Source organism: Cyanobacteriota bacterium, from assembly GCA_027618255.1.
Lineage (GTDB): Bacteria > Cyanobacteriota > Vampirovibrionia > LMEP-6097 > LMEP-6097 > JABHOV01.
In genome coordinates this window covers 1-57671 of sequence record JAQCFG010000001.1, presented here as the reverse complement: position 1 = coordinate 57671, position 57671 = coordinate 1, and the positions used below count along the sequence as shown (strand labels likewise).

General features: G+C 38.4%; 52 protein-coding genes, 3 tRNA genes and 1 pseudogene (1 of these 56 running past the window's edge). 21 read left to right on the top strand and 35 right to left on the bottom strand.

The window, feature by feature from the left end:
* Positions 1 to 1347, bottom strand: the 5' portion of a protein-coding gene (locus tag O3C63_00280) for a nitrite/sulfite reductase (protein ID MDA0771359.1). It extends 282 nt beyond the left edge of the window; the window shows 1347 of its 1629 coding nt (coding positions 1–1347); the start codon lies at positions 1345 to 1347; its stop codon lies off the left edge, out of view.
* A gap of 23 nt (positions 1348 to 1370) precedes the next feature.
* On the opposite strand from O3C63_00280, the gene O3C63_00275 reads away from it, so the two are divergent.
* On the top strand, positions 1371 to 2615 hold the full coding sequence (locus tag O3C63_00275; protein MDA0771358.1) for a hypothetical protein: 1245 nt from the start codon (positions 1371 to 1373) through the stop codon (positions 2613 to 2615).
* Here the strand turns inward: O3C63_00275 and O3C63_00270 are convergent.
* Both O3C63_00270 and O3C63_00265 read right to left on the bottom strand, forming a co-directional pair.
* On the bottom strand, positions 2608 to 3324 hold the full coding sequence (locus O3C63_00270; protein MDA0771357.1) for a hypothetical protein: 717 nt from the start codon (positions 3322 to 3324) through the stop codon (positions 2608 to 2610). The genes O3C63_00275 and O3C63_00270 overlap by 8 nt on opposite strands.
* 134 nt (positions 3325 to 3458) lie before the next feature.
* Positions 3459 to 4103 (bottom strand): sigma-70 family RNA polymerase sigma factor, encoded by a 645-nt coding sequence (locus tag O3C63_00265; GenBank protein ID MDA0771356.1) that lies wholly within the window; start codon positions 4101 to 4103, stop codon positions 3459 to 3461.
* Between the two features lie 251 nt (positions 4104 to 4354).
* Here O3C63_00265 and tpiA point away from each other — a divergent pair, with 251 nt between their 5' ends.
* Together tpiA and O3C63_00255 are read left to right on the top strand one after the other, a co-directional pair.
* Positions 4355 to 5149 carry a triose-phosphate isomerase gene (gene tpiA / locus O3C63_00260; GenBank protein ID MDA0771355.1) on the top strand — a complete coding sequence of 265 codons (795 nt, stop codon included), beginning with the start codon at positions 4355 to 4357 and terminating at the stop codon, positions 5147 to 5149.
* A 54-nt stretch (positions 5150 to 5203) separates the two neighbouring features.
* Entirely contained in the window at positions 5204 to 5587 is a 384-nt protein-coding gene (locus O3C63_00255; GenBank protein MDA0771354.1) for a DUF760 domain-containing protein, read from the top strand.
* Here the strand turns inward: O3C63_00255 and O3C63_00250 are convergent.
* The 6 genes from O3C63_00250 to O3C63_00225 all read right to left on the bottom strand — a co-directional run bounded on the left by O3C63_00250 (position 5580) and on the right by O3C63_00225 (position 8275).
* Positions 5580 to 5879 (bottom strand): sulfurtransferase TusA family protein, encoded by a 300-nt coding sequence (locus tag O3C63_00250; protein ID MDA0771353.1) that lies wholly within the window; start codon positions 5877 to 5879, stop codon positions 5580 to 5582. The two genes, O3C63_00255 and O3C63_00250, sit on opposite strands and share 8 nt — an antisense overlap.
* On the bottom strand, positions 5818 to 6057 hold the full coding sequence (locus O3C63_00245) for a GIY-YIG nuclease family protein (protein ID MDA0771352.1): 240 nt from the start codon (positions 6055 to 6057) through the stop codon (positions 5818 to 5820). Before O3C63_00245 ends, O3C63_00250 begins: the two co-directional genes overlap by 62 nt.
* Positions 6058 to 6217: 160 nt before the next feature.
* Positions 6218 to 6294: transfer RNA gene (locus O3C63_00240), tRNA-Met, on the bottom strand.
* 130 nt (positions 6295 to 6424) lie between these two features.
* Positions 6425 to 7075, bottom strand: coding sequence for a 16S rRNA (guanine(527)-N(7))-methyltransferase RsmG (gene rsmG, locus O3C63_00235; GenBank protein MDA0771351.1), 651 nt, complete (start codon positions 7073 to 7075; stop codon positions 6425 to 6427).
* A 91-nt stretch (positions 7076 to 7166) separates the two neighbouring features.
* A complete protein-coding gene (locus O3C63_00230; GenBank protein ID MDA0771350.1) occupies positions 7167 to 7940 on the bottom strand; it encodes an ABC transporter permease in 774 nt (257 codons plus the stop codon).
* A 137-nt stretch (positions 7941 to 8077) separates the two neighbouring features.
* Complete coding sequence (locus O3C63_00225; GenBank protein MDA0771349.1) at positions 8078 to 8275, bottom strand: DUF378 domain-containing protein; 198 nt, start codon at positions 8273 to 8275, stop codon at positions 8078 to 8080.
* A 210-nt stretch (positions 8276 to 8485) separates the two neighbouring features.
* Here O3C63_00225 and O3C63_00220 point away from each other — a divergent pair, with 210 nt between their 5' ends.
* The 7 genes and pseudogenes from O3C63_00220 (at position 8486) to O3C63_00190 (ending at position 15739) form a co-directional block, all read left to right on the top strand.
* On the top strand, positions 8486 to 9754 hold the full coding sequence (locus O3C63_00220) for a homoserine dehydrogenase (protein MDA0771348.1): 1269 nt from the start codon (positions 8486 to 8488) through the stop codon (positions 9752 to 9754).
* A gap of 177 nt (positions 9755 to 9931) precedes the next feature.
* Positions 9932 to 11740 carry an aspartate--tRNA ligase gene (gene aspS / locus O3C63_00215; protein MDA0771347.1) on the top strand — a complete coding sequence of 603 codons (1809 nt, stop codon included), beginning with the start codon at positions 9932 to 9934 and terminating at the stop codon, positions 11738 to 11740.
* Between the two features lie 56 nt (positions 11741 to 11796).
* The gene (locus O3C63_00210) at positions 11797 to 12897 is read left to right on the top strand and encodes a hypothetical protein (GenBank protein MDA0771346.1); all 1101 of its coding nucleotides are present in this window, start codon (positions 11797 to 11799) and stop codon (positions 12895 to 12897) included.
* A 21-nt stretch (positions 12898 to 12918) separates the two neighbouring features.
* Entirely contained in the window at positions 12919 to 13902 is a 984-nt protein-coding gene (locus O3C63_00205) for a pyridoxal-phosphate dependent enzyme (protein MDA0771345.1), read from the top strand.
* Positions 13903 to 14022: 120 nt separating this feature from the next.
* A pseudogene (gene rplS, locus O3C63_00200) lies at positions 14023 to 14364 on the top strand (50S ribosomal protein L19).
* Positions 14365 to 14490: 126 nt separating this feature from the next.
* Positions 14491 to 15141: a peptidylprolyl isomerase gene (locus tag O3C63_00195; GenBank protein ID MDA0771344.1), complete on the top strand. Its 651-nt coding sequence runs from the start codon at positions 14491 to 14493 to the stop codon at positions 15139 to 15141.
* A 1-nt stretch (position 15142) separates the two neighbouring features.
* Positions 15143 to 15739 (top strand): riboflavin synthase, encoded by a 597-nt coding sequence (locus tag O3C63_00190; GenBank protein MDA0771343.1) that lies wholly within the window; start codon positions 15143 to 15145, stop codon positions 15737 to 15739.
* On the opposite strand, the gene O3C63_00185 is transcribed toward O3C63_00190, so the two are convergent.
* Positions 15675 to 16649 (bottom strand): LysR family transcriptional regulator, encoded by a 975-nt coding sequence (locus O3C63_00185; protein ID MDA0771342.1) that lies wholly within the window; start codon positions 16647 to 16649, stop codon positions 15675 to 15677. The genes O3C63_00190 and O3C63_00185 overlap by 65 nt on opposite strands.
* A gap of 206 nt (positions 16650 to 16855) precedes the next feature.
* Here O3C63_00185 and O3C63_00180 point away from each other — a divergent pair, with 206 nt between their 5' ends.
* Entirely contained in the window at positions 16856 to 17539 is a 684-nt protein-coding gene (locus O3C63_00180; protein MDA0771341.1) for a peroxiredoxin-like family protein, read from the top strand.
* Positions 17540 to 17541: 2 nt separating this feature from the next.
* On the opposite strand, the gene ndhC is transcribed toward O3C63_00180, so the two are convergent.
* On the bottom strand, positions 17542 to 17928 hold the full coding sequence (gene ndhC / locus O3C63_00175) for an NADH-quinone oxidoreductase subunit A (GenBank protein MDA0771340.1): 387 nt from the start codon (positions 17926 to 17928) through the stop codon (positions 17542 to 17544).
* Positions 17929 to 18011: 83 nt separating this feature from the next.
* Positions 18012 to 18896 carry a bifunctional methylenetetrahydrofolate dehydrogenase/methenyltetrahydrofolate cyclohydrolase FolD gene (folD, locus tag O3C63_00170; protein ID MDA0771339.1) on the bottom strand — a complete coding sequence of 295 codons (885 nt, stop codon included), beginning with the start codon at positions 18894 to 18896 and terminating at the stop codon, positions 18012 to 18014.
* A 136-nt stretch (positions 18897 to 19032) separates the two neighbouring features.
* Between folD and uvrB the strand changes: the two genes are divergently transcribed.
* Positions 19033 to 21126 carry an excinuclease ABC subunit UvrB gene (gene uvrB, locus O3C63_00165; protein ID MDA0771338.1) on the top strand — a complete coding sequence of 698 codons (2094 nt, stop codon included), beginning with the start codon at positions 19033 to 19035 and terminating at the stop codon, positions 21124 to 21126.
* Here the strand turns inward: uvrB and O3C63_00160 are convergent, their stop codons facing one another.
* The 8 genes from O3C63_00160 to O3C63_00125 form a co-directional block, all read right to left on the bottom strand.
* A complete protein-coding gene (locus O3C63_00160) occupies positions 21127 to 22104 on the bottom strand; it encodes a hypothetical protein (protein MDA0771337.1) in 978 nt (325 codons plus the stop codon). It lies immediately after the preceding gene.
* Between the two features lie 18 nt (positions 22105 to 22122).
* Entirely contained in the window at positions 22123 to 23646 is a 1524-nt protein-coding gene (locus O3C63_00155) for a hypothetical protein (GenBank protein ID MDA0771336.1), read from the bottom strand.
* A gap of 17 nt (positions 23647 to 23663) precedes the next feature.
* Complete coding sequence (locus O3C63_00150) at positions 23664 to 24338, bottom strand: hypothetical protein (protein ID MDA0771335.1); 675 nt, start codon at positions 24336 to 24338, stop codon at positions 23664 to 23666.
* A 14-nt stretch (positions 24339 to 24352) separates the two neighbouring features.
* Positions 24353 to 25822: a hypothetical protein gene (locus tag O3C63_00145; GenBank protein ID MDA0771334.1), complete on the bottom strand. Its 1470-nt coding sequence runs from the start codon at positions 25820 to 25822 to the stop codon at positions 24353 to 24355.
* Between the two features lie 198 nt (positions 25823 to 26020).
* Positions 26021 to 27412 carry an AAA family ATPase gene (locus O3C63_00140; GenBank protein ID MDA0771333.1) on the bottom strand — a complete coding sequence of 464 codons (1392 nt, stop codon included), beginning with the start codon at positions 27410 to 27412 and terminating at the stop codon, positions 26021 to 26023.
* A 244-nt stretch (positions 27413 to 27656) separates the two neighbouring features.
* Entirely contained in the window at positions 27657 to 28631 is a 975-nt protein-coding gene (locus O3C63_00135) for a 4Fe-4S binding protein (GenBank protein ID MDA0771332.1), read from the bottom strand.
* A 21-nt stretch (positions 28632 to 28652) separates the two neighbouring features.
* Positions 28653 to 30218: a peptidoglycan DD-metalloendopeptidase family protein gene (locus O3C63_00130; protein ID MDA0771331.1), complete on the bottom strand. Its 1566-nt coding sequence runs from the start codon at positions 30216 to 30218 to the stop codon at positions 28653 to 28655.
* Positions 30219 to 30257: 39 nt separating this feature from the next.
* The gene (locus O3C63_00125; GenBank protein MDA0771330.1) at positions 30258 to 31427 is read right to left on the bottom strand and encodes a hypothetical protein; all 1170 of its coding nucleotides are present in this window, start codon (positions 31425 to 31427) and stop codon (positions 30258 to 30260) included.
* Between the two features lie 229 nt (positions 31428 to 31656).
* Here O3C63_00125 and clpP point away from each other — a divergent pair, with 229 nt between their 5' ends.
* Positions 31657 to 32259 carry an ATP-dependent Clp endopeptidase proteolytic subunit ClpP gene (gene clpP, locus O3C63_00120; GenBank protein ID MDA0771329.1) on the top strand — a complete coding sequence of 201 codons (603 nt, stop codon included), beginning with the start codon at positions 31657 to 31659 and terminating at the stop codon, positions 32257 to 32259.
* 25 nt (positions 32260 to 32284) lie between these two features.
* Positions 32285 to 33625 carry an ATP-dependent Clp protease ATP-binding subunit ClpX gene (clpX, locus tag O3C63_00115; protein MDA0771328.1) on the top strand — a complete coding sequence of 447 codons (1341 nt, stop codon included), beginning with the start codon at positions 32285 to 32287 and terminating at the stop codon, positions 33623 to 33625.
* Positions 33626 to 33633: 8 nt separating this feature from the next.
* Here clpX and O3C63_00110 read toward each other — a convergent pair whose 3' ends face one another.
* Both O3C63_00110 and O3C63_00105 read right to left on the bottom strand, forming a co-directional pair.
* Complete coding sequence (locus O3C63_00110) at positions 33634 to 34686, bottom strand: hypothetical protein (GenBank protein MDA0771327.1); 1053 nt, start codon at positions 34684 to 34686, stop codon at positions 33634 to 33636.
* A gap of 12 nt (positions 34687 to 34698) precedes the next feature.
* The gene (locus O3C63_00105; GenBank protein ID MDA0771326.1) at positions 34699 to 36378 is read right to left on the bottom strand and encodes a hypothetical protein; all 1680 of its coding nucleotides are present in this window, start codon (positions 36376 to 36378) and stop codon (positions 34699 to 34701) included.
* A gap of 22 nt (positions 36379 to 36400) precedes the next feature.
* Between O3C63_00105 and O3C63_00100 the strand changes: the two genes are divergently transcribed.
* The 4 genes from O3C63_00100 to O3C63_00085 all read left to right on the top strand — a co-directional run bounded on the left by O3C63_00100 (position 36401) and on the right by O3C63_00085 (position 39043).
* Positions 36401 to 36475, top strand: a tRNA-Gln gene (locus O3C63_00100).
* A gap of 723 nt (positions 36476 to 37198) precedes the next feature.
* Positions 37199 to 37528 carry a hypothetical protein gene (locus O3C63_00095; protein ID MDA0771325.1) on the top strand — a complete coding sequence of 110 codons (330 nt, stop codon included), beginning with the start codon at positions 37199 to 37201 and terminating at the stop codon, positions 37526 to 37528.
* Positions 37525 to 38847 (top strand): Y-family DNA polymerase, encoded by a 1323-nt coding sequence (locus O3C63_00090; protein ID MDA0771324.1) that lies wholly within the window; start codon positions 37525 to 37527, stop codon positions 38845 to 38847. Before O3C63_00095 ends, O3C63_00090 begins: the two co-directional genes overlap by 4 nt.
* A 119-nt stretch (positions 38848 to 38966) precedes the next feature.
* A tRNA-Lys gene (locus O3C63_00085) sits at positions 38967 to 39043 on the top strand.
* A gap of 233 nt (positions 39044 to 39276) precedes the next feature.
* Here O3C63_00085 and O3C63_00080 read toward each other — a convergent pair.
* Both O3C63_00080 and O3C63_00075 read right to left on the bottom strand, forming a co-directional pair.
* Positions 39277 to 40908, bottom strand: a complete 1632-nt coding sequence (locus tag O3C63_00080) for a recombinase family protein (protein MDA0771323.1) — start codon at positions 40906 to 40908, stop codon at positions 39277 to 39279.
* A 54-nt stretch (positions 40909 to 40962) separates the two neighbouring features.
* Positions 40963 to 41379, bottom strand: coding sequence for a hypothetical protein (locus tag O3C63_00075; protein ID MDA0771322.1), 417 nt, complete (start codon positions 41377 to 41379; stop codon positions 40963 to 40965).
* 139 nt (positions 41380 to 41518) lie between these two features.
* Here O3C63_00075 and O3C63_00070 point away from each other — a divergent pair, with 139 nt between their 5' ends.
* The 3 genes from O3C63_00070 (at position 41519) to O3C63_00060 (ending at position 46335) form a co-directional block, all read left to right on the top strand.
* Positions 41519 to 43855, top strand: coding sequence for an AAA family ATPase (locus tag O3C63_00070; protein ID MDA0771321.1), 2337 nt, complete (start codon positions 41519 to 41521; stop codon positions 43853 to 43855).
* Positions 43856 to 45039: 1184 nt separating this feature from the next.
* Positions 45040 to 46140, top strand: a complete 1101-nt coding sequence (locus O3C63_00065) for a hypothetical protein (protein MDA0771320.1) — start codon at positions 45040 to 45042, stop codon at positions 46138 to 46140.
* Between the two features lie 36 nt (positions 46141 to 46176).
* Positions 46177 to 46335, top strand: coding sequence for a hypothetical protein (locus tag O3C63_00060; protein ID MDA0771319.1), 159 nt, complete (start codon positions 46177 to 46179; stop codon positions 46333 to 46335).
* Here the strand turns inward: O3C63_00060 and O3C63_00055 are convergent.
* The 11 genes from O3C63_00055 to O3C63_00005 form a co-directional block, all read right to left on the bottom strand.
* Positions 46304 to 46639: a recombinase family protein gene (locus O3C63_00055; GenBank protein ID MDA0771318.1), complete on the bottom strand. Its 336-nt coding sequence runs from the start codon at positions 46637 to 46639 to the stop codon at positions 46304 to 46306. The genes O3C63_00060 and O3C63_00055 overlap by 32 nt on opposite strands.
* 55 nt (positions 46640 to 46694) lie before the next feature.
* Positions 46695 to 47996 (bottom strand): hypothetical protein, encoded by a 1302-nt coding sequence (locus O3C63_00050; GenBank protein MDA0771317.1) that lies wholly within the window; start codon positions 47994 to 47996, stop codon positions 46695 to 46697.
* A 142-nt stretch (positions 47997 to 48138) separates the two neighbouring features.
* On the bottom strand, positions 48139 to 49281 hold the full coding sequence (locus O3C63_00045; protein ID MDA0771316.1) for a hypothetical protein: 1143 nt from the start codon (positions 49279 to 49281) through the stop codon (positions 48139 to 48141).
* 117 nt (positions 49282 to 49398) lie between these two features.
* Positions 49399 to 50445 (bottom strand): N-acetylmuramoyl-L-alanine amidase, encoded by a 1047-nt coding sequence (locus tag O3C63_00040; GenBank protein MDA0771315.1) that lies wholly within the window; start codon positions 50443 to 50445, stop codon positions 49399 to 49401.
* Positions 50446 to 50494: 49 nt separating this feature from the next.
* Positions 50495 to 51787, bottom strand: a complete 1293-nt coding sequence (locus O3C63_00035) for a PIF1 family ATP-dependent DNA helicase (protein ID MDA0771314.1) — start codon at positions 51785 to 51787, stop codon at positions 50495 to 50497.
* 80 nt (positions 51788 to 51867) lie between these two features.
* A complete protein-coding gene (locus tag O3C63_00030; protein ID MDA0771313.1) occupies positions 51868 to 52575 on the bottom strand; it encodes a hypothetical protein in 708 nt (235 codons plus the stop codon).
* Between the two features lie 88 nt (positions 52576 to 52663).
* Positions 52664 to 53569, bottom strand: a complete 906-nt coding sequence (locus O3C63_00025; protein ID MDA0771312.1) for a Gfo/Idh/MocA family oxidoreductase — start codon at positions 53567 to 53569, stop codon at positions 52664 to 52666.
* On the bottom strand, positions 53566 to 54480 hold the full coding sequence (locus O3C63_00020) for a hypothetical protein (protein MDA0771311.1): 915 nt from the start codon (positions 54478 to 54480) through the stop codon (positions 53566 to 53568). The genes O3C63_00025 and O3C63_00020 overlap by 4 nt, the downstream gene beginning before the upstream one ends.
* Before the next feature lie 16 nt (positions 54481 to 54496).
* The gene (locus tag O3C63_00015; protein MDA0771310.1) at positions 54497 to 55621 is read right to left on the bottom strand and encodes an MraY family glycosyltransferase; all 1125 of its coding nucleotides are present in this window, start codon (positions 55619 to 55621) and stop codon (positions 54497 to 54499) included.
* A gap of 43 nt (positions 55622 to 55664) precedes the next feature.
* On the bottom strand, positions 55665 to 57077 hold the full coding sequence (gene bioA / locus O3C63_00010) for an adenosylmethionine--8-amino-7-oxononanoate transaminase (protein ID MDA0771309.1): 1413 nt from the start codon (positions 57075 to 57077) through the stop codon (positions 55665 to 55667).
* A 105-nt stretch (positions 57078 to 57182) separates the two neighbouring features.
* Complete coding sequence (locus O3C63_00005; protein MDA0771308.1) at positions 57183 to 57608, bottom strand: hypothetical protein; 426 nt, start codon at positions 57606 to 57608, stop codon at positions 57183 to 57185.
* Positions 57609 to 57671: the final 63 nt, after the last annotated feature.

The following is a 57671-nucleotide window of genomic DNA, read 5'->3' as shown; positions in this document are numbered from 1 at the left end:
GCAGTTGTTTGGGCAGCCAGTTACCGAAATCATGAGCTCTTGAGACTTATCCTCAGCTTTGCCATTTATCGCGAAGCCGGGAAATTCTTTATCTAAATAATCAAAAAGTTTTTTGGCCTTGGTCTTGGTTTCAACTATCGCCAGGTTGCAAAATTCAGTGCCGGTACAAGCTACACCCAATTGCGTAAAGGCAGAGTGTTCGGTTTTTAGTCCTAGTTCTTGCGCTTCTTTAATTAAGTCATTGAGTTTGGATTCAAGTACATTAACAATGATTAGGTTTTGTTTATTGGTTGTTCTAGCTTCACCATCTTTGCAATATTTTTCAATCAAGCTGGCGATATTTGCAAAGTCAGGAGAGTAAGATCTGCCACTAACAAAAGCTAAGCCCACAGCATAGTGGCCATTCTTGAGTTTGTTGATGCCAAGATGATCTTGGTGAGAGACTTTGGGGCTAGGGAAGTATTCAGGTGCGCCCGTTTCCATTGTTCTAATTAGTTCAACTCTTTCAAGAGAGTAACCAAGCTCTGCTTCTATTGCTTCAAGAAATTTATCAACTCCCCAGTCTTCGATAAGAAATTTAATTCTGGCTTTGTGGCGTTTGTCTCTAAAGCCATTGTCTCTATAAACCTTGGTTGCAGCGATTGTGACTTCTTTGGCTTTGTCACGTGGTACAAAAACTGGAAAATTGCGTGAGATCATCGGTTTAGTACTGAGTCCACCACCCATTTTGAGTCCGTAGCCAAGTTCGCCTGTCTTTGGATGTTTGACTCCAACGAGGGCAATACAGTTGATATCTGGTTGCGAGCACCAAGAAGTGCAGCCAGTTACTGTCATTTTGTACTTGCGTGGTAGGTTGGCAAAGTCTTTGTTGCGAGTGAAGTATGAATCTATTGCAACAAGATCATTACTAGCGTCAAAAATTTCATCTTCAATAAGTCCAGCAAGCGGGCAACCTGTTACATTGCGCAAAATGTCACCGCAGCCACCAGCAGTATCCATACCGACTGCTTTGAGCTCTTGAAGAATAGTTGGCATGTCTTCAATTCTGAGCCAATGAAGTTGTACGGCTTGTCTTGTTGTAATATCAGCAACTCCTCTAGCGTATCTTTCGGTTAGATCGTTTATTGTGCGAAGTTGATTTGCCGTAAGCTTGCCGCCCGGTACTTTGATACGCATCATAAAGTAACCCTCTGCATTTGGTTTTTGTGCGTAAATTCCATACCACTTAAAAAGTGGAACTAAGTCAGGATTGACTGCCTGGTATCCAATCTTGGACGCTTCTTCGATATGTGACCAAACCTCTAATCCGCCGACCTCTGTTTTTAACTCTTCAATTGACTTAGACATAGCACTATTATAGTATAAAGAGCATGCGCAATGTTTTGATATGGGCAGAATCCCAAGCCCTGAGGCTCAAGCAATCTAGTGCTCTTGTTTTAATAAGTTCAGCTTTGGTTTTAAGCGTGATGATGCCAGTTCAAGCAGCAACTGCTTTTAAAGCTCAACCAGTTGATGAGTCTTTCTTTAAAACACCACATGCTAATAATCCCAAGCTAACAATGTCGGTCAACTTCTCTTTCTTTGAAACTGAGCTTTCTAAGATACTTTTGGTTTTGGCAAGGCAGGCTGATTTCAATGTGGTTTTGCCAGAGAAGTATGATCGTAAACTAACAATTACCATTCATGAACAGCGAGTGATTGATGCAATCGAAGATGTTATTGAGCTTGCCGGACTAAGTTATCAATTCAAGGCTAATAGTTTAATCGTCTCATCTAAGCAAGGTCTAGGACAGTTTTTTGAATCAGTTCCCGTTACTTATTATTCAGCTGGAAAAATCGTCCAAGCATTGAATGAGATTCTTTTTGAGCATTTACTGATTACTCAGGATCCTAGTCGTAATAAACCGAATGCCGTTCTTGATCCCAGCAAAAATTCGATTATTCTTTTTGGTGATCAAGACCAGGTAGACGCTGCCAAGTTGTTTATTAAGCAGTTTGATCGCCCGCCAACAGTAAAGATCTACCAACCGGTATTTGTAAATGAGTTTGATATCAATCATTTGATCCATGCTTATTTTAGTGCCAACAAAGCTATTGAGATCAGTGACTATGAAGGCAAGGGTTTTGTACTTAAGGGGCAGGCAGGAGAAATTAAATCACTAGAGGACTTGTTAGCGCAGTTTGATAAGCCATTAGAGCCGGTCAATTTTATTATGGAGATTTTTGTTGTCAAGAAAGCTCTTTTGGATTTCTTTAAAGCCAAGAACCAACAGTTCTTAACTACTCAAGCCTATGTCTTAAACAAAGAAAAACAAGTCTCGGAAGAATATACCTCCTTGTTTAATTACATGGAAAGAATTCATCAAGTTGAGTTTGCACTTAATAGAAACGAGTCGCAGAACATTTTGGGGATTAAATTAAGCGGAGAGCGTAATTTGATTGACCCTAAGAATTATTCACTTGAGTTTTTTAATGAAGAATTGGCTTTGCTTTCTGAGAATGACCATGTGATTAGATTATTCGGCGCGCAAACGCTGAGAGCCTATCCTGAGATCAAGGCTTTGTTGAAGGAAGATCAGTCTGATATGATTTTTGTTGCTTTGAAGGCTATTTAGCTTGCTTACCAATCTCTCTAATTAATTGAAGACTCTGTTCTTCATTAAGAATAAAACGTTTTTCAAGAAAAGTGTTTAGTTTTTGACGCTTGAGCATAACCTCGTGGTCAAGTATCTCTCTTTGGTATTTATCTATTTGCAAGAAGTCAGGAGAACTTGCGTTCATCTCAGTAACTAGTTTTGTTCTTCTGCTTTCAATGAGAGTCTCTTCACTGCTTTTAAACGCTAACCATTCGTTATCGATTGCTTCAAGTTGAGTTTTTTGAGTCTCGTTTAGATTGAGACTTTGCCAATCAAGATTCTCGCCTTCAAGGCTAATGTAATTATAGTTTTGAGTATTGTTGATTCTTGCAATACTTGCTAAGGTAATGAGCAGTAAAATCACCACGATTGCGATAATAGGTTTCAATTTCAACTTCTTAGATTTTTTCACTTGACTGGTATTTTTCTTTTGATCGAGTCTTCTAAGTAGTTGGGCTAATTTTTGTTCGCGAAGATTAATATTGGTTTCAATTTGATCACTAATCTTGGAAATTCTGTTTACTGGATTTTGATCTTCTAGTTTTTGTTCAATGGAGTCAAAGAATAAATCAAACTCTTCTATTTCTAAATCCTCAGGTTCATAAAAATTAGTTAATAATTCAATGATCTCATCGGGCTTTCTGTCCTTGGAGTCTTTGTTTTTGGTTTTATCTTCTTTGTCAATCATGTAAAAACAATAGCCAGGTATCAATACCTGGCTTAATTATACTCTATTAGCTGGTCCTAGTGGCTTTAGCTACCTGGTTACAAGCTCTTTGGTAGAGTTCTGTTGAATCCATAAATGGCTTAGAAAGAACTCTGTTAGAACGCGTTTGACTGAAATCCGCCGTCTGCATGAAAATAGCCAGCCTCTTGTAAAAATGGTTCAAGTAATACCTGTAATCTTTCTCTTGCACGCCAAATCCTCGATTTTACAGTGCCTAGAGCGCATCCGAGTAATTCGGCGATCTCCTCGTATTGCAGACCCTGTAGTTCTCTCAAGACGATTGCCGTTCTGAACTGTTCCGGTAATTGAGCCATTGCTTTTTTGATAGCGTTCTTAGTTTCGTTGCTACTGATGATTTCATCAGGTTTTTGCTTGAGATCTCTAACTTCTCTAATGAATTCGTTCTCACCACTATCATCTTCATAAGTTTGATCCATGCTTACCGTTTTGACGCGACGTGGTCTTTTGCGAAGCTCATCGTAAAATAAATTCAATACAATTTGGTTTAGCCATGATTTGAAGATCTTAGGGTTGCGAAGATTGTGTACTCCTCTATAAACTCTAATGAAAACCTCTTGGGATAAGTCATTGAGGTCTCTCCACTCTGGCGCCAGTTGATATAAAAGAGCAAAAACATTTTTTTGGTATCTCTTGACGAGTTCCTTAAAAGCTTCTTTCTTTCCTATCTGACAAAGTTCTACTATCTCTAAATCTGTGCTTTCTGAAAAATCTAATCTCATATTTTTGTTCCTGATATTAAAAATCTTAATACCATAGGCCCGGGCCGTCAATAGATTCTCGGAACATTTTTAAATCTTTTGAAGTTATCTGTATATACTTTGGAATTTATTTCAATTGAAAATTTCTTATAAGAAATAAATATGTTTTTGTCAATTCTTTTGTAAGCAATACTTTAGACATGTTTCGAAACGAAGTTTCGATGTACAGGTCGATCAGATCTAGTTAGTTTGTTGCTAATATTGTCTGCACTATGAGAAAAAAAATAATCGCAGGTAATTGGAAACTAAACATGACTCAAGACCAGACCAAGTCTTTTTTGAGTGAAGTGAGTAGCAAATTAAATCAAAATGATTTGACGCAAGTACAAGCATTAGTTTGTCCGCCCTTTACGAGTTTGGCTGCAGCTGCAAACGCGATTAAAGAATCAGGTTTGACGATTGCACTTGGTGCACAAAATTGTAGTCAGCACAAGTCTGGCGCTTATACTGGTGAGATCAACACTGAGATGCTAAAAGAAATTGGAGTCACTCATGTATTAGTTGGTCACTCTGAACGTAGAGAACATTTCTCAGAAGATAACGCAACTATCAACGCCAAAGTTAAAACTGGAATCGAAGCTGGTCTTCAAGTAATTCTTTGTTGCGGTGAGTCTGAAGCAACAAGAGAGTCTGGTGAAACAGATGCTTGGGTTGCTGGTCAAATTGAAGCTGGCATCAAGGGTCTTGAGCTAAATGATTTTGCATCAAGAATTACAATTGCTTATGAACCGATTTGGGCAATTGGTACTGGCAAGGTTTGCGATTCTGCTGAAGCCAATCGTGTCATCAAGGTTATTCGCGGCAAGCTTGCTCAACTACTTAATCAAACAACAGCAGATGCTACTAGCATCCTTTATGGTGGTTCAGTTAAGTCTAGTAATATTGATGAGATTATGGGACAGTCTGATATTGACGGTGCTCTAGTTGGCGGCGCTTCTATTCAAGTTGCAGAGTTTCCTGCGCTTGTTGCATCCGCTGCCAAAGAAGCAAATAAGACGGTGGCTTAGGCTTTAACAGATCAGAGCATTCTTTGGTAATGCCGTGCTATCATATAACAAACTATGGATTTTGGCGACAGAAGAATAAATAAACAAAAATTTGAAGTGGAAATGGGTCCTATACTTAAATTTTTTCTTGAAAGAGACACAGAGGAGCTTACCAAGCTTGCTGATGATTTAAGTGAAGAAGCTGGAGAATTTTTTGGTGGAAGCCTAGCTGCTTTACTTGGTACTATGCCTGAAGAGCTTGGTGAAACAATGATTACCACGCACAAATCGGCTCTTCGACAAATACTCTATAGCGCTATGGTCACAGGTTATATCACTAAGACAGTTGAAGACAAAGTCAAACTAGAAAGACTTTGGAATGATCAAGAGCCAAAGAAAGAAGAGCCTAAATCGAATGTGCTTTTTGACAGTATTGTTGCTAGACCTGAGTTTAACTAGCTGTTTTAATAATTTCAAGCAACCAAGAACCATCTTCTTGTTGAGTCTTGGATTTAATGATATGACCTTCTTCTTGAATGCTGGTCGTTACACTCGTGATTGCTTCGCCATCATCAAGCGAGACGCTTAATTGATTACCAGCTTGCATTTCATCGAGTTTGAGCTTTGTCCTAACGAAATTGATTGGGCAAGGGGTATTTTTTAAATTTAGAGTTTCTTTAGGCATGATATTAAAAATGTTTCTTTGAAAAACTTCTTCCTGAGCTTGATTTGAGATATGTTTCAAAGTCATTCGCTTTTTCTGGTGATGAGAATGCAAAATAGTTTTTTAGTTGCCACGGTGTATATTTTTGTGTATAGCCAGAATTCTTTGAATTATGGTCAAGTAATCTCTTTTTCAGGTCGTAAGTTGACCCTACATAAAATTTACCATTAAAGTCTCTACTTTCTAAAATATATACATATTTCATTGATATTTTGAATATATATGTAACGGCTTTGCCCGTTTTCACTTCATCGCTACGCGATTTTGCTTCAACGTGGCATTCGTCTCGCTAACGCTACGACTATTTATAACATTTATATCTAGAGTTTTGAGCCAGATTGCGTCGTAGCGCAAGCGAAGACGAATGGTTGCGGAGGCAAGATTTGAACTTACGACCTTTGGGTTATGAGCCCAACGAGCTACCAGACTGCTCCACTCCGCAGGATGATTATAGCAAAGTTGGCTATTTAGAGTGCTGCATTTATATTTTGTTCATAATGGTGAAGCTTTTATCGAGAATCTCAACGTTATCTGTGGAATTTTGTCCCAGCTCCCTTTGATAGATGATTGAGCTAAAGAGTTTTGTTTTTAATTTCTTTATTGCTCCGAGGATAAAGTGCTGTCGTCTTGGCAGTTTTTTTGAAAACCAATAATTGTTTATCACCTTGATCAATTTGTTGAATCAATTTGAGACTAAGTTCGTGCATTGCAGCTTGTGCCATGGCAATCTCTTCTTCGATACCTTGTTTTTTGAAGGCAATAATAAATCCATTGGGTTTAACAAAGGCGCAAGTATATTCAAGCAGTATTCTGAGTTCTGCTACCGCTCTTGATATTGCCATATCATATTGTTCGCGATGATTTTGGTCGTGTGCCAGTTCTTCTGCTCTTGCTGTAATTGCAGTGAGATTTGTAAGTTCTAGTTCTTCTTTTGCAAGCTCCACAAATCTAATCTTTTTGCCAGTGCCATCAATTGCTGTGATAGTTATTTGCGGGAGCACAATTGCAAGCGGCAAAGCTGGGAAGCCACCACCAGTACCAACGTCTATGACATTAGCTTCGGTGTTTTCAAGAAATGGCACAATGCTCAAAGAATCTTCAAAATGTTTTTGATAGACTTCGGCTTTGTCTTTAATTGCAGAAATATTGGTGTGTGAGTTGTAGTCAGTATAAAGCTCGTAGAGCTTGGTGAATTGGTCTGAGTGTTGAGGGTAGTTTTGCATCGTAAGTACCTATGATTCTAACATCTTCCACTTGAAGAGGCAGCGAAGCGCAAACAGAGAGCTTGCTCTCGGAGGATTGACCGGCAAAACTTTACAAATACACAGATGTAATCAAAAAATCAACAGCCACAATAGCAACAAAACTCAGAATCACAGTCAATGTAGTTGCCTTACCAACTTCTTTGGCACCACCTTTGACATTGAGCCCGAGCGTGGTTGCAATTATGATTATCAGTGCAGCAAAGACAGCTGATTTGATCAGGCAAAGTGTGACGTCGGAGATTTTGATATAGGACCAGATGCTGCCCATAAAACCTTTGAAGCTGAGGTCTTCTGTCAGCCAGACTGTTATGTATGAACTTGCTACTGCAACGATACTTGCAAGCCAAATAATTATTGGTGAAAAAATTACCGCAGCCAAGAATTTAGGCACTATTAAATACTCGAGGTGATTGACTTTGAATACTTTGAGCGCATCGATTTGTTCGGTAATTTGCATATTGGCAAGTTCTGCTGCTAGCCCCGTGCCGTATTGAGTTGCAATCATTAAAGAGCCAACTACGGGAATTAATTCTCTAGTCATTGTTAAAGCTGAAAGAATACCGAGCTTGCTGCCGATTCCTTTTGAGACAAATTCTGGTCCAAGTTGAACTCCAATCACGACTCCAAGTGCTATTGAAATAACCATGACCGGAATAATAACGCCATAAACAAAAATATTCGCTTCTGTAAAGAAACTTGCAATATTGAATCTGCCCCAAGCAATTGCATAAGTAATTTGTGCAAAGTTGCTTGCTGCTCTGCCCACAAGAGCGAGTACTTCTTCAATATTTTTTTGTATGCTAACAAAGCCCACTAACTGCATTCTACATCAAAATTGGTAAGCAAAGCAAAAGCCTCAGACTAAGCTGAGGCTTTCATTGTTTATTAGAGTTCTTTCGAAACCCATAAATGGGTCCGCAATAACTCTACCAAATTTGAGTGATTGATTGTTCGTGTTTATTATTGAACAGGGAATAATTTACCCTGCATGATGTAGTGTATAGATGAAAGTCCAATTAGTCCGTAAACTAAATCAACTACCATTCCGAAACTACCAAATAGCATTTCTACTATGTTGATATCAAGGATTCCTACTAATCCCCAATTCAATGCTCCTACTACTAAGAGTAGTGATGAGATCAAGTTAATTAAATGCATATAGCACCTCCTTTAAGCTGTACAAAAACTTTCGACGCCTATGTCAAAAACTCTTATATGCCTTCTTGTTAGTTTTAATATACCCGATACAGGTTAAGTAAGCGTTATGCGGCTAGGTGAAAACCATTGAAAAACCTTGATTATTTTCAATTCTTTGCCAAAAATAGGTGTTCTAACTAGGCTTAAGTGACTATGGTTATAATATGATTCATGTCCTCCAAAATTAAAATTGGATTACTTGGCTGTGGAACTGTTGGTTCAGGCTTAGTGAAAATACTCAATAATCATAAGCAGGTTCAAATTGCCAAGATTTTTGTTCGTAATGAAAAACGTGCAAGCGAAATTGCCAAAGATTTGGGCTTGGATCTCGGTATTTTTACTTGGAATATAGATGATGTTTTAACCGACTCTAGTATCAGTATTGTTGTTGAATTAATGGGCGGAGTCGAGCAGACCAAGAAGCACTTAATTAAGGCACTTGGAAATGGTAAAAATATTGTTACTGCCAATAAGGACTTGCTGGCTCTTGAAGGGGATGATTTATTTATCGCAGCTGCAAAACATCAGCGCACCATTATGTATGAAGCAGCGGTAGCTGGCGGCATTCCAATTATTACAACTTTGAAACAAAGTCTTGCTGCAAACAAAATTATTTGCTTGCAAGGAATACTTAACGGAACCACAAATTACATTCTTGATGTCATGAAAAAAGAAGGCAAACCCTTTGCTGAAGTGCTCAAGGCTGCTCAAGAACTTGGTTTTGCAGAGGCTGACCCTACTAATGATATTGACGGGCATGATGCAGCTTACAAAGTTGCGATCTTAGCTTCAATTATTTCTGGTAAGCGGGTTGATGTAAACAAGGTCTATCGCGAAGGTATAAGCAAGATCACCAAGATGGATATTAATTCGGCACACAAGCGTGGTTATGAAATTAAATTGCTTGGAATGATTTTTAATAATGATGATAAATTAGACGCAAGAGTACATCCGGTTTTTGTGCCACGTGATAATCCACTTGCTAATGTATCGATGGAAAATAATGCAATTTTGGTTAAGGGAGATGCTTCAGGTACGATCACTTTAATTGGCAAGGGTGCTGGTTCCTTGCCGACAGCTAGTTCAGTGGCTGGCGACATTTTGATTTTGATTTCACAAGAGTCTTCAGAACCAAATCCCTTGCAAATCTCCAATTTTACGGAAGCAGCAGAATTGAAAAATATTGATGAAATCGAGAATTCTTTTTATATCAGAATATCGATGCATGACAAACTTGGGGTTTTGCGTGATCTTGGTGAGACTTTGTTTAAACATAATGCCAATGTTAAATTTATTGATCAATATGATGTGCATGGTTCAGAAGCACATGCGGATTTTATTATTGACCCTATCCAAGAGAAAGAATTAAGAGAGATTGTCAAAGATCTTGAAGCGATGGACTCTATTAAGGCTGTTGAGAGTGTGATACGGGTTCTTTAGCCACCCGTACCTGGTATGTCATAATTCTGCAGATAATTTCCTGTATGGACTACGAGTTCAGGGGATTAATGATGATTTTAATTATTGAAATTATCTGTAGAATTGTGAACTACTAGGTACGGGTGGGAAAAGGGCATAGTAGAATAGGAAGCTGTGAAAACAGTAACCAAAGTAAAAATGAAAGTGCAAGGCTCGACTAGTTTAAAAAGAACCCATAGTTCAGCTTCATTGACTGAAGCTAGTGCCGGACAGGAAGCAATTGTTGCAGGTTGGGTTGAAACAGCAAGAGATCTTGGTGGAATCATTTTTATCGATCTTAGAGATCACAAGGGCACAATTCAAGTTGTAACTGACCCTACTAAAAATCCAGAAGCACACAAGATTTTTGAGAAGGTAAAAACGGAGTATGTAATTTCTTGTAAGGGACCAGTTACTATTCGACCAGAAGGTTCTCAAAATACTTCTATTAAATCTGGTGCTGTTGAAATCTATCCAACTGAAGTTGAGATCCTCAACACTTGTAAGGTTCTACCTTTCCAGATTGATTTAGCAGAAGAAGTTAATGAAGATCTGAGACTTAGATACCGTTACCTAGAGCTGCGTAATGAAAAGAAACGCGAGAACATCATCAATAGACACAAGATTGTTCATGCGATGAGAAACTATCTTAACAGTGAATACTTTTTAGATATCGAAACACCGATACTTTCTAAGTCAACACCTGAAGGTGCAAGAGACTACTTAGTTCCAAGTAGAGTGCACCCAAACAATTTTTATGCTTTGCCGCAATCGCCGCAGCTCTATAAGCAATTGCTTATGATGAGTGGCTTTGACAAGTACTATCAAGTTGCTAGATGTTTTCGTGATGAAGATCTTCGTTCTGATAGACAACCTGAGTTTACTCAAATCGACTTGGAGATGAGCTTTGTTACTCAAGAAGAAGTCATGTCTGCGACAGAAGGACTGATCAAGGTTGCTTTTGAAGTGATGGGTGTTGAAGTTGAAGCACCGTTTGAACGTATCACTCACACTGATGCGATGAGCCGTTTTGGTTCTGATAAACCAGATCTCCGTTTTGATATGGAGCTAGTTGACCTTAGTGAAATTATGGCTGGTTCAGAGTTTCAAGCATTTGCTTCTGTTGCCAAAGACGGTGGCATAGTTAATGCGATCAACTACAAAGGCGGAGCGAAGCTCAGTCGTAAAGATATTGATGACTTGCGTGATCTTGCTATGAGCTCAGAGTATGGGGCTAAAGGCCTTGCTTGGGTTACTTACAAGCCTACTGATGAAGAGGGCGGCTATGAGATCGCTTCTCCAATCGCCAAATTTTTTAAAGAAGAAGAGCTTGAGCAAATTACAGAGCTTTGCAAAGCAGAGGCAGGAGATGTACTACTGTTTGTTGCTGATAAAGCCAAGCTAGTACAGCATGTACTGGGTAAGTTGCGTTTACAAATTGCTCGAAATGAAGACTTGCTTGATTCACGTGATATTAAATTAGTTTGGGTTGTAGATTTTCCGATGTTTGAATGGGATGACAAATCAAAACGTTTTAAAGCAAATCATCATCCATTCACCATGCCTGTTGAAGAAGATCTTGATAAATTAGAAACTGATCCAGCCAATGTTAGAACTAATGCTTACGACATTATTTTCAACGGTGTTGAGCTTGGTGGTGGTTCTATCAGAGTCCACAAGATGGATGTACAGAGACGTATCTTTAAAGCACTCGGTATTAGTGATGAGAATGCACAAGCAAGATTTGGTTTCTTGCTTGAAGCGCTTGAACTCGGTGCACCGCCTCACGGTGGAATCGCACTTGGACTGGATCGTTTTGTGATGCTCTTGACTGGCTCAGAGACTATTCGTGATGTCATTGCTTTTCCTAAGAATCAAAGTGCTTTTTGTCCACTGTCTTCTGCACCGTCAGAAACAGATCAAGAGCAGCTTGATGAGCTTCATCTTAAGTTAGTTGACCCAGACTAAAATATTTAATAAAAGACTTGCCAATTACTATTGATATTATGTTAAGATTGTGATCTGTGATTGAGTTAGTTCAAACAATAGTTGACCCGAATAAAATTGTCAGTTTAAGTCCAGGCGATAAAAATAGATTTGCTAGGCTTCACGATGATTTGGAATCAAGTGTTAAGGCTTTACATCATGGGAACGATGATTTAGGGCTGAGTAGTTATTCAAGTGAGCATGTTAGTGAAGTATTTCTAACAGGGAATTTCAGTAAGCAGCAAATTACTATTTTGACAGAAGAAGTTCTAAGCAGACCCGACATTGATACTATTCAAGAATTGATAAAGGCTAGTTTAGATGATCCTAGTTCTAATCAGCGATCAGCATATTTTCTTGCAAAATACTTTATGCATTTTGACATTCAACCAGAATGGGAGATAGCTCAAAAAGTTTTGCTTGGCATCAGCAATGATTATACAACCTTGAATCAATTTGTAAGTTTCCTTGATCATGATAAGAATGAGGTTCTAGCTGAATTGAAAAATCTTGCCTTGAATACCAATCTTGCTCATAGACAAAGAGCTTTGGCTACAAGCGCTTATATGATTTGTGCACATTATAATCGAGATTCGTTACAAAGTTTTTTAGATGAGGCCTTAAAGTCTAATTCAGCACCAGTTGTTTCACGATTATTGGGAATTATTATGCGTGATGTTGATTTTGACCTTATGACGAAGAGGTATAGTCAAGATGACTTGTTTAAAATACTTTATTGTATGTTAGCCTATCCTTCTATAACTCCAAAGAGCTTACTTGATGATAATTTTTTTGAACTTGTTTTGCACTTGGCAAAACAGCCTGGTTCAATAACTAGATTAGAGGCTGAATTTAAGGAGCCAAAACTTAGCTCTGAAGATGACTATAAACCTATGCCGCGTAAAAACTTAGCAGAAGCGCTACTAAATGCATTCGGTTTTCAAGCTCTGGTGTCATTAGCAATTTGTAAATTACAAGATACTGTACCAGAAGAATTGAAACAGAATTTCCGTAATTTTTTTACTGAAATGTTAGCTAAATTTATGGAAGCAAAAGATCTAGCTCTAGCGCAATTCAATTTACCTGTAAACAGAGATACCGTGGATAATTTTCTTGATGCAATTGGTGACGAGAGCTAATGCTTTGCTATAATGAACTCAATGTCAAACACTGATCAAATCATGGTTACTTTCGATGACGTTGTTGCAGCAGTCAACAGGCTCAAGGGTGTCGCTAACAAAACTCCAGTGATGACTTCTCGTAATCTCAGTGAGATTTGTGGGGTTCAGGTCTTTCTCAAGTGTGAAAATTTTCAGCGAGTTGGTGCTTTTAAATTCAGAGGTGCTTATAATTGCATCGCCAAAAGACTTAGTAATAATCCTGAACTCCAGCAGAAAGGTATCGTTGCAATTTCTTCAGGGAATCATTCGCAGGGAGTTGCGCTTGCTGCCAAGTTATTGGGAGTGCCAGTTACTATTTATTTACCAGAAGATGCGCCGCCAAGCAAGATCGAGGCGACTGCTGGTTACGGAGCAAAGTTAGAATTTTTTGATCGTGAAAAAGATGATAGAGATGATCTTGCAACAAGATTGATAGAGCAAGGTGTGACTTTGATTCATGGTTATGATGATCCCGATATTATAGCGGGGCAAGGAACAGCAGCTCTTGAATTGATGCACGAGATTCCTGATTTGGATTTAATTATGACTCCGCTTGGTGGTGGCGGTTTGTTGTCTGGCACTATGATTGCAGCACGCGCTTATAATCCCAAGATCAAGGTTTATGGAGTTGAACCAGAAGTCGCTAATGACTGGGATTTGTCGATTAAAGCCGGCAAGCGTATGTCCATTCCGGCCCCCAAAACTATTGCAGATGGGGTTTCATTATGCACGCCAGGTAAGCTGCCTTTTGAGATACTCAAGGACCAAATGGATGGGGTGATTTTGATCAGTGAAGCTGAGATCATCGAGGCGCTTAGTTATGTGATAGAACGGATGAAAATCGTGATAGAACCTAGTTCTGCCTTAGTTGTCGCCGCTTTAATGAAGGGAAAAGTGCCATTGGATGGTATTTCTAGGGCTGGTTTGATTATTTCAGGTGGAAATATCGATCCAAAGCTCTTGTCTAGCCTATTCCGAATCTAGTGAAAACTCGGTTGCTTGCAGCCCAGTAAGTTAAATTCATGGCAAAACTTTATATTCTTAGGGTTTTTTAAGTATTAACAAGACGCAGCAAGCTCCAGATTTGCTATGATTACCAGCTGTATGAGCCAAGAAACCCTAAGAAAAATAGAAGCCAGCCAACTGAAAACAGATTTTACTGATTTTCAAGTTGGTGACAATGTTTGTGTCAAGGTATTGATTCGTGAGGGTACTAAAGAACGTACTCAGAATTTTGAAGGAATGGTTATCGCTATCAAGGGTGGTGGTATCAATAAGTCATTTACTGTCAGAAGAACTTTTCAAGGAATTGCAATTGAACGTACTTTCATGGTGCACTCACCAAAAGTAGTTGAACTGAAAGTACTCCGTAAAGGTAAAGCGAGAAGAGCTAAGTTGTATTACATGCGTAACCGTGTTGGTACTAAGTCAACTAGATTGCGTGAAGATTCATCGCGTATCGCCAAAGATTTTAAACAAAAACTTATTGACCAAGAGAACAAAGAATCTAAGCCCAAAGCTAAAAAAGAAACTGCAACTCCCACAGCGTAGTTTTGGCGTTATAATTTGATTATGAAATTGAAAACATGGATTTTAGCGCTTGTACTTATGCTTGGTTTTGCAGGTTACAGCATAGCTCAAGAAATAAAGAAGGAAAAGAAAGATATGACATCAGAATTAATAGAACAAGTTGCCAAAGAGCAAACAAAAGCAAACCCAGTTGTTTCATTAGAAACAGACAAGGGCGAAATCCAAATCGAGTTGTTTATGGATGATGCACCGATTACTGCTGGCAATTTCAAAGATCTTGTAGAGCGTAAGTTCTATAATGGTTTGACTTTTCATAGATTAATTTCTGGTTTCATGATTCAGGGTGGTTGCCCGCTTGGCAACGGTACTGGTAACTTCGTTGATCCAGAAACTAAGAAGACAAGATATATTAAGCATGAATGGACAGGTAAGCACCCACACAATAAAGCGGGTATAGTAGCGATGGCAAGAACTTCAGATCCTAATTCAGCAAGCTCACAGTTCTTTATTGATCTTGGACCGCAACCATTTTTAAATCCAGGCGGTTCTGATCCTTATGGATATGCTGTATTTGGACAAGTAGTTAGTGGAATGGATGTAGTGCACCTTATAATGAAAGAAAACGTGCCACCTTCACCAGGTTCTGACGGGACTGCTAATCCAGTTCATATTAAGACTGCCAAAGTTATTTAATATGTTCACCGGATTAATAGAAGAACAAGGCATTATAAGCAAACTTGAAAGAGCAGGAAGCAACTTGAATATAGAAGTTGCAGCTAGACTCGTGCTTGAAGACATGAAGCTTGGGGACAGTATTGCGATTGATGGGGTATGTCAGACTGTTACTAAGATTGAGTCTCAGTGCTTTGAGGTAACTGCTATTGATGAGACCCTCAAGCTAACCAATTTCAATAATTATAAACCAGGCACTCAAGTCAATCTTGAAAGATGTTTGAGAGCGAGTGATCGATTAGGCGGTCATATAGTTCAAGGGCACGTGGATGCTGTTGCGCGTTTGATTAGTGTGGAGTCTGTTGATGGTAGTTATGAGTTAATAATCGAAATCCCTGCAGAGTCAACCAAGTATGTAATCCACAAAGGATCGATTTGTTTTAATGGTATCAGCCTTACTGTTGCTGCAATTAATGGCAATCAAGTCAAGGTTTGTATCATTCCGAAAACATGGGAGATGACCAACTTGTCTAAGTTGGAACTGGGTTCTAGTCTTAACCTGGAAATTGATTTGATTGCAAAATATGTTGAGAATTTAGTCCTGCCCATGCGTGCTTAGCTCTTTTGAAATCTATTGCTAGTGGCTTTGGATTTGTATTATTGCAGTATTTTAAAAACAAAGTCCAAAGAAACTGACTTGCTTTACCATGATAAGGAGATTCTTTGCGAACTAAATCAAGTTGTTTGTACATGATGTTTTTGGCTGGTACTTTAACTAATAGTTCTTCATTTAATTCTCTTGCGATTAGTTGCCTAGGCATATAACCCCAACCTAGACCATTAATAAGCAGTTCTTTTTTAATCAAAAAATCAGTAATATTCCAAACATTGGCATTCTCTACTACTGATGCTGGCAGCTTTTTAGCTAGAGTGGATCTACCACCAACAACTAAGTAAGTGAGATTATGTAATTCTTCTTCAGCAAGTTCTGGATTTGCAGCTTCATGATCAGCGCTTGTCACCGGCAAGAATTCAATTGTGTTCCATTTATATCTTTCAGTTGTGTTGATATGTGTTTTGCATGAAGTGACAACTAAGTCAGCTTCACCTGCCATCAGCATCTCGGTCGGCTCTCCAAATGTTTTGAATATCAGTTCTATACTTGTTTGCGGGTAGGCAGAGTTGAATTCTTTAAAGATCTCCATCAAGACAGGAGTTGGTGTTACGGCTGAAACTACCAAATTGATTTTGGTTTCAACTCCACCAACAAGAGATTGACCAAAGGCACTTATCTCTTGATTGATTTTGTAAATAGCAAGTGATTTATTATAAACAACTTTGCCGGCTTCAGTGAGACTAGCTTTCTGTCCGTCACGATCAAAAATTCTGACTCTTAGGTCAGTTTCTATTTTTTTAATTGAATAACTGATAGATGATTGTGCTTTGTGCAATTTGAGCCCGGCTGCTCTAAAGCTACCCATCTCAACGACAGTAATCAAAGTCTCTATCTCATCATAGCTTAACGACAAATTTGGCTCCCTGTATGTACTCTATCCCTGTATAAAGTAGTCCTTCCCAAGCACGTGGTCATTTTGCTTAGCTATACAAAGCATCGATATCAACAAACTTGATCACTGCTATCGATTTTCTATACCCATTTTCGATCAAAGATTAGGTCAATATCTATTTTTATAGTCAACAGGGAGTTAATAGCGGGGGCTAAAAGGAGAAAAGAGTGAAGGGGAAAATGGCAGAAAATGACAATCGCGTAGTATACGAAAGAATAGAGTTTCTCAAAGATGAGTTGATAAACGACTTGCATCCCAAGACACTCAAAAGTATTCAAGACAAAATTAATTTACTGAAGTCGTCATCGATTTCAAATGATTTCTTAAAAATAGGAGACCGAGCACCCGATTTTGTAATTGCAAATCCGGTCGGTAAAAAAATCAAACTTAGTCATTTGGTAAAAAACGGTAAATTGGTTTTGAGTTTTATTCGTGGAGGTTGGTGTCCATACTGCTATTTAGAACTTCGCGCTTATCAAAAAATACTGACTCAAATTCAAGCACTAGGTGCGGGCGTAATTGCAATTTCCTCAGAACGACCCGATTATTGCTTGAATACTATGGACCGAAATGCTTTGCGCTTTGAGGTTCTAAGTGATAGTGGAAATAAGGTAGCTCAAAAATATAATCTCGTTTACAAATCTGAATCCGATATTGATCTTTGGAGTGAACTTGGCTTAAGTACAACAGTTACAGACGGTGATTTGTCTTATGAGCTACCTGTTCCCGCCACTTATATTGTTGATGAAAACATGATTATAAGATACGCCTTTGCAAATCCTGATTATAGGTATCGGGCGAAACCAATAGATGTACTTAACATACTGACTGGTTTAAAGAGTTTGAATTGAACTTAGTGAGAGTCTTGGTGCCAGTTTAGCGCACCTTTCTTCCAGGCATAAATTAATCCAAACATCAAAATAGCAACAAAAACAAAGGCTTCAATAATTATAAATCCACGACTACCAGTTGGACTAGCATTAAACAAGCTTGCCCAAGGCATTAAGAAAACAAATTCAACATCAAAAATAATAAAGAGGATAGCAAATAAGTAGTATTTGATATCAAATTGAACGACAGCATCCATCGCTGGTTTCATACCACACTCATAGGATTCATTTTTGACACCACCCGGATCAGCAATCCCAAAAACTTTTTGAATGCCTGCACTAAGTCCTAGTAAAACCAGGCCATTGACTAGTGCTAGAGCTGCTATTAATCCAATTTGTCCGTTGACCATTATTGAATTGTATCGCAAAAATAAGATATAGGGAATGGGGAGCTTGGGGAGAAGAAAGAGGGAAAGAATAGCTTTAAAGGTTTCTAAGCCCTTTCGTAAAGCTCAAAACAATTACTCAATAACATCGCAACTGTCATTGGTCCAACCCCGCCAGGTACGGGCGTAATATGTGAAGCGATACCTTGGGCTGAGGAGAAGTCCATATCTCCAACCAGTCTCTTTTTGCCATCTCTTGTGATGCTATTGATTCCAACATCAATGACGACAGCTCCTGGTTTGAGATTAGCGCCTTTGACAAACTCCGGTACTCCAATTGCAGGTATGACAATGTCAGCAGCTGCAAGCTCTGCTTCTAGGTTCTTAGTTCTACTATGTGCCATGGTGACTGTGGCATTGGCTTGGTTGAGCATTAGGCTAATTGGTTTGCCAACAAGAGTGCTTCTGCCAATTACAAGGACTTTGGCACCTTGAAGTTCTATGCCAGTTCTTTTGAGTAGTTCCATACAGCCCTTAGGTGTGCATGGATAAATAGCTTTGCGATCATTGACAACTAAAAGTCCAAGATTGTAAGTTGTTAAACCATCGACATCCTTATTGAAGTTGATATGATCAATAATTTCTTGTGTATCTGGTCTGATTGCTTCAGGCAAAGGTAACTGAAGCAAAATCCCATCTACTTTGGGATCAGCGTTGTATTTTTCGATAGTGCCAATCAATTCTTCTCTAGTGGTTTCTTTGGGAAGAACTGTTTTGAATGATTGAATTCCAACTGCTGCACATGACTGTTGTTTTTTATTGACATAAAAACTACTAGCTGGATCATCACCAACTAAAATCACCGCAAGTCCAGGTGCTCTTAGTTCTGGGTGTGCTCCAACTTTGGCTGCGATTTTGGCTTTGAGTTCGGCATGGATTGTCTCTGCAATTCCTTTGCCATCTATGTTCTGTGATTTAATTTCTGCCGTCATTTGTTTGATTATAGCATTTTGATAAGTAGGAGATTTTTTACTTTTCTCACTACTGAAATTTGTTTCTGACAGAGCTTCGTTTGTTAAGACTGTTTGCTGCAGCTGGTCCATATTGGCTTTAAGCTATAATAAAGAAGTGCAAGAAACAAAGCAAGACCACTTTAAAGTCCAAAGCAAGTTTGAGCCAGCTGGTGATCAACCCAAAGTTATTGAAGAAATAGTCCAAAGGGTTAAAGACGCAGTTCCAAGACAGACTTTGTTGGGGATCACAGGTTCTGGTAAGACTTTTACGATGGCCAAGATTATTGAGCTGACTCAAAAACCGGCTTTGGTTTTGGCACACAACAAAACTTTGGCTGGGCAGCTTTGTAATGAGTTCAAGGAATTCTTCCCAGAGAATAGGGTTGAGTATTTTATTAGTTACTATGATTATTACCAGCCAGAGAGCTATATCCCTCACTCTGACACCTTTATAGAGAAGACGGCTAAAGTCAATGATGATATTGATAGAATGAGGTATTCAACCACCAGGTCAATTTTTGAAAGAGATGATGTGATAGTGGTCGCATCGGTGAGTTGTATTTATGGTTTGGGGATTCCTGAGTTGTATTTCAAGTCAGCGATCTTGCTTGAAGTCGGCATGTTGATTGACTTGAAGGAATTCTTGAATCAATTGGTTGGAATTCAATATCGCCGCAATGATACTCAGATCACTCGTGGTTTGTTTCGAGTTCGTGGTGAGATTATTGAGATTCATCAGGCTGATGAAGAAAGAATCCTCCGGATAGAATTTTTTGGAGATGAAATTGAAAGGCTCGCCTACGTTGACCGGCTCACTGGTGAGATTTTGGAGTTGATGGAAGAAGTTAAGGTTTTTCCTGCTAAGCATTATGTCACTGATGAAGATACTTTGGAAAGAGCAGTTAAACAAATTGAAAAAGAGCTTGAAGATAAGGTTAATGAGTTTAAAAAACAAGGCAAGGATGTCGAAGCTCAAAGAATCTTGCAACGAACCAGATATGACATTGAGATGATCAAAGAAGTAGGTTATTGCAATGGTATTGAGAATTATTCGCGAATATTAGAAGAACGTGAACCAGGATCTTCTCCCAAGGTTTTGATTGATTATATGAATCGCCGTTATGGAGAGGATGGTTGGATTTGCTTCATTGATGAGTCGCATATGACATTGCCTCAATTAAGAGCGATGTATTATGGTGACTTAAGTCGCAAGTCTGTTTTAGTTGACTATGGTTTTCGTTTACCTTGTGCAATTGACAACAGACCTCTTAAATATGAAGAGTTTGATTCAAGAGCCAAGCAGATTATTTATGTCTCTGCTACTCCTGGTGAAGAAGAGCTAGAGCGCAGTCCTGAACCAACTGAATTGATAATTAGACCAACTGGTTTGGTTGATCCAGAGCTTGAGATTCACGAAACCAAAGGACAAGTTGATAAATTAATTGAAGAAATTAAGATCCGTACCGCAAGGTCACTTGATCCTGAGCAATATCATGCAGCCGATGCGACCATGTATTTCCCGAAGAACGAAAAAGTGATAGTTAATACTTTAACCAAAAAGATGGCAGAGGATTTGAGTGAGTATTTGGTTGAACATGAAATAGCTGCTCGTTATTTACATAGTGAAATCAAGTCACTTGATCGAATTAAATTATTGAACGATTTGCGTAAAGATGAGTACGATGTTTTGGTCGGTGTGAATTTGTTAAGAGAGGGGATTGATCTACCAGAGGTTTCGCTTGTTTGTATTATGGATGCCGACAAAGAAGGATTCTTGAGAAATTACCGTACTTTGATTCAGATGATTGGTAGAGCTGCGCGTAACTCCAAGTCTAAAGTAATTATGTTTGCAGACAGGACTACAGATAGTATGGCAAAAGCGATTGATGAAACTGATAGACGTAGAGCAATGCAAGTTGCTCATAATATTGAACACTGTATAATTCCTCGAACTGTTTTAAAACCTGTTTCTAATCCAATTCTTGATGCTTTTGATAAGTTGGATGAAGAGCAAAGAATAGCAGCTAGTGCTTTATTTGATAGCATGCTCACTAAACCACTGGCTCAAATGTCCAAGCGTGATTTGATACAAGCTATTGATAAGCTCGAGGATGAAATGAAAGATGCTGCAAAATCTTTAGACTTTGAGAATGCTGCTCTTTATAGAGATCATTTGAAATCGCTTAGAGAGAAACTGGAAGAAAAATAATTATCCGCCAGTGTTAGCCCCAGCTGTTGGTAGTACTGCGTCACCATGACCACTAGCCCTTATTACAGAGAAGACAGATGTTTTTAATTCGGTTAATGGTGCACTAGTCTGTTGAGCTTCAGTCAGTCCAGAAGTAAGGGCTGTGTGATCGTCCAACAAAGTTTGCATTTGCGCTTCAGTATAGCTTCCTCCTGCTTCAATGCCTTTGCCAACATTAGCTACTCTTTCCATAAAACCAATAATGTCATCGGATTTTTGACCAGTAATGCCAACTGCAGCAAGATCAGCATTCACTGTGCCAGCTGGTGCTGGCGGTTGAGGATTTGTATCTCTTGGCGCGACTGGTTTTTCAATATATTTAAGCATTTTCTCCAATCCTGCTTTGACTGGATTATAGAAGGCTTTAGTGATTGCCCCAGAGACGTTATCGTCTTTACCCAGGTCAGCACTAATACTGGCGAATTTATCAGTGATTTGTTTGACTTGATCTTCGGATACTGTGCCTCCTTTAGCGAGACTATCATTCATTGAATTAATTTGACTCAGTAGAGAGCCCATCTCTGATTGTTTTTCTTTTGTTACTCCGGCTTTCTCTAGAGCTGCTGTTGCATCTGTAGCAGCTTCAGATCTTGCTGTTTCTACGTCAGATCTTGCTTGCTCAAGTTGTCCTTGAATATTATTTTTTTGTCTTTCCAGTTTAGCAACTTCTTCTTTATCCACTACAGTTTTGGTACCACCGTTCTTACCACCTGTATCAATATCTTTGGTTGGTGGAGGGTTGAGCTTCTCTAGAATATTGTCTAAATCTTTTTCGCGAGCACTTGTAACACTCTCCTTGATTCTGACAATACTTTGTGATTGTGTCGCTTTGTCAGCTGCGACATCTTGGGCAAATGAGCCAGTAGCAACTTCTGAAGCCTTACTCTGAATACTTGTTATTGCCGATTTTAGTTGTGATTTTACCCCTGCTGCTGTCATAATGTCTTTCCTTTTTTTTTACGCTTGCCCTTCCCCTACAGCGTCTGCTTGAGATCCACCGAGGATGTCTCTTTGAGAGCTGAAGATACTTCTTGCTTGACTAAGTTCTACTGTGCTACTGATACTTGATTGAAAAGCAGCAAAAGCATCGCTGTTTCTTCCACTTAATTCTCCAAAGTCGCCACTGTCTGTGTTTTGTGCAAAGTCTTGCTGGCGATCTGTTGTTGGTCCAACATAGCCATAGATATTGCCACCTTGATTAAGTCCAACTTCTGCTAATGATCTTTGACTTCTTTCAATAGCATAAGTAAATGATTCAATACCATCACCTCGAGGATCTTCACCACCACCCATTTCAAAGAATGAAACAAAGATACCTACAGGTATAGTTCTACCAAAGGTTGGAGAGTTTGGATCAAGATCATATTCAACTTTTTGGAAACCAGGTTCACCATTTTCCTCAGTTAATAGAAGTGGTGCTGGTGCTCTACCTTGTTTAATGTCATTAATATTAGTTTTAAAAACCAGATCAACAAATTCTTCAAGATGTTCTCTATTACCTAAGTCATATGGTATAGATACTGCATTTTCATTGGAGTCAAAACCAGTAGTACTTAGTTCTGCTGCCATGCTTTTAAGAGCGTCTACAAATTTAAATTTGGTGTCGAGTAAATCAATCAAATCTTCGTCTACAACTAATTCACCAAGATGTCTACCTTGCTCTTCGTCAAACTTGATTAGTGGTTCGCCTCTTTCACCAGTTAACGGATTGCCAAGATCGTCTCTTGGAACATCAAGAGCGAAGTAATCATCGCCTTCTTTGATAAAGAATTGAGTTCCTGTCTCCTTGCCAGCTTCGTCTTGAATACCATCAAGAGCCATAATGCCGCCGTTTAATAGGGTTGATGCAGCATCTTCAAAATTCTTATCAAAATTCTCAGTGAATTCTATTTTGAGTTTTTCTAAATCCTCAGCGCTCATGTCCTCATTTTCGATACCAAGTTCGTCGAGCATTTGTCTTAATACTTCAATCTTGCGTTCAAAGATTGTTGCTCTGTTGATTTCTTTTCTTGCAACTTTGGCGTGATCTTTACTTATAACTTTGTGATTAGTTGCTTTTTCTAATGCTTCATTAGCTGCTGCAATTAATTTCTTGCCTTGGCTATGATCAATAACACCTTCAGCGATTTTACCAGCACCCTTGGCCATCATTTCAATACCTGCTGCTGCTTTCATTGGTCCAATAAATGGAATTGCTGCCATTGCTTTGAAGGATGCTCCTAGTGCGACAAAACCGAAACCCACTGCTTTTTTGACAGTACCACTTTGCATGAGGTTCATGCCTTGTTGCTTACTTTGTTCAGCTCCACTTGAAAAATATTCAGAGATAGCTTTAGATCTTTCTTGTCCAGTTTGTGCTGCTTCACCAAGAAAAGTAGCTTCTTCTTTTTGCTGCTGGTAAGCTTGCATTGTGCTTTTCTCGGTGATTTTGTGACCATCACCTGTTGCTTCTATTGCTGATTGAGTTATGCTGTTTGCCATTATATTTTATCCTCACGTTAGCCCAGTGATTCTGTTAGTTCCTTCTGCTCTTCTACTTTGAAATAATCTGCTGCAACTAAATCTCTTGCAACCATTTCTTTAGCTAAGCTTCTAGCATTCTTAAAGCTAGTACCTTCCCAAAGGAATTCAAAAGTGTTGATATAATCTTTGAATACTTTTTTGTATGCTTTGATGTGCCAGATGATAAATCTTGCTGCATTGTCTGAATCTAAGTGATAAAGAGGTACATGCTTAAGAACATAGTCATCTTTGAAATGCTCTTTAGCCATTCTCAAAGTCTTTACATCTTTAAGGTTGAGGTCTATTGAGTTTGAAGCATGAATTTGAATCGCTTTAATTTCACCCTCTGACAAGTTCTCTTTGTCTTTGATATATTTGGCGTTTGGAATACTGAAGATATTGATATGGTTTGCATCTTCATCCATGCAGGTGTAAACTACCTTGCCGTGATCTACTTCGATTGTAACTGTCCAAAGACCAGTTTCATCACTGTTTTCTGCTTTGATTAATACAGTGCTGCTATTGAGGTGAGCACCCTTGCGGAAATGCTCTTCTTGCGCTACTGCCGCTTTCAAAACTTGCATGATGCTTTGCTTCTTAGAATATATCTCAAGAAGTTTTTCTTCATAGAGTTTTGTTTTTTGTAAGTATGATGTTATTGTTGTTGTCATTGTTTTCTCCCTTGTTACCTTGTTCCCACTGAGCCTACCCTTGATGCTGCTTCGCCTCTTCGTCTACTATTTACTGGTGGACCATTAGGTGTTGTACCTGAACCTGAATTAGTTACTACTGGTGGTGGATTAAGATTGTAATCCTCTGTTAATCTCGTCGCTAATGCCTCTGTTTGATCCATCAATTCCGTGAAGTCTTGCTCACTAAATCCTGTTCCATCTGTACTAAAGCCACCTTGGTTCCTAATTGCAGTAGATGCATCAGCAAATTGCTCTTGGATCCCTTTGATTGCTTCAAAGTCAGTTGCAAGTAATCCATTGTATTGATTTGGATTATTGATGCCACCTAAAGTAGTCATCAGGTCTGTAAATCTTTGATTTGCTGGGATATTGTTTTGGATTCTTCCAGCACTACTATCAAGGGTGTTGAATTGAGTATTTAGTATTAGATTAAAGTTGCCGCCTCCATTTTCTAATATATTAGAAAATCCATTGGTTGAAGCAATCAATTTTGAAAAATCAGTACTTGGAACTTCTCTATCTTTATCAAGATTGTTATTCATGATATTGATTTGATCCATCAATTCTGTTAATTTTTTGGTGTCATTCTCGTTAAGTCCCTGTAGGAATTTGCCTGACTTGTCCATTATTGAATCTCGTGCCTTTGTGATTCTTGTTACTATTGTTCCGGATGGATCAGCTAATGCGTCCTCGTCAGTACCACCCGGTTCTAGTCTGGTAATTAGTTTTGCCATTCCAGTGTTAAAATCTTGGAAGAACTGAGCATAATTATTATCATCGTCATTGGTTGGGATTTCATAAGCATCTGGTGTTGTACCCGTCGTAAAATCTTCTTTAATTGATTCAAAACCTTCTTGTATTTCCTTCCAGAAACTAATAAGAGCTTCATTTCCCTTATTTGGTAATTCTTCTGCTAGTTTGGCTGATTGATCTACTGCTGATTTTAATTTAGTTTGGAAATCATCTCCTGTTAACTCATCTTCAGTAGCATTTTCAGCTGTAGCTTTAAGCTGAGAAACAAGATCAGAAAGTTCACCCATTGCTTGCTGCTGCTGTCCGCTTACTCCAGCTCCATCTAATGCTTGAGAAGTCAATTTCTCTGCTTCAGCACGAGAGTCTTCAACTGCAGATTGTGCTTGTTGAATTTGCGTATCAGCTGCTCTTACTTGAGCTTGTAATTTATCTTTTTCTCTTTCGTCTACAACTGTCTTGGTGCCGCCTTTCTTTCCGTCAGAAGTTACTTGTTTTGTTGGTGGTGGTGATAATTTGTCTTGAGCCTCTTGCTTGGTCATTTCAGATCTGGTTACAGCAGATTCTGCATCTTTAACTCTTGCATTGGCGCCTCTGATTTGTGAATCAAGGATTCTATTGTCTGTATTTTTATTTTCTGCATTAGCGGCCTTTGCCTGGGCCTTGCTGATGGCTGACTTGAGGTCTGTAATAGATACTTTGATCGTTACCATGATTTTCCTTCTTGTAGCTAGGACTTTTGCCCAACTATGATTTATTTAACCTATAGAAGTTAAGCTTGGGTTAAAATTGGGATATTTTTTTTAGTGAAGCTATAACACCTTGCTAATAAAGGGTTTCTAAATGAAGAAAAGAGCCCTGTTGAAGAGCTCTTCCTTTATTGTAATGAGATCTAGTGAATCTTTGAGTTGTTATATAGCTCGCTTTGCTAGCTTAATGCTCTCAAGGTCTGCAATACCACCTTGTGCATTATTCCAGTCTTTGTCTATATAAGGAAGGTCAATAACCAACTGCTCCAGGCTTTGGCTAATTTTGCCTAGTGAATTCTCATCGACAATCTTGATTGTTAGGTTTTTTGATTCTGTGATCTTAAAGATCTTGGAATCAGCGCTTGTGTAACTCTTGAGTGCAAAAACCACATCAGCGTCATCAAGCGTGTTCACTATAGAGAATTTGATTTCGCTATAAGTGCTTGCTGCTCTTTTGAGTAATGATTTACTGATCGCGTAAGGATAAATAGCAATTGTCATACTATCTTTGTGAAAAGGTAACTCTGCAACACCTGCTTGTGTCTCTGCTCTTTCTAAAATAGTAACTTCGTCTGTTTCCTTATCGCGCTTGCGCAGTTCTGGATGTATTGGTGATTCACGTAATATCGCGTCAACACTATTGGCTACATTCTTGTGCACATTGACTGTATATTTATCAATGATCTCAATACAAATATCAAAAGTTGGTTTAGAAGCTCTCTCTAATATGGTTTTGCGGGTACCGCGCTTTTTGGCTTCTTCGTCGCCAAGAGTAACGCATTGTATTCCACCAACCAAATCACTAAGAGTTGGATTCTGGATTACGTTTTCTATATTGATACCATGAGCCGTTCCAACTAGCGTTACACCACGTTCTGCGATTGTTCTTGCTGCTTCGGCATCTTCTTTGGTTCCGATCTCATCAATAACAATGACTTCTGGTGTATGGTTTTCAACAGCTTCAATCATTACATCGTGTTGTTTCTTGTCGTATGGTAATTGCATTCTACGCGATCTGCCGATTGCTGCGTGTGGTATATCACTGTCTCCTGCAATCTCGTTTGATGTATCTATGACAACTACACGTTTTTCCTTTTGAGTTGAAAGGTGATGAGCAATCTCTCTTAACATAGTAGTTTTGCCTACACCTGGAGGACCCAAGAGTAGTACAGATTTATTTTGGTCTAAATAGTCTTTGATGATTTGAATGGTGCCAAAGATGGATCTGCCAATTCGCATTGTTAATCCTATTACTATGTTATTTTTGTTTTTGACACAACTTATTCTGTGTAATGTGCCTTCGAGTCCTGTTCTATTTGAGTGATCGAATTCTCCGATCTGGCTTGTTATATTTTTAATGGTGTCTTTGGTGGCGCTTGTCTCACCTAGTAGTATTGTTTTGTTTTTTGCAAATCTGGCTTCGGGGATTCTGCCAAGGTCGATTACTATTTCTATTAGTCTGCTGAGGTCATGTTCTTTGAGTATCTTTTGTATTGTCACTGGGAGTAGCTCGATGATTTCAGCTACGTCGTCGTTCCTAATATCTACCATCATATGTTTATGATTCTCCTTTGTTTAGGCGTGCTAAGTCGAATTCATTCTGACCAATGAAACAAGATCTTAATATTTTATTTAGAAACTTAATCGCTTTAACTTTAGTCATCGTGATTGGCTACGGCGCCTATTTGCATTATACCTGTGAATTGTTAATTTGTAACTATGTTTTACGGCTTTTACCTAGTCTGTATAGACGAAATTGCCCTGTTTTTGCTAGATAATTTGATTTGCTGATTAAAGTTTAATTATCAAGGCTCTGTGTTCCCGGGTTTTGCACTAGTTTTGCGGCGAATTCTATTTTGTTTGAGAACTTCCTTATAGTAGATATTTTTTTGCGTGCGTAAGATCCAATTGCAACTCCATTGACTTTGACACCTGCTTTAAATGCTTTAGTAAAACTCTGGTCAGTGATACCACCAGCTAATTGAATAAATACGGTATCACTTTGCAAATGCATTATTGATTTAGCTGCTTCGATACTTACGATGTCAGTGTTCTGCTCAGCGGCACCTGACATTGCTTTGCCGTCAACCTGGATAATTAATGCTTTAGCTGCATCATGTTTGTTTTTGACTTCCTGGATTATAGTTTCAGCTGCTTTGACTAATTGAGCTGGGTCCATTTGCCCAGAGCCAATACAAAATGACTCTAGCTCAAATTCTGGAATTGATTTATAGAATTCACTAAAGGCATGAAGGTCATTATTGAGATGGATTTCAATTGCTCTTGCTCCAAGCTCTTGAAGCTCAATTAGTGACTTGGTTTCAAAAGCTGACCAGTTTGTGAATTTGAGTGCGTCAAAGTGGCAACTCGGTAGGCAGAGAGAGCAGCCAAAACATAAATCATCATTGTAGCTAAACTCGTTATTTTGAAAAGCCCCAGAAGGACAAGTTGGGACACATGCCAAACACTCAGTGCAGTTTTCTTCTTGAAGTTCTATACGTCTGAAGTGGGGGTCTTGTCCTATATTCACACTAACCATTATTAATGGCACTGTTAAATTAGCATCTTCTTTAAGTGCATTAGCGATTCCTTGTTTAGCAGAAATAACAGAATGCGGGAAAGCAGAAATATCTATTACATCGGCTCCAGCATGAGTGAAGAGCTGAGAGTACTCTTCTATCGTTTTATAATCCTTGAGTGCTGCACCAATTATTAGTTTGTGGAACTTGTGTTCTTCCAGATGCTTTAGGTGTTTAGGTTTGGTTTGGTGCAAGATTTTGTAATTCTATTCCTTTTAGAGGGTTGTTGTAAACTGGATTGGTAGAGAAACCTTGTCATTTGGTGCTGATTCATCCTCAATAGATATTTCCAAATGAATATGTGGTTCAGTTGTTGCACCATTGTGACCACTGCTGCAGATTTCTTGTCCAGCTTTGACTTTGTCGCCAACTTTGACTTTAGAGCTAGCCTGTTGTACGTGCAGATAGGTTTGTATTAAGCCATCCTCTCCTTTGATTAAAATGTAGTTAGTTTTTTGAGAGAGTTTTTCTAATATTTTTTCATCAGCTTCTGCTCTAAAATCTTGAGGATGTTCTTCAAACTGATCTTGAACATCAATTACGGTACCATCTCTCATTGCAGATATTGGACTACCTATTGGCGTACAAACATCAACGGCATGTTCTGCAGCATATTTTTCACTGTGAGAAAGAGGGTTGGTTATATGATTGTAATGTCCTTGATACGGTATTAAAGCTTTGATCGCATAGAGTTTACCTTGTTTTGATAGGGTTGCAGAGACATTATCATGATCAGCTCCTTCAGCGATTATTATTTCTGATGGCATTCCCAATCCTCGAACAAACTGTTGTAATTCTTGCCCGTGTCTAAGAGGAATAACTTGATCCTTGTCTCCATGAAGAAATCTAATATGTTTTATATTGGAGAGTAGTCTGATTTTACCTTTGTTGTCCCAAATGTTTTTTGTGAGTAATTGTTTGATGAAGTTTGGTATAAATTTAAACTTATCTCTTGCTAGTTCTTTAATGCTCACAAACGTCGAGCCTAGTGTGAGATGATTAAAGCGTTCTATAATCAGTTTATCTAAATCAGCTATTGATTTAATATTCTTCATTTCTTTGTAGTAAGCAGGGTTACGTTCTCTATTCCTTTGCTCAATAGCATGAATAGCTACAGCCGCGCCAAGTGAATGAGCTTTAATATCAATAGTCTCAGCTGCAATACCACGTCTATCTATTAATTCTTCAAATATAGCAAGTCCATCATTAATCAAGCCTTGTTCAGTTGGAATACCATTAGTTCCAGAATAGCCTCTATAGCTTGCCATGCAGACATTGTAACCATCTTGGTAGTCTTGAATTGCTTGATCAGTAAAGCTAGTTATATCTCCAGCGTTGCCATGGAAATAAATTTTGGTCATTGCATTAGCTTTTGAATTTTGGGCAAACCACATCCTTATATATTGATCGTCTTTTGTTTTGATAAATTGATCTTCCATTGGTAAGCCTGCATTTTTCAATTCTTGGAATTTCATGGCTAAATTAAGAGGGTGTATTTTTTGTGGTTGATAAAGAAGTTTGTTAACAAGCTTCATAAAGGCTTGATGTGGTTTGAAAATATCCATGAAGTTAAATTTCATTTCTTTGATTGCTTTGTTTCTAGTTTCTTGTCCAATCTTGTTGGCATCTTCTGGAGGATTACCTAATACAAGTTTGGGTGCTTCATGGATATCATTGTTAGTGGGGCGTCCGGTATTAAGCGAAACAGAGTCTGGCCTTGATGAAAAAAGCTTGTCATTTCGATGAGTATTTATGGCAGAACTTACTTGAGTACTCTGCATATTAATATATTAATACGGATTGGCGGACGGGGTCAATACTTATTGATTGAATCCAGGTATCTTTAGGGGAATACCCGGCGGACAAGGGGCTTCGATACTTGTATCACCAGCAAAGAAAGCCTCTCTGAGTGCATGGGGACCAGGGAGTGGGGAATAGGGGATTGGCTTAGTCTTGTGATTTTTGATCAATTCTTCGATTTTACTTGCTTGCGCATTGAGCTTCACTATATCCGCAATATCATTTCCAGGATTAATAAACAGAAGCGCAAAGTTGTCATAAGCTGCTTCTATTAATATGCCATTCTCTTTCAATAGATCTTCTATAGCAAAACCGGGTCCTTGAATAATAAATCGATATGGGTCGTGATTGAGATAAGGATTGAGTTTGATTTTTTTACTGATGCGAATTGTCTCTTCTACTATTCCTTGACCTTCATCAGCGTAGAGGCTTGCTGTTTCTGTCAGACTCTCCATCAGTAAATAACTCGGGCTGGTTGTTTGTAATAGTCGTAGCGAGTCTTCGATATATTGACTTGGGATTTTGCATTGTTTAGAAATATGCAAGACTCCTGTTTGACCTAAGCTACCGAGAGTTTTGTGCCATGACTGCACTGAGATATCAGCACCTTGCTCTAAAGCCGTTGCAGGAAGCTGATTGGAGAATTGGTAATGGGCTCCGTGCGCTTCGTCGATAATGACTGGAATATCCATTGTGCTCAATTCGGTGTGAAAACCTTCATAAGTTGGGTTGCTTAGAATGATTGCCGAATATTGTTGACTGGATCGCGCCGTAGCATCGTGAAGGCGGGTGACAGTATAGATTCCAAGCTCTTCGTTCCACTCCGGTTCAAACCACTCTATTGTTAAACCTGCAAGGATGATTCCTGCAATGACCGACTTATGAACATTGCGGGCAACTAACACAGGGCGTGTGTCATTAATTGAATTGAGATAGATTTGTAATGCGATACAGGCTGCTTGCATGCCAACACTCGCCCCATTAACCAAAAAGAAACTACGCTGGGCTCCAAAAATCTCTGCGACAAATTCTTGAGATTCTTTTAATACACCTTCCGGGTATTGCAAGTCATCTAGACCATCTAATTCGGTGAGGTCTCTGGCGTTTAATTTGCCTGCATGAGCAGGGCTATGAAAAGCGACATAGTTTTTCTCGAGCTGTTCGTTGATTTTTTGAGAAAGTGTAGACATTAATAGTAATTGTAACGCTAAAGATAAGCCACGCCAGAATTTGCATCCTTAGAAGATAACGCAACAGATGTGACTTTGAGGATAGACTCGTTGTGAAATGTGGTATTTTATAGGTATGGATTACAGAGATATTAAACGAGAGACCAAAGCTAACATTAGAGCAATAACCCAAGACTTAGGATTACCAAATCCTTTTGATGTGCATGGGACAACTAATAACATAACGAGTATGTATGTGCCAAGTGTCATTGAGACAACTCCAAGAGGAGAGAGAAGCTTTGACTTATTCTCAAGACTACTTAGAGAACGTATTATATTTCTAACTTCAGAAGTAAACGATCCAGTGTCAAGTATCATTGTTGGACAATTACTTCTTCTTGATTCAGAAGATGCTTCAAAAGATATTTATTTTTACATTAACAGTCCTGGCGGTTCTGTTACTGCTGGTCTTGCAATGTACGATACTATGCAGCATGTTCGTGCTGACATCGTAACCATCTGTCTTGGACAGTGTGCCAGTATGGGTGCTTTCTTGTTAAGTTCTGGACAAAAAGGTAAGAGAATGGCTTTACCTAATTCTAGAGTTTTGATTCACCAACCACTTGGTGGTGCTCAAGGACAAGCCTCTGATATTGAAATTCAAGCTAATGAGATTATGAGATTAAAGAAATTATTGAATCAGATTCTTGCTTATAACACTGGCAAAGATATTCATGTTGTTGAAAAAGATACAGATCGTGACAATATCATGACAGCACAGCAAGCTAAGGAATATGGCTTGATTGATGAAGTAGTTATTAAACGTCCTGGTGATCTTGAATCTAATAACTAAATTCATACTATAATTAAATCTATATATGGCAAAGAAAGACCTCCCACTCTTGCAATGTTCTTTTTGTGGTAAAACTCAAGATCAAGTACAAAAACTAATAGCAGGCCCAGGTATTTATATCTGTGACGAATGCGTCCATCTCTGTAATGAGATTCTGGTTGATGAAGGTATTAGTTCGGAACATGAAGAAGAAATCTCTAAGAAATTAGGCTTTGATCTTTTTGATGCTGACAAGATTCCTACACCCAAGGAAATCAAAGCGCATCTTGATGAATATGTGATTGGTAGTGATGAAGCGAAGAAGACTTTGTCGGTTGCCGTCTATAATCATTACAAAAGAATTTTTCACAACTTTAGTTCTAAAGACAATGAGATAGAAATCCAAAAGTCTAATATTTTATTGATAGGACCAACGGGTAGTGGTAAGACACACGTGGTAGAGACACTTGCCAAGTATCTCAATGTACCTTTTGCAATTGCAGATGCCACCACTATTACAGAGGCTGGTTATGTTGGTGAGGATGCTGAAAATATTTTACAGAGACTTTATCAAAATGCTGATAATGATTTAGGGAAAGCAGAAAAAGGAATTATTTACATTGATGAGATAGACAAGATTACTCGCAAATCTGAAAATCCATCTATTACTCGTGATGTTTCAGGTGAAGGCGTGCAACAAGCCTTGCTCAAAATGATCGAAGGTACCAAAGCTAATATTCCTGCTCATGGTAATCGTAAGCATCCACAGATGGATATGATTGAGCTTGATACCAGCAATATTTTGTTTATTTGTGGTGGTGCTTTTGTTGGTTTGGATAAAACTATCGACAAGCGTAGGCTCAAATCACACTCGACTGTTGGTTTTGGTTCTATTAGTACTACTGATGATGAGAAGGCACAGCGTCTTAGCGAGTCATTCAAGTATGTTGAAGCTGAGGATTTAGTGCATTTTGGTTTGATCCCTGAGTTTGTCGGACGTATGCCGATTGTCTCCTATTTAGAAGCTCCTGATATTGAGACTCTCAAACTGATTTTGACCAAGCCTCGCAATTCACTTACTAAGCAATATGCCAAGCTCATGGAGATGGATGGAGTTGAATTGACTTTTAACGATGATGCGATCGTGGCTATTGCGCAGAAAGCTCAAAAGCGTAAAATGGGTGCAAGAGCACTTCGAAGTATCATTGAATCTGTGATGAAAGATCTTATGTTTGAGGTACCTTCATCGAAGACAATCAAGGAAATCACTGTTACTAGACAGATGGTAGAGAATATTAATCTTGCCGAAGTGATCTCAATAGATGCAAGTAAAAAAGAAACAAAGAGAGTTCAAACAAAAGTCCAAGCTAAGCCAAAGACCGCTTAATCACTTGTTCAGCGAGTCCTTAGTTTAATCCCAAAGCCAGCTTCATCGAGTTTGTCATAAGCAAACTGATCTATGCTTATTTCACTACATTTGAGTTTTAGTTGATCAGCTCCTGTGTCATTGAGTCCAAGATTAGTTTCGATACGTAGCTGTGATTTGGCTGGAATTGTTTCATTGGTAAATTGATAGCGGTCTCTTATACTGTCAGCAAAATTGCAATTGCTTAAATCGAAGTCAGTACTTGATCTGTTTTTGATTAGTGCATATTCTGGTTCTGTAACATGGATTTGCTCAATGAAGACCGGGCTGAGCTCGATGGAATATTCTAGGTAACGCTCTCGGGATGGGGTTTTGAGGTAATAATGTCTAGAGAGTTCATTGAGCTCAGTATTAGTCACTGGACTGACGTCATACTTTGTACCGAGGAATTTATTGACAGCAAAAGATTCGATTGGTAATTCAGAGTTGATCTCAAGTTGGTTTTCTATAGCCAGTTCTGGGAGATAATAAAAATTACTGGGCTCACTTTTGATACTTTGAAAACCATCTTGGTAATAAAATGATTGTATTTTATTTTCTCCGATTTTGATCTCGTCTAATAATTCATAATCTAACTCATTATCATTGTTATATATGTAATCTAACTCACTTTGATGCTGTATTGTTTGATAATTCAAGTCTGGTTTGGCTGGAGCGACTGGTCTTAGTAATAATGGCTCACTTGATTTGCTGCGTTTGCTTTTGAGTAGACGAGTTTTGATTTGGACGTAAATATCAAAGTCACCATAACTTAGTTCCGGTGGAATTTGCAGTCTAAGCATATCACCATTGGCTTTGATGACTTGTGCTTTGATTTTTTGTTCATTATTAGTCAAAATTACTTTGTGAGCGTTTGGCATACCTTTGATAAAACCTTGCCCTTGTAGCTCGATGATTGTATTTGGGCTGCTAAGTGGCTTGTCGATTTGATTAATAACAGGGCTGGGTATGCCTTTGATTCTTCGGGCGAGTGCTGGATTGAGTACTACTAATACTAGTAGCAGGTAAATAATATAATTCATGATTGTTTTCTCCTATGTGTAAAGAGCGAGTATTCGAGCTCGATTCTCTGGATCGAGATTCTCGACTATGCTCTGGATAGTTTTTTCAAGCTCTTGACTAAACCAAGCTCCGGTACGGGCGTCAAGTTGAGCAGTGTATTCTTCAAGACGTAGTTTGTCTTTGTAATTACCATCTGTCGTTTCATTGAGGCTTTGTTTGAGTAATCTATAAATAAGTTCTTTGCGATTGTAATAAATCTGGGTAAGTTCAGTCAGAATGTTCTCTCTGATATTGGCGGTGATTCTTGCACTAGTATTAATGTCATTGATTTCTGGGTCATAAATTAAGTTACTCAGGTTCCATTTAAACTTGATTCCGGTATTGATTTTATCGTCATCGCGATCAAGATTGGTTTTGCCAAAATCAGTGTTGATGCTACTTGTATTTGAGGTGAAGCTATCTCCAGCATCTGTCTCAATTGAAAGAATGTCTTGGCTGTCATGCTCAGCAAATGCTTCAAAATCGGGTACGAGATTTCTTAGACGAGCCTGTCTTTTGTAAGTGCGAAAATTTTTGCCTGTGGGGATACCAGCAAATTCTAATGCAATATTATGTAAGTCTTGGATCTTCGGTTCTGCTTTGATTATTGCTTCTATGGTATTTTGTTGTAGATTTTCTTCTTTGTGGATTGAAGCTGTATAACTTGTATCTGGTGACAAATTAAAAACTTGTCCTTGTGAGTTACTAAGAATTATCGTGGAATCAAGAATATCTAGTGACAAAAAATCACTTTGATAGTTTGAGGATTTTTTTGTATTTGCAATTGTGATTTGGTGCCAGTCAAGTTCTTCTTGTATAAGTGATTGATACAAACCCTGACTAGTTAAAGCTAATAGCTGACCATTGTAAAGATTGATTTGCCTAATGCTAAAGAAGCCATCAGCATTGGCTTTGAGCCCAGTGTTGTGTTTTACCCATGATTCTCCTTGATTAGCACTCGTGAAAATGCCAGAGCTTGTTGCTAGGTATAATTTGGCTTCATGCTCTAGGAATCGACCAAAACCAAATGAGTCTTGAAAGTCTCGTTTGAGTCCATAACTTCTATTAATCCACTGATTAGATTTCTTGCGCAAATCTATTCCCTCTTTACTAACGGAACTAGTGCTTCGCTCGTGATAAAAGAATCCATTAGTAGCGCTTGCGTATTTGACTTTGGTTTTGGATTTATTGAGACTAATGAAGTTGGGATTTTGCGGACTGAGTTCATCGAGCTGCCAGTCAAAATGAGTCTGAAGAGTTTTCTTTTCGATTTTGGCGTTATAGATTCCTTGCTGGCAAGCGATAAATATTTGCGAAGGTGTTTTGATAATTTGCTGGCAAGGTTCTTTGCTAAAAATCCTGCGGTAATTATGAAAGATCCCCATGTCAGTAGCTAGATAGAAATCATTGTTGTCGATAAAAATGTCATTGATCACTATGCCCTGCTCATTAGAGTTGAGTAGTTTGATGGCAGAATCTTTAAAATAAAGCTGACCATAATTGCTATAAATATAGCTATCCCTAAAGAAGCGAATTTGGTCAATACTGGTATTTTTGCTTAAAACTAGCTTACTTTGGTAATTGGTATTAGCAAGAAGAGGGTTTAAAAATGAAAAAATCATCAATACTAGCACCGATACTAAAGTTGTTGTAGTATTCTTAGAGAAACTCATTTTGTTGATGAGCTTGCTCCGTTGGGGAGTCGCCAAGTGGTAAGGCAGCGGTTTTTGGTATCGCCATTCGTGGGTTCGACCCCTACCTCCCCAGCCATTTTCATCTGCAAGGGTATATATAGCCCCTGAGCTCCTACCGCCATCTTTTGTCGAAAGGGTATATCTAAGCCCTGAGCTCTTACAATAGCCGGGATGTGCGTTTTTGCTCGTACCCTGAGCTTTGCTACTCAGGATACTCTCCTTATTAGTTTTTAAAATCATTCCCCTCTCCTTTATAGATTTAGGGTTGTTGCTCTGAAGCTTCTTCAGGAGCTTGTCTATCTGCTTGTATTACCAAGAGTCCAAAAATTAGTATTGGCATGACTGAAATAATAATCCACCAGACTGGGTCCATTTATTTCCTCTCCTTTGAGTAAACATTATAACCTACTCTTATGAAAATTAAACTTATGAGTACCAAGAATACTAGTGCGAAAGGATTAATTGGTGGCATGTCTAACTCCGTTGGAACAATGAATTGCCAGGCGGTGTACATCAGAGTACCACCAGTCACAGCAAATATTATTGCGGCATAGGTTTTTTGCTTATCGTTTGGTTTTATGAAATTGAATTTCTTGATTTGTTCGACCATGGTTTTGATTATTGCAAAAGCGACTCTAAATCGAAAGGGGTCATTGAGCCCCTGGGGATTTATTTTAATGATTAGTGAAACCAGGGCTTTTGGGCTCTAATTCGATCTTGCATATTGACGCAAGTCATAGTCAAGAGGTAAAACAGTATATTTAGCGTCGCTCCTTACGAAAGTAAGTATAATTGTCCTATGGCAGGACTACGATTTATGAATTCAGAGCAGATGGGCTCATTTGAACAAGCGGAGCAATTCGATTTTGCTTTGGATTTTAATCGTTATCTTTTACGTCACCCTTCTGCTAGTTTTGTGATGCGTATGAGTGGTCAAAGACATCAAGACTTGGGTATTAATGATGGTGATCTTCTAATTGTCGATAGATCAATTACTCCAAAGGCATCAAGTTTGATTGTTGTTAATGGCGATACTGAATTATTGTTAATGCGTTTCTCTGACTGCAAAGCCGGTCAGCAAGAAGAGCTGTGGGGAGTGGTCTTGCATTCGATACGAGGTTATGAGTGAAGGTTTTTGCTTTATTAGATTGCAATAGTTTTTTTGTTTCTTGCGAGAGGGTCTTTGACCCGAGCTTGAAAAATAAACCAGTGGTGGTTTTATCAAATAATGATGGTTGTGTAATTGCTCGCTCCCGGGAAGCAAAAGCCCTTGGTATTGCAATGGGTGAACCGGTTTTCAAGCTGGAGTATATTTTCAGGAAACACCAAGTACATAAGCGCTCTTCCAATTTTGCTCTTTATAGTGATATGTCAACTCGAGTGATGTCGGTACTTGCCCAAGAAGTGGAGCACAAAGAAATATATTCAATCGATGAAGCCTTTGTTTTACTCGGGGACACGACCAAGGATAGCCCAAGTAAATTAATTACTCGCGCCAAACAAATTCAAAACAAAGTAGAACGCTGCACCGGTATTCCTGTTTCAATTGGCATTGCTCTAAACAAGACTCTTGCCAAGGTCGCTAACAAGATAGCCAAAGAAAATGGAACTGGAGTTTATAGTTTGTATTTTGATCAAAGTGATTTGGCTTTGGCTGAAGCACAAATTGATTTTTGTTTGTCAGAAGTTGAGCTCGCTGATGTTTGGGGAGTTGGTCGCGGTTATCAGAGAACCCTCAGCCAGAGAGGGATTAAGACGGCTCTTGATTTGAAATATGTTGATAGAGATTGGCTCAAGCAAGTTGCTAGTATCAATGCGATGCGCACTGTCTTGGAGCTTGCTGGCAAAGTTTGTTTGGACTTGGATGCAACTGCAATCACTAGTCAAAACAAATCCATCATTTGTTCAAGATCATTTGGTGCGAAAGTCAAGACTTTACCAGAACTGCGAGAGGCTGTTGCCAGTTTTGTTGCTAGTGCCGCGATGAAGCTTCGAGTGCAAAATCAAGAATTGAAATCCTTGCAGATTTTTTTACGGGCAGATGATGCATCTCATTACAGAGGTCGAGAGCTTGCCGCTGATTATAATTTTGCGGAGCCAACTTCTTATACTCCTGATTTGATTCGAGCTGCTTTTGTAATATTGGATGATATTTTTGAAGAGGGGCTTTCTTATAGAAAGGCAGGAGTGGTTCTGAGCAATTTTGCTAATAAGGATGATCGGCAGCTGGCAATTTGGGATGCTCAAGTTAGTAATACGGGACAAAAACAAGAGCTGTCTAATTTGGTTGATGGTCTGAATTTATCATTGGGGCTCAATACGGTGTTTTGGGCAGCGAGTGGCGCTAAGCGCTCTAATAAAGAGCAGAAACCAGGCTGGAACGCCAAGCAGGGGCATCGGTCGCCGTGTTTTACCTCTAAGTGGACTGATTTGCCCTTAGTTTACTAGACCAGTTCTGGCTAAAATTCAGAAAGTCTTCAGAAACATACAAAAATCACATGATATATTTGAGCCTAGTGTCCTGAACGACCAGAAGGACACTATTTGCGTCTGCGCGTATTAAATACGCGTCCGTAGCTCAGCCCGGTAGAGCACTCGGCTTTTAACCGATTGGTCCTAGGTTCAAATCCTAGCGGACGCACCATTAAAAATCAAAAATCACCCCTTGTGGGTGATTTTTGATTTTTAAGGTACTTCCACTAGAACCTGAACCCGGGACCAATCGGTTAAAAGCCAAGAAGTGCTCTCAGACCAGTAATTTGCAAAGCAAATTACATAAAAAAATCACTTCGGCTTTAGCCGATTTTGGTCAAGCCCTAAGGACATTGGGTTGACTGGTAATCGCATTTGGCTTGACCATTGTCCTAGGTTCAAATCCTAGCGGACGCACCATTCTGACATCCCCGCAGCCAACTGGCATTCCGAGCCCCTTATCGGTTGCCCGCTGCGCGGGGATTTTTTTATTCCCGCCCACCCCACTAGCGCATTTTCTGAAGGTAATTCAGTGAGAGCATAGCTCTGGCTGCTGTGTAACAGGAATGAAGAGTTTAGCTCGATAAGAAAATTCCATGGCTCAAGGTAGTTCATGCTGAACTTTCTATCTCGTATTAATTGGTTCGAGCCTGCTTTTTGAAGTAAAGAGCGCATTTCGTGATAATTTTCTTCTTCAACTAATTTCTTGGCTCTATTAGCTTCTTTTATAAGTGTCTTGCTTGGTTCGAGCCAAACTACACCGTCTTGTTTGATTTGAGAGAGCTGAGTTTCAAGTTTTAGCTTGGAGCTTATTAGAGCATTTTTTTTGCTTTTGTATTCACCAGATGATAAAACACCATCCAAATGAAGATCTAGTAGCCTTTCAAGCTTTTCTCTGATGATTTTTAGATCTGACTCAAGGTTCTTGGCTGTTTTAAGTGATGACTGTCGCTCTGTGTCTGCCCAGGAGTCTAGAGTCTTAAGCGCAAGCTCGCTCCAGTCATCACTTAAGGCTATCCTTGAGACAGTATCTTTTACTTGCCCAGAAAGTATTTCTTCTTTGAGGTAAGGTTGATCGCAATCCATGTCTTTCTTTTTCTTAGAGCATCTGTAATATTTCCAGACTGCGTTATATTTTTTCTTTTCATGTCTTTCTGCTGTAAAACTACAGCCACACTCACCGCACTTCTCAAAACCTAAGAAAAAGAAATCTCTTTTCTTCTTATCCTTCTTAGTAGTTTTGTATTTGTTCTTAGATTTGAGTTTTAGGATTCTTTGTACTTCTTCATGCTCAGCTTTTGTTATCATAGGCTGGTGAGAGGCTTCGTAGAGTTCTCCTTTGTGATAGGAGTAGCCATAATAAAATGGATTCTGAAGAGTCTTTTTTACTTTATCTCTGTGGATTCTATCACCAGTTTGATTCTTAATTCCCATTTCAAACATTGCTTGTCGAATCTCAGTCTGTGAACAGTTTCCAGTAAGGAATAGATCAAAAGTTTTTCTCATCAAGTCAAACTCAACAGGATCAGGTTCTATAGTTCTAGTTTTAGGGTGATTAATATATCCAAGAGGAGCTTTATTGCAATACTGTCCTTTGCGTAGTTTCTGGCGTATGCCACGATGAACGTTCTGTCTAAGATTATCGACATAAAATTTTGCTTGCCCAAAAGCTATAGAGAGATTGAATTTGCCTTGAGGTGAATTATCAAACCAAGCAGTCGGAAACTTAAGATCCTTTATTACAGCTTCATCAATAAGATAAATTATTCTTCCACCATCAACAGAGTTCCTTGCTAAGCGATCTGGATTCCAGGCTACTATCCCATCAGCCTTACCAGCTTCAATCTCTGAGATCATTTCATTAAAGATCTCTCTGCCAGGTTTCTTCGCTGTTTTAGACTCGGTGAACTCTCTAACTATTTCAAGCTTTTCTTTACGAGCATAGTCTCTGAGTTCTTGTAATTGAGCTTCAATAGAAAGCATTTGTCTATCCTCTGAGTCGGAGGATTTCCTACAGTAAATAAAATATTTATCCATTATTATGGATTATACAAAACTAAAAAAGAAATGGCCAGTAAAATTTGCTTGTTCCTAAGATTGTGCAATTTTACCTAGATGCTCTGCAACCGATAGAATCATAGTCCCACCAACTTCTGGATCTCCATTATTGGCAACTTGTTCAGCAACTTTGATAACATCCTCTAAAATAACTTCATCGCCTCCAGCAGCTCTTCTTGCAAAGTCAGCGTCATTTTTTAACTGATTAGCTTGTTTTGGTGTGACATTGCCTGTTCCCATTAGCAAATGTGCTCCTGCAACATTTGCTGCATATCTTGTAGCAGCAGCTTGGTCTTCAGGGGAGCTTGCTTTTGGTTCACCGTCATTAGCTCCTGATAAAACACCAGCAACAATATCGCCAAACTCACGGACTTTGTCTCTAGTTTGAATATCCTGCGCTACGTTAGCTCTATCTGTTACTATGTGACCTAAATTTGTGATACCAGACATAAAATTTCCTCTAGACTATATAAGTCTAGCAGTTGAGGTTTTTTGATATTAAAATAAGACCACTGAGGGTTTTCACTCAAATATATAGTTTAAAAGTAATTAGAGACTTACTTGATAGAATGGATGCCTGATAGTGATAGTGAAGATAGATACAATAAAGAAATTTGCAGTCTTTGAGGATTTCACTTGGAGTGAATCGCTGCCAAATTTTGAAAAATATAATCTTATATATGGCTGGAATTACACTGGAAAAACTTCTTTATCCCGTATCTTTCAATGTTTTGAGAGACAAGAGAGGCATGAGGACTACCCTAATGCAGAGTTTGTTTTTGAAACTGAAAAAGGACTGAAATCAAGTTCAGACCTAACTCAGGTAATTGATATAAGGGTTTTTAATATCGATTTTATAGATAGAAATTTAAAATGGCATCAGCAAGATGATGAGATTCAACCTATCTTTATTCTTGGTGAACAAAATATTGAGCTTCAAGAACGGTTAAGCTCTAAAGCTAACGAACTGAAGGTAGAGAATGAAAGTTTAGTTAATTTAGCTGGAGAGACAGGATTACTCCAACAGAATTTAATAAAATCTCTTTCTGAAAGAGCCAGTAATATAAAGAACCTTTTGTCAATTGTTAACTTTGATAAAAATAGATTTATTCCTTATGTTGAAAGTGCTGTACTAAAAAATGATGAGAACAAAATACTTACAGATGATGCTCTACAAAGAGCGATACGCTCTTATCAAGATACAAATGTCAAAGAAGGTATATCATTTTTAATACTGCTGAAAATTGATAGTGAAAATCTTTACCAAAGAACAGAAGAACTTTTGGTGAAAAAACCAATTGCAGAAACCATAGAGAAGTTATTGGAAAATACCGAACTTAATAGATGGGTTGAACATGGTAAGGATTTACATAAAGATAGTGATAATTGTAAATTTTGTGGTAATAAATTACCCGCTGATTTAATCGGGAAGCTAGAAAAACATTTTTCAGATGATCTGAGCAAATTACGTACTGAAATAAACCTACTAAAAGACCAGATAGATCAAAAAATTAAAGTGATTAACGAGATAGATGTAAGGTTAATTGATAAAGCAAGATTCTATGATGATTTCCAATTAGAATATGAAAATTTGAAAGGTATATTAAAAAATGAACTTGCTGTTTCTACTGAATATCTTGAAAACTTAAAGGCCTGCCTAGTGCAAAAAAGTGAAAATCCTTTTGAGGAATTGACACCTAGGGATTTAAGAGATTTTGAGAAAACTGAAGTAGAGGTGATTAGGAATATTGTAGAAAAAATCAATCAAGTGATTGATAAGCACAATGCAAAAACAAATAACTTTAATTCAGAGAGAGAATTATTGAAAGAGAAATTAATACAACACTTTGCACATGAATTTATTAATGATACGAACTATATAGATAATCAAGAGCTTATAAAAGAACAAGAGAAGTTAATATCTGAAAAGAAAACTCTGATATGTGAATTAAAGTCTGAAATTGTGAGTTTAGAGAATAGGCTTTCTGAAAATGCAAATGGGGCTAAGAAAGTAAATGAATATTTGCAAATCCTATTTAATAGTGACAACTTGGTATTTGAAACTAATGAAAAAGGCCTTTTTAAATTATTAAGAGACAACAAGCCGGCCAAAAATTTAAGTGAAGGTGAGAAGACAGCAATATCCTTTGCTTATTTTATTGCTAGCCTAGAAGATAAAAATACAAATCTTTCTGAAACTGTTGTTTTTATTGATGACCCAATTTCTAGTCTTGATAGTAACCATTTGTATAATGTGTACTCTTTTATTAGGGAAAGGTTGGGAGATAATCAATGCAAACAACTTTTTATTTCTACTCATAATCTAGAATTCTTTAATTTGGTTAAGGATTTTATCAAAGAAAAACTTAAGTTGCAAAACAACAATAAACTTGATGAAGCACCGTTTTACTTTATTGAAAGGACACACAATAAGTATAAAAATTCATCTTCAATCAAAAAGCTACCTTGGCAGCTTAAGAAATTTAAGTCGGAATATATTTATCTTTTTTATTTAATTCATAAATTTTATAAAAATCCTTCCGCGGAGTTTGAACAACATTATATATTGGGGAATATTATTAGAAAGTTTTTGGAGGCATATTTGGGAATGAAATGCCCAGATTCAAAATCTTGGTCTTCAAAGTTACATTTTTTAATTGATGAAAAAATACAGGCAACTCGAATAGAAAAGTTTGTACATAATTATTCTCATAGTGGATCTAGTGAAAGTTTTATCAAACATTCTGACATAAACGAATGTAGCCAAATTATAAAAAATATTGTTGAGTGTTTGGAGCTGAAAGATAAAGAGCATTATAATGCCTTGTGTTCAAATTTTGTCTCTTTTGATGACCCTAATAATCAACAAATTAAAGAACAGAAAGAACAAAAACTGAATCAGTTAAAAGAAAAAGTTACTTCTTGATTTTTTCCAGTTGAGCCTGCGTTTCACTTGTCTCAACTGGGTTCCGCAAGCCACCTTGCGTCTTGCTCCACGTGCTGAAATAAGGTTGTGCTATAAAGTCTGAAGTGGCACTTTAGGGCTGTTAGTAGCTTAAGTTGGGAGATTGCTTTCCCTACGTCGCTACGCTCCTCTGGACAGGCTAAGCTAAAGCCCTCGCTGACAGAAACTAGCGCGTCGTCGCTCTGCTCCTCCTTGCTTTGCCATGGAATTTTTTATCGAGCATATCTCTGCCTGTATTCCTGTTACACAGCAGCCAGAGCTATGCTCTCAAAAAATTCCTAGAGCAAAATACACTAGTGGGGAAGCTGAGAACACAAGAATCCCTGGAAGCGGGCAACCGATAAGGGGCTCGGAATGCCAGTTGGCTGCGGGGATGTGGAGTAGCCAGTAGAATCTGAATTTCGATCAATTAGTTAAAAGCTAAGAAGTGCTCTCAAACCAGTGATTTGCAAAGCAAATCACATATTAAAAATTCACTTCGGCTTTAGCCGATTTTGGTCAAGCCACTATTGTCTATTGAGTAAACTGGTAATTGCATTTGGCTTGACCATGGTCGAAGGTTCAAATCCTTCCGGACGCACAATTAAAAAACAAAAAGAGCCCTTTAGGGTTCTTTTTGTTTTTTAGAGGAGTGTTCGCAAGATCTAGCCCTCGATCAATCGGTTAAAAGCCTAGAAGTGCTCTCAAAACCAGTGATTTGCAAAGCAAATCACATATTAAAAATTCACTTCGGCTTTAGCCGATTTAGGTCTATTGAGTAAACTGGTAATTGTATTTGGCTTGACCATGGTCGAAGGTTCAAATCCTTCCGGACGCGCCATTTACCCACCTCAAGCCCAGCCAAGCCTAACTGGGAACGCTCGCAGCCCTTTGGGCTGCTCGCTTGCTCGAGGCTGAGACGCGAGCAGACAGAAGAGCGGTCTTTCTTAACACCCTCTCTGCTGTCCCATTAGCTAACACTGTATTTTTTGGCTTCGTTTCATCATGGCTGCTGTAGCCGTTAGTAAAGCAGACAGATGAAACGGAGCTAAAAAATCAAAAGGATGCAAGCCACGAAGTGGCGCGCTAGTAGCTACAAAAAGTCATAAGCAAAAACACCTAAAAATATCAATAATTTCAATAACTTATCTTTATATAGAAAGGTCATGAGTAGAATTCAACAATTAGCTTGCACAAGTATGGGGTTTGCCTCTCGGCTAGGGCTGGATAAACAGCTTGAAGAATTTCCAAAACGACTGAAAAGAAAATTAAGACCTTTAAAAACTAGAGCAGAAATTTCATTGATGAGCTTAAGTAATTCTAGAGATAAAGAAACACAAAGGTTACAAAATTTTTTAGCCAAAGTCATAGATAAAGAAGCACAAGAACTCGGAATTCCAAAAGAGTTTAAACCTGACGTATATATTATCAATTCAAAAAAATCTGAGCAAGAATTTAGTGCAGCTTATTCACCAGAAACAAATTCAATTATTGTTGAAATAAACAGTATCAAAACAAGAGGTAAGTTAAGCTTAGACAAAATCAAAACGATACTAAAACATGAGCTCAAACATACTCAACAATATTTTGAGGCAGCAGCATCAGGTAATGCGCAAGATATTGGTGTCAGCTATCCAAAAACATTAGAACAACTTGCCTTACTGAAACACAGAAGACCTAGTTTAAGTCCAGAACGAATTCAGACTTTTCGTGACTACCATAAGGCACTTACTTACATGGAAAAGAAAGGGATTTTAAGGGAAAGTTTCGAGTTGAAAACTCTAGCTGAATCTAAAGCTAAAAAGTTTGGTTATAAAAGTTATCAAGATTTTAAAGATAAAGCTACTAGAAAAGAAAAAGTAATGCTCTGGAAAGCTTTAAGAAATGATTTTCGTAAAGGTGCTAGAAAAGATAGAGTTCAAGGAACTTTACATAGACTATATAACACTGAACTTGCAAGACTACTCGATGGCTATATTGATTCAGACCTAGAAGCAGAAGCGGTAGCCCACTCTGGAGAATCAGGATTTAATTCAAGCCAAACACAAGCAAAAGTTTTAGCAAACAGTCACAGGCTTGCTGCACAAATTGGATCGTCAATTAAAAAGCAAAGTGTAGAAGAATTAGAAAGATTAATCCAAGAACAAGGTTGCTTTATTGCAAATACTGAAGATGCAGATGAGTACTTTCAGAAAAAATTTGAAGGTAAAAAAATTGTCGATCTTGGCGAACTTTTTGCTCAAATTCAAGAGAGTAATTCAAAATAACTATCAAAATTGCAAGTACAATATAGTTATATAAACATGAGCAACAGTAATATCAGCGTAGGAAATTTAGCAAAATCAGTAGTTTTAAGTGGATACGAAGCCCTTGGAGCAAATTCAAGAAAACTAAAAGGTGCAATCGAAAAACTTGGCTATGATGCAGTAGCTAAAATCTCAGAGCAAGAACCAGAAATTTGAGATCTTTTATTACAGCTTCATCAATAAGATAAATTATTCTTCCACCATCGACTGAGTTGCGAGCTAATCTGTCTGGATTCCAAGCTACTATGCCATCAGCCTTACCAGCTTCAATCTCTGAGATCATTTCATTGAAAATTTCTCTACCAGGTTTCTTTGCTGTTTTGGATTCAGTGAATTCTTTGATTACATCAAGCTTCTCTTTACGAGCATAGTCTCGAAGTTCTTGAAGCTGGGCTTCAATAGAAAGCATTTGCCTATCCTCTGAGTCAGTGGACTTACGGCAGTATAGGAAGTATTTCATATTGATAATTATAAGAAATTATTTGTAAAATGGCCAGAATTATTCTTCAGTTTCTCTACAGATTATTAGCAAAGACACCTATTAACCTCACATTATTTGTTTGTTCTGGCTGTCGATGTTTAAAAGTGATTCTCCCATTTGCGGCTAGGCTTATATTTAAGTCACAAGGACATTTTTCTCCCGCCTCATCTTTTAAACAAATAATGACATCATTAGAATCAGCACTCGTACCAATTTTAAATTCACATCCTACCTGTCTAGTTTTCTCCACTTGTCTATGATTATCCCTGTATAGAAATTTAAAGGATTGTCCATCATATTCAATGAGTAATACTCCATCTGAAGCAAATTCTAGAAGCAATTGCTCACCCTCTTTAAGTTCAAGTTTCTTTCCAGTATCAAAGATACTAGTATTTTCGTCAAAATTCAAACTATTTATTCCACCTTTCCAGCCCAAAGAATTTAATTCAGTCTTAGGAATACCTAAGCTTTTCATTTCTGTTAAGAGTTGTAATGTTCTTTCATAATTACTTAAATTTCTTTTGATAGTCTCATAATAAATTTTTGCCATAGTTTCATCCCCACCTGAAATTTTCACTATTTCAAAAAGCCTTGCTCTAAAACTATCGTCATTAACTATTTTTAACCATTCTCGTTGTTTAGCTTTATATTGATCTAATTTAGTCGGATCCATTTCACTTAAAATATATGGATATTTCTCACGCAATAGTTCCCTCCCTCTTTTATAAATTTTGTAATTTTCTGGACTATGATGAGTGGTTTCAAAGTCTATCAATACAGGTGTTTGATCATCTTTAAATAAGATGTTACCAGAATTGAAATCTTTAACACCAAATACAAGAGCAAGTATTGAGATTTCAATTCTATCTTGCATCTTCAGGTCGTTAAAAAGTTCCTGATTATTAGATGCTGGGCTAAATCGATTAAGGCATAAAGTATGGTCATCCGCACCAACAGCATAGGCTTCTGTTGTGCTGAGTAGATTTGGGAAGAATTCATTGATAACATTACGTATCAAAAGCTCATTTATTGCTTTTTCTTTCCTATCGCTAATTTTTAAAATCCATGACTCTTCTGAAATGTTAATACGACAAGCCCCAGTATCACCTTTTTCCATCCTAGCTCTGGGAGCTAGAAGCACATTCTCAAGCGAGGTGTTAAATTTCCGTTTGAATTCTTCTGGTGTTAAAAATTGATTCGGTCTATCTAAATTGTGATTTTGTTCTTGTGTTTGATTTCGAGCTATTGATAAGCGCCCCCTTGCTTCCAAATGCTGAGTTGGGCATTGCGCTGAACCAGCTCCAGAAGAATTTTCTGGAGCTGGTCTTATTCTCAATTCTGAGAGGCAACAGGGTCGTATCCTGACAACGGACATAATCGTGCATTACACAATACTCAAAAGCCTTATTTTAAAAGGTGTTTAGCTTGTTGGTAAATATTTTGATGGTTGGATCTGTGATTAATGCTTTTGATTAATCTTATTGCTGTGGAATTAACAATGGTGAAAATAAAGGCCCGTTATTATTGTCTTGTTTATTTTTCGGCTCGACTGGAGCAACAAAAACGGGGGCCTCTTGATCAACTGGTGCCGGTGCATTTTCTGATCTTGCTTCTCTATCTAAGATCATTTGGATTGTAGGTATATAAGCCTTAACTACTTTTGCTAAGAGTCCAAATATTTTTATGTTATTTCCGTCATTGAGCAATTTGCCTCTATCATCATAACTAAGTCTAGGAAGAGAAGACATTGCTTTATGGGCTGTTACTAGTGTTGCTCCAATTGCCCCTGGAAGGCCTTTTCCAACTAATTCTATTACTTCACCATAAGGATCAGTTGTATTTGTTGCTGCAATAAATCTTGGACCTTTTGCAACAGATTTAGGAAGATTGTCTGTTCCGTATGTAATTGGTGCAAGTTCTTGCGTGAGTGCTTCGACGAGGCTGCGCATTCTTGCTGTAAGACTACCTTTTTGTGGAAGTTGATAGACAGGAATCATTGCTGCTGCCTCTTCCATTGCAAGATCAAATTTGGCAACAGCGTTTAGAGCTGAGACACTTCCTTTGGCTCCAGCCATAAAGGCTTCTTCTGCAGCTTGAGTAGCTTCTTCTGCTGTATTTCTGGTTCTACTGTAATTAGTTTCATCAATTTCTGTTTCGAGTGGGTAGTCGACTTCTCTATCTATTTTTCTTACAATTTCTCTGATTAGGTTATAGTCGTTAAGCCCTTGTGCATAGCCCATGTCATAACCCTGAGTCTTAGCAACTTGTTCAAGTGCACTTAGAAGTTGTTTAGAGTTCTTGATTTGATCACTCTTAAGATATGTTTCGATTTCGTTTAAACCTACGACAAGTGTTTTTGCTTGATTTAATGTATCAATCTGCTGTGGGGGAGGTGGCACTTGATCTGGTTTTGTATTTGGTCTTGGCTTTGCGAGAGCTTGTGATATAGGGTCAGGTATTGGATTTATTCTTTCCTGCGGTGCTTGGTTTTGTGCAAGCTCCACTACGCTTGTAGGGTTGGTGTCTGCAGCTAGTCCTGGTGGATTTGCTGTTGCATTTATTGCTGCTGCAGCAGCTGCGACTCCAGTTGTTAAATTTCTAATTGTTTCTCCAATACTCATTGCTTTACTCCTTAATCTATAGAATCCCTGCGAATTAATATAGATAATATCACACATCCAGTAAAGCTACATTAAATTTATCTTATCTTTATTTTGTGGGTTGAGTAGTTATACCTATTACTGTTTCTCTTTGTAATATTCAGCTAAACCTAGCCTTAGTGCTTGTGACAATTCTGTTTGGTCTGCCATGCCTTCGATATCTGCTTCTGTCATCATACGAATGTCATTAGCGTTGGTCATGAAACCAGTTTCAATTAAAATTTTGGCATCAGCATGAGTTCTTCTTAAAATACCTATGGATTCGTGCCTCGTGTCTCTATCTGATTTAATTTTTACCGCGAGTCCTGCTTGAGTTTGCATTGACCCTGCTATTTTGCTCGCTAGCTGGTAACTATCAGATGATTTGTTCTTAAAATCAGCATCGGCAATAAAAATAATCATGCCACTATCACTTGACTTCGAGGACCAGTTTGCATGTACTGAAATTAGAGTAGTTGGTAATTCAGGTTTTTCTTTTTTGGCTGCAGCTATTCCAGAATTAATTCTAGCGATCCTTCCATCGATATCTTCAACCCCGAGGTCTCCGTCTCTTGTTGTAACCACATGAAATTGTTTATCAAGTTCTGGCTTGAAGTGATCTAGTGCAAGCCTTTCTACAACTTCTTCTTCGTCATTGCGTAGGCCGTTGTGAATTGCTATGCTACCAGAATCAAAAATTTTGCCCCATATTTTATGGTCTTTGTGGCTACCGTGACCTGGATCTAAAATATTGTAGTTAATGAAACTATCTGCTTTAGCTGGCTCTGGCAATTTAAGAACAGGAACTTCTTGTGGTTTGGGGATTATGGTTTTGTCTTCAGTCCCTGCTTGTTTAAGATTGACATTACCAGTATTGTCTATTGATAACTTGTCACCTGGTTTAATTGGATGCCCAGGATTGTCTTTATTGAATTGACTATGTAGATATAATGAAGCAGATTCCTTATCAAAAAGATACTGTAATTTACTTGGCACTCTACCACCATTGTCTGTTTTGATTTTTGATTTTAGAGCTTTTAGTGCAGAAATTAATCCATCACCTTGTTTAATTGTATAAATTGAGTTGACCGGAGCTGGTTCCGGCAGATTGATTCGAGGCCTAATTCTAGTTTGTGTATCCCCCATAGATGCTTATACAAGACGCGAAGTGAGCAAGATTTGATAGCTGAAAACCCTAGTTCTTGATGGTTTTACGCATAAAATCACTAACTTGAGGGTCAATAATGATGTCTCTAGCTTTGATTTCACGCTTGAGGTAGAGCTGGTCGAGCTTGCGGCAACGACTAAGGGCGACGTAGGTTTGACCATGAGCAAAGGCACCTCTGCCCATATCAAGCACAACTCTATCAAGAGTTTGTCCTTGTGATTTGTGCACTGTGATTGCCCAGGCAAGTCTAAGCGGGAATTGTTTAAATGAGCTGACAGTTTCTTCGGTGATTTTGTTGCTGTCGCTATCAATGGAGTAGCGTATCTTGTCCCACTTCTCTGGTTTGATTACATGGATCTCACCATCAAGTTCAACTTCAACTTCATTACGACTTAAACTAAAAATAGTTCCAATACTGCCATTGACCCAACGACCTTCTCGGTCGTTTTTTAAAAACATTACTTGGGCGCCTTCTTTGAGCTGTAGTTTTTGTTCTGTAGGATAGGCAGAGGGTTCTAGGTGCCCTTCTATCTTGGCTTTGTATTCGTGTTTCTTACTATGAAGTGCGTTGAGCTTTTCAAGGTTGATTGCTTGCACTGCACTATTGGTGAGCGCAAGAGTGATGAAGTCATTATTTGGCGGCTGGACTTGAGCTCTTTCATTGAGGCTATTTAATAGTGCAGTATCAAACTCGCGAATACGAATGGCATCTAGGATTTCTCTAAACTCCTCATCCTTTTGGCGCATATTTTCTTTGAGTTCATGGATCTCAAGATCAGCTTCTGACCAAACATTGGCGTTGAAGAAATAAAATCCACCATAAACCTCTCTAAGGTATTGCTCTAGGCTTTTGTCAGCGACGACAGGCGGCAATTGATATAGATCACCGAACATAATTATTTGCGCGCCGCCAAACGGCTCACTGCATTGGCGTGCTTGTTTCAGAATGAAATCAATCGCATCCATCAAGTCAGCTCTTACCATTGAAATCTCATCGATGATAACGGTGTTGATCTTATTAAAGAGTTTTTTGCTTTCTTGACTTACTTTAAGTTGTTTTTTATCAATGAAACCAGTTGGTTTGATTTTAAAGAATGAATGAATTGTTTGACCGCCGATATTGAGCGCTGCAACGCCTGTAGGTGCCACAACTACTAATTCTTTGCTGCTGGAGTTTTTGAGCTCTTGTAGTAGGGTTGATTTACCAGTGCCGGCTTTACCAGTGATAAAAACATGTTGATTGGTATTTTCAATTAGCTCTCTGAGCTTTTCTTGTTCTTGATTGAGTTTTAGCGTAGTGTCTTGCACGAGAGTGGTCATATAACAATTTTAGCAGGTTTTGGGGCTTGGTTTCTGAAGCTGCGTTTTGGCGCAAATGGAGATCCCGGGTATCGTCATTTTTAAGAATTGGCTTGTCGCGTAGCTGCTTGAAATTTATTGGCTAATTCATACATATAGTCTCTGTGTTTAAGCAGCTCTGGTAAAGTATTTGTGAATTTTTTTAGGTATTTCTTCTTATTAAATTGAACATCGTGCTCATTTGCTATTTTAATGATGTTTTTAAAGGACACTAAAATACTACTACATCTGCTGCTGATATAACCAAATGAGCGTTTAACTAGATCTCTCAATTTTGAATCTATTAAGCGATCTTTAGTAATCATCTGAAAAGCTATCTCACTAGACTTTTGTCCATCGTCTAGAACTTTATCTGGTAAATAACGAGATACTTTTGTATAGATTTGATTTAATTGTGTTTTGGTTTTTTCTATCGCAGCCTCTCTGTTAGTTCCTGCTAAATGAACTAAGTCATATAGATTATCGAATATTGATTTGGAATGTTTATAGACTTGTTCTAATATATTTTTCTCGAGACCTTTTTTGTCAAAATCCTCAAGAACTGAGATATATCTTATTGCACGTCTGTTAGATTCTGCTTCAAAAGAGCCTTTATAATCATCGAGAACACCTTTAGTTAATTTATCGAATTCTTCTGTGAAAATTTTTCTTTGGTTTTCTTGATTTAATGGAATCAAGCCGAGTTTTTTTCTTTGGTTAGCAAGTATAATATCGGCTATTTCAAGTAAAGATATGACGTAATCATGCATTTAGATATTGTAGCTTATCTAGACCGGGTTATTGTTATTCAAAGCCATTTTTTAATTGTCTTTGGGTTTATTTCCCCGATGTTCTTGATTAATCAAGCATTGTTTTAAGCCCAGGCTGGGTCTTATGAAGCAGGGCTGCTGAATTCATAAGCATAGCAGCTGTTCCAGACTCGCCGTTAATACCATTCGGGATATCAATTATTAATGGAGCTGCGTTTTCAAGCTCAAGCACTAAGTGATCGTTGTCACTTGCTTGAGAAGAAGCAATAAACAACAACTCTATGCTTTGTTTGTCCTTGGTGATGCATTTAGCCTCTTGGTGAATGCCTTGAACAATAGCATCAGCTTCGATTGCTTTGATATTTTCTTCATAACTATCAACTGTCCAATTGAAATAATGCAAAAGCATATCCACGCTTTGTCTAAAGCCGACATGTCCGATTCGTCCTTCTGCTTGTTTGTTTTTGAATTCATTTAGACTTAGTCCTAGACCGACTTTGTCTTGGAAAGTCACGCGGCGATTAGCAGTGTCAATATGACGAGTGTATTTAATGGCTTTGACATTGAGTACAGCTTTGCTGCAAACCGTAATCAAATAATCCATCAAGAAACCTGGATTGATACCAGTGCCAAGTAATTGAACACTGTTTAATTTAGCCAGTTGATCAAGTTCTCCAGAGAGCTGAGGATGACTATAATAAGGGAAGATCAATTCTTCACAGCTTGAGACTATATTTACTTTGTGTTTGATTACTGTGACTAGTGTATCTTTAATTTGACTAAGAAGTGAGCTAGTTGTAATAAAAACCAAATCAATATTCTTGAGCTTCGCTTCAAGATCGTCGCTCACTGCAATCCCTGCGATACTCAATCCTTGTTTGCTTGGATCGCTGTCAATGAGTGCGGTTAATTCAAACCTCTGGTCTTCTATTAATTTACCGGCGAGGTTTTGTCCAAGGTATCCTAGTCCGATGATTGCAACTTTGAGTTTCATGATTTTTGTAAAGCCATTTTGCGTAATCTCTCACCTTCAACAATAGGATAGGCAGCGAGTCCAGCAAGAGACAAAGGTATAACTAATTTGAGTCCATGCTCGCCTGCAAAGATAAGGTAGAACTGGGCAGCAGCAAATATAGAGCCGCCAATACGCATCATTATGCTTTCGCGCATAAAACCAAAAGCGATCTTGGAAAGTCCATCAATAAAGCTAGAAAACGCAAGTGCGCGCACTGAGATAGTGGTCCATAGCCCAGCAATCTCAATATAGCTCTGGCTTTTGTCATAGACTCCCAAATAAGCAAGTAGTTCAAAAATTGCAATAATGAATAACGGACTTGCTGAAATCACTCGCATCAATGATGAGAAGAATTGAGAACGAATCGCATCTGTAGTAAAGACTTTGAAATTGCCCTTCTTGATTTCTTGCAGCATTTCTTTAGAACGGATGAGAGTTTCTTTGGCAACTGTACTCAAGTAAGAAACCAACCTTGTAATAAAGCTCTCTTTGCTTTTAGTTCCAAGTCTTTCTGTCTCAGAAGCATATTGGTCTGGATGATACTTCACAAGTGCTTCATAGCTGTAATCTACTTTAATTAAACTAACAAAAAGTCCTTCACGGAATGCTTGTCCAATAGGCATGGTTGCAAAATAATTTGTAACAACGATGCCAAGAATCCCGCTACTTATAAGAACTCGCCATTGAGGCATGTAAACCATCAACAGCGGTACGTTTTGCAGACCACAACTGGCGAGCATGATTTGATTGAGAGTTTCATATAAAGGATGATTAAAAATTACAGAGAGAGCAGTTAAGATCCCCATGCTAAATGATAAATAACCAAAAAATTCATTGAGAATAATGCGAGGGTCTTGGATGCGGATTGAGATTTCTTGTGTGAGAGGCATAAGGTTTTATTCTAGCTTAGCTTCGACTACGATTATTGTTAGCTCGATTAAGCACTAAACTAAAAAACAACCAAATTCCCAATATAGAGCCGCAAATAGTCAGATACATAACAGCAATATCAAGCCCCAGCAGGTATGTACCTATTAGCCCGGCGATGAAAGTAACTCCATAAAAAAGATAGTTGATTTGTTTATGGCTAAAGCCTCTATCAAGTAGTTGATGATGAAGATGTTCTAGGTCTGGTTTCATAATTGGTTTGTTTTTGCTAGCACGACGGAGAATAGCAAGAGTGATATCAATTAAAGGTAAAACGAAAATCAAAACAATAATCGGCGAGAGAGTAACGACTGTTACTTTTTTGGTGAGACCAATGCAAGAAATGCAGGCAAGTAAGAAGCCAAGCAAGTATGCGCCGTTGTCCCCTAAGAAGATCCTGGCTGGATTAAAGTTGTAACGTAGAAATCCAAAACAAGCGCCAGCAAGAGTAGCTGCAAGAATCGCTCCAGCTGGTTGATTAAGAATTGGACTTAGATTGATCGCCCAACTAGCGGCACAACAAATTATTGTCACACCAACAGCAAGCCCATCGATGCCATCTATCAAGTTGATGGCGTTAGTGATTGCCACCATAAAGATCACTGTAGTAATCAAGCTAGCAATATCATCAAGCGGCACTGCTGCAATTCTGGCATGATCAATATAGTGAATTGGGTTAGCGAGAAACTCGATTCTTACATTCATCAACCAAGCTGTTACGGCTGCAAGCACTTGACCTGCAAGTTTGATTGGAGCAGGGATTGGTTTAAGGTCATCAAATAATCCAATAAAAAAAATAATCAAGGCACCAGCTATCATGCCCTCAAGTTCAAGATGTACAACTCCAGATGGTGTGTAGCGACCATAGACTATCAGGTAAAAACCGATTGTACTAATCAATGCAATTAAAATAGCAATACCGCCGAGTCTTGGGATATTAGGATAGGCTCTACCCTCGCCTCTGTCCACCAGTTGCAGCATACTGGCACGTTCTTTGATAAACGGTGTGATAGCAAGACTAATCAAACAGGCAAGAACAAAGCCAATGGGCTGAGAGCTTGAAAGCTCGGTTACAGAATTGAAGCTGGTCTCAAGGAAATTCATCTTGTCTATCCAGATCACTAACAAAGCATTGTTTGGAAGATATCTAAGCTAAATTATAGCTTTCTTTTGCTAAGCCTTGGGCAAGTTCTTTGATAGTTTGTAAACAATAATTCAGAGAATCAATTGAAATAGTATAAGGAGGCATGAAGTAAAGCACATTGCCAAGGGGTCTGAGAAGGATTTGCTTCTCCAAAAATGCTTGGGTGAGTTTGGGTCCCAGCTCTGAAAGATAACTAGTATCTGTGTTAAATTCAATTACGCCAATTGCTCCCATTATTCTTACGTCTTTGACGCAATCAAGTTGGATCAGTTCAGGAAGTTCTTTTTGCATCACCATGTTGATATAGTTTACGTCCTTGAGCCTATCTTCTTTGATATAAAGCTCAAGACTTGCGAGTGCCGCAGCACAACTCAGTGAGTTGCCGGTATAGGAGTGACCATGAAAAAATGTTTTGGATGCTGATTTAGAATGAAAGGCTGAATAAATCTCTTCAGTACACACAGTAAGTCCCATTGGCATATAACCACCAGTGATTCCTTTGGAGAGTGCAATGATATCCGGTACGATTGCTGCTTGCTGGCAAGCAAAGTCACTACCCGTTCTACCAAAGCCCGTGAAAACCTCATCGGCAATAATAAATATGCCGGCTTGATCAGCTAAGCGTCTGAGCTTTTGCAAAAATACAGGTCTATGGAATTTCATGCCACTAGCTGCTTGGACTAGCGGTTCTATTATAATTGCTGCAATTTCACCGGGGAAGTGATTCATCAAAATAGTAATTTGTTCAAGAGCTTTTTGTTCAGCAAGTTCTCTTGCTTCTTCTTTAACCATTTGTCTTTCAACAAAGTTGAGTTTTTGATTTGGGTTTATTAATTTAGGGCTCGGTGAATCAACGAAGTTCACAGGGAACATGAGCTTTTTAAAAGCTTGATGAAATATCGGTGTACCGCCAATTGACATTGTGCCAATTGTGTCCCCATGATAACTATCTTTAAATGCAATAATACGATGACGTTTAGTTTGTCCTTGATTCTGCCAGTACTGAATCGTCATCTTGATTGCAACTTCTACAGCTGTTGAACCATTATCCGAAAAAAATGCTTTGCTCAATTGTCTTCGTTTCTCTGAATGTAGCTCTAGCTTGGGTAACAAAGGTAATAGTTTTTCTATTAATCTAATAGCCGGCTCATGAGTGAATCCAGCAAAAACTACTTGCTCATGTTTATCAAGTTGCTCTTTGATTTTGCTATTGATGTATTCATTGCAGTGTCCGTGGATATTTACCCACCAAGAACTTATGCCATCAATTAGTTTGATTTCTTGTCCGTCTTCATTTTCTATAATTATAAATTCGTCTTTCGCTCTTTTGACAAGTAGCGGCTTGTCAGTGATTGCGTGTTGGGTATATGGATGCCAAATATGTGCTTGATCTATTTGCCACAGTTCTTTTGCCATGGGTTTATTTTAGCATCCCCGGTTTTGTATTGATGGTTGAGGAAGAGCTTTGACTCTCTGGCGGAGGGAGATAGTGTGAGTTTGTTCTGTTAAAATTAGTAGGAATTAGCTTTGTCCGCATTTGCCGTTAGGACAAGAATCTTGAGATTTATCGTCATCTTTGCTTGCGACTTCGTTGCCATCGCCATCTTTTTCTTTTTCTTTGTCATCGCTTTCTTTTGTTTTGGAGCTTTCGCCGAGACCAGCAAACATTTTGCCAAGATCTACTCCTCCTGGTGGTGTCGCTTGAATTTGTGGACCAATTGCTCCGAAGCCTGGACTAGAAAAAGCATTTGCAAGTAACTGCTGTCCTATTTTAGCTCCTGTAAAAGTAGTATCGGCATTATTCTCCGGCGCTGTTTTCTTGGCGATTTCTGCCCCAACGATTTTAGCGTTAGGTCCCTTAGTAAGAGCAGAAGCTCTTGTCACTTTAGCTGGTACTGCTGCAGTACCACTTGTCCCGCCGAGTCCTGTTGTATTGTTTGCTGTCATGATCTTATTACCTCAGTAACATTGGATCATATTGATATTAAGATCTAGTTATCCGTCTTCGCG

Bases quoted from the DNA above. Each gene is read 5' to 3' on its own strand.
- O3C63_00220 (MDA0771348.1), top strand. From the start codon at position 8,486: ATGTCCTCCAAAATTAAAATTGGATTACTTGGCTGTGGAACTGTTGGT.
- aspS (MDA0771347.1), top strand. From the start codon at position 9,932: ATGAAAGTGCAAGGCTCGACTAGTTTAAAAAGAACCCATAGTTCAGCT.
- O3C63_00020 (MDA0771311.1), bottom strand. From the start codon at position 54,480: ATGCCTCTCACACAAGAAATCTCAATCCGCATCCAAGACCCTCGCATT.
- O3C63_00150 (MDA0771335.1), bottom strand. From the start codon at position 24,338: ATGACAACAACAATAACATCATACTTACAAAAAACAAAACTCTATGAA.
- O3C63_00230 (MDA0771350.1), bottom strand. From the start codon at position 7,940: ATGCAGTTAGTGGGCTTTGTTAGCATACAAAAAAATATTGAAGAAGTA.
- O3C63_00160 (MDA0771337.1), bottom strand. From the start codon at position 22,104: ATGACAGCAGCAGGGGTAAAATCACAACTAAAATCGGCAATAACAAGT.
- O3C63_00040 (MDA0771315.1), bottom strand. From the start codon at position 50,445: ATGGGGGATACACAAACTAGAATTAGGCCTCGAATCAATCTGCCGGAA.
- folD (MDA0771339.1), bottom strand. From the start codon at position 18,896: ATGACGGCAGAAATTAAATCACAGAACATAGATGGCAAAGGAATTGCA.
- O3C63_00275 (MDA0771358.1), top strand. From the start codon at position 1,371: ATGCGCAATGTTTTGATATGGGCAGAATCCCAAGCCCTGAGGCTCAAG.
- O3C63_00060 (MDA0771319.1), top strand. From the start codon at position 46,177: ATGAGCAACAGTAATATCAGCGTAGGAAATTTAGCAAAATCAGTAGTT.
- O3C63_00140 (MDA0771333.1), bottom strand. From the start codon at position 27,412: ATGATGGTAGATATTAGGAACGACGACGTAGCTGAAATCATCGAGCTA.
- O3C63_00045 (MDA0771316.1), bottom strand. From the start codon at position 49,281: ATGAGTATTGGAGAAACAATTAGAAATTTAACAACTGGAGTCGCAGCT.
- O3C63_00195 (MDA0771344.1), top strand. From the start codon at position 14,491: ATGAAATTGAAAACATGGATTTTAGCGCTTGTACTTATGCTTGGTTTT.
- O3C63_00005 (MDA0771308.1), bottom strand. From the start codon at position 57,608: ATGACAGCAAACAATACAACAGGACTCGGCGGGACAAGTGGTACTGCA.
- O3C63_00095 (MDA0771325.1), top strand. From the start codon at position 37,199: ATGGCAGGACTACGATTTATGAATTCAGAGCAGATGGGCTCATTTGAA.
- O3C63_00225 (MDA0771349.1), bottom strand. From the start codon at position 8,275: ATGCATTTAATTAACTTGATCTCATCACTACTCTTAGTAGTAGGAGCA.
- O3C63_00075 (MDA0771322.1), bottom strand. From the start codon at position 41,379: ATGTCTGGTATCACAAATTTAGGTCACATAGTAACAGATAGAGCTAAC.
- O3C63_00080 (MDA0771323.1), bottom strand. From the start codon at position 40,908: ATGGATAAATATTTTATTTACTGTAGGAAATCCTCCGACTCAGAGGAT.
- O3C63_00015 (MDA0771310.1), bottom strand. From the start codon at position 55,621: ATGAATTTCCTTGAGACCAGCTTCAATTCTGTAACCGAGCTTTCAAGC.
- O3C63_00125 (MDA0771330.1), bottom strand. From the start codon at position 31,427: ATGTCTACACTTTCTCAAAAAATCAACGAACAGCTCGAGAAAAACTAT.
- O3C63_00110 (MDA0771327.1), bottom strand. From the start codon at position 34,686: ATGAATTATATTATTTACCTGCTACTAGTATTAGTAGTACTCAATCCA.
- O3C63_00065 (MDA0771320.1), top strand. From the start codon at position 45,040: ATGAGTAGAATTCAACAATTAGCTTGCACAAGTATGGGGTTTGCCTCT.
- O3C63_00035 (MDA0771314.1), bottom strand. From the start codon at position 51,787: ATGACCACTCTCGTGCAAGACACTACGCTAAAACTCAATCAAGAACAA.
- O3C63_00105 (MDA0771326.1), bottom strand. From the start codon at position 36,378: ATGAGTTTCTCTAAGAATACTACAACAACTTTAGTATCGGTGCTAGTA.
- bioA (MDA0771309.1), bottom strand. From the start codon at position 57,077: ATGGCAAAAGAACTGTGGCAAATAGATCAAGCACATATTTGGCATCCA.
- O3C63_00025 (MDA0771312.1), bottom strand. From the start codon at position 53,569: ATGAAACTCAAAGTTGCAATCATCGGACTAGGATACCTTGGACAAAAC.
- O3C63_00205 (MDA0771345.1), top strand. From the start codon at position 12,919: ATGTCAAACACTGATCAAATCATGGTTACTTTCGATGACGTTGTTGCA.
- rsmG (MDA0771351.1), bottom strand. From the start codon at position 7,075: ATGCAAAACTACCCTCAACACTCAGACCAATTCACCAAGCTCTACGAG.
- O3C63_00190 (MDA0771343.1), top strand. From the start codon at position 15,143: ATGTTCACCGGATTAATAGAAGAACAAGGCATTATAAGCAAACTTGAA.
- O3C63_00030 (MDA0771313.1), bottom strand. From the start codon at position 52,575: ATGCATGATTACGTCATATCTTTACTTGAAATAGCCGATATTATACTT.
- O3C63_00250 (MDA0771353.1), bottom strand. From the start codon at position 5,879: ATGACTTTGAAACATATCTCAAATCAAGCTCAGGAAGAAGTTTTTCAA.
- O3C63_00130 (MDA0771331.1), bottom strand. From the start codon at position 30,218: ATGCAGAGTACTCAAGTAAGTTCTGCCATAAATACTCATCGAAATGAC.
- tpiA (MDA0771355.1), top strand. From the start codon at position 4,355: ATGAGAAAAAAAATAATCGCAGGTAATTGGAAACTAAACATGACTCAA.
- O3C63_00155 (MDA0771336.1), bottom strand. From the start codon at position 23,646: ATGGCAAACAGCATAACTCAATCAGCAATAGAAGCAACAGGTGATGGT.
- O3C63_00055 (MDA0771318.1), bottom strand. From the start codon at position 46,639: ATGAAATACTTCCTATACTGCCGTAAGTCCACTGACTCAGAGGATAGG.
- O3C63_00145 (MDA0771334.1), bottom strand. From the start codon at position 25,822: ATGGTAACGATCAAAGTATCTATTACAGACCTCAAGTCAGCCATCAGC.
- O3C63_00255 (MDA0771354.1), top strand. From the start codon at position 5,204: ATGGATTTTGGCGACAGAAGAATAAATAAACAAAAATTTGAAGTGGAA.
- clpX (MDA0771328.1), top strand. From the start codon at position 32,285: ATGGCAAAGAAAGACCTCCCACTCTTGCAATGTTCTTTTTGTGGTAAA.
- O3C63_00265 (MDA0771356.1), bottom strand. From the start codon at position 4,103: ATGAGATTAGATTTTTCAGAAAGCACAGATTTAGAGATAGTAGAACTT.
- clpP (MDA0771329.1), top strand. From the start codon at position 31,657: ATGTATGTGCCAAGTGTCATTGAGACAACTCCAAGAGGAGAGAGAAGC.
- ndhC (MDA0771340.1), bottom strand. From the start codon at position 17,928: ATGGTCAACGGACAAATTGGATTAATAGCAGCTCTAGCACTAGTCAAT.
- O3C63_00270 (MDA0771357.1), bottom strand. From the start codon at position 3,324: ATGATTGACAAAGAAGATAAAACCAAAAACAAAGACTCCAAGGACAGA.
- O3C63_00245 (MDA0771352.1), bottom strand. From the start codon at position 6,057: ATGAAATATGTATATATTTTAGAAAGTAGAGACTTTAATGGTAAATTT.